At 72.5% G+C, this 56,672-nt stretch carries 53 protein-coding genes (2 of these 53 running past the window's edge); 26 read left to right on the top strand and 27 right to left on the bottom strand.

Annotated elements, in window-relative coordinates; translation table 11 throughout:
* Positions 1-101, top strand: partial view of a PadR family transcriptional regulator gene (locus tag NMK34_RS10315; protein ID WP_135239087.1) — the end only. It extends 283 nt beyond the left edge of the window; only the last 101 of its 384 coding nucleotides appear in the window; its start codon lies off the left edge, out of view; it ends in the stop codon at positions 99-101.
* On the top strand, positions 98-994 hold the full coding sequence (locus tag NMK34_RS10320; protein ID WP_318333180.1) for a hypothetical protein: 897 nt from the start codon (positions 98-100) through the stop codon (positions 992-994). Before NMK34_RS10315 ends, NMK34_RS10320 begins: the two co-directional genes overlap by 4 nt.
* A gap of 66 nt (positions 995-1,060) precedes the next feature.
* Here NMK34_RS10320 and NMK34_RS10325 read toward each other — a convergent pair whose 3' ends face one another.
* The 6 genes from NMK34_RS10325 to NMK34_RS10350 all read right to left on the bottom strand — a co-directional run bounded on the left by NMK34_RS10325 (position 1,061) and on the right by NMK34_RS10350 (position 6,058).
* Entirely contained in the window at positions 1,061-1,390 is a 330-nt protein-coding gene (locus NMK34_RS10325; protein ID WP_318333181.1) for a cupin domain-containing protein, read from the bottom strand.
* A gap of 86 nt (positions 1,391-1,476) precedes the next feature.
* On the bottom strand, positions 1,477-2,253 hold the full coding sequence (locus tag NMK34_RS10330; protein ID WP_318333182.1) for an ABC transporter ATP-binding protein: 777 nt from the start codon (positions 2,251-2,253) through the stop codon (positions 1,477-1,479).
* A complete protein-coding gene (locus tag NMK34_RS10335; protein WP_318333183.1) occupies positions 2,250-3,269 on the bottom strand; it encodes a FecCD family ABC transporter permease in 1,020 nt (339 codons plus the stop codon). The genes NMK34_RS10330 and NMK34_RS10335 overlap by 4 nt, the downstream gene beginning before the upstream one ends.
* The gene (locus NMK34_RS10340; protein WP_318333184.1) at positions 3,266-4,255 is read right to left on the bottom strand and encodes a FecCD family ABC transporter permease; all 990 of its coding nucleotides are present in this window, start codon (positions 4,253-4,255) and stop codon (positions 3,266-3,268) included. Before NMK34_RS10340 ends, NMK34_RS10335 begins: the two co-directional genes overlap by 4 nt.
* Positions 4,245-5,060 carry a siderophore-interacting protein gene (locus tag NMK34_RS10345; RefSeq protein WP_318333185.1) on the bottom strand — a complete coding sequence of 272 codons (816 nt, stop codon included), beginning with the start codon at positions 5,058-5,060 and terminating at the stop codon, positions 4,245-4,247. Before NMK34_RS10345 ends, NMK34_RS10340 begins: the two co-directional genes overlap by 11 nt.
* Entirely contained in the window at positions 5,057-6,058 is a 1,002-nt protein-coding gene (locus tag NMK34_RS10350) for an ABC transporter substrate-binding protein (protein WP_318333186.1), read from the bottom strand. Before NMK34_RS10350 ends, NMK34_RS10345 begins: the two co-directional genes overlap by 4 nt.
* 105 nt (positions 6,059-6,163) lie before the next feature.
* Here NMK34_RS10350 and NMK34_RS10355 point away from each other — a divergent pair, with 105 nt between their 5' ends.
* The gene (locus NMK34_RS10355) at positions 6,164-7,036 is read left to right on the top strand and encodes a helix-turn-helix transcriptional regulator (protein ID WP_318333187.1); all 873 of its coding nucleotides are present in this window, start codon (positions 6,164-6,166) and stop codon (positions 7,034-7,036) included.
* 31 nt (positions 7,037-7,067) lie between these two features.
* Here the strand turns inward: NMK34_RS10355 and fmdA are convergent, their stop codons facing one another.
* Both fmdA and NMK34_RS10365 read right to left on the bottom strand, forming a co-directional pair.
* Complete coding sequence (gene fmdA / locus NMK34_RS10360; protein ID WP_318333188.1) at positions 7,068-8,324, bottom strand: formamidase; 1,257 nt, start codon at positions 8,322-8,324, stop codon at positions 7,068-7,070.
* Positions 8,325-8,345: 21 nt separating this feature from the next.
* Positions 8,346-8,624, bottom strand: a complete 279-nt coding sequence (locus tag NMK34_RS10365) for an FmdB family zinc ribbon protein (RefSeq protein ID WP_318333189.1) — start codon at positions 8,622-8,624, stop codon at positions 8,346-8,348.
* A 198-nt stretch (positions 8,625-8,822) separates the two neighbouring features.
* Between NMK34_RS10365 and NMK34_RS10370 the strand changes: the two genes are divergently transcribed.
* Both NMK34_RS10370 and NMK34_RS10375 read left to right on the top strand, forming a co-directional pair.
* On the top strand, positions 8,823-10,007 hold the full coding sequence (locus NMK34_RS10370; RefSeq protein WP_318333190.1) for a cellulose binding domain-containing protein: 1,185 nt from the start codon (positions 8,823-8,825) through the stop codon (positions 10,005-10,007).
* A gap of 11 nt (positions 10,008-10,018) precedes the next feature.
* A complete protein-coding gene (locus tag NMK34_RS10375) occupies positions 10,019-11,143 on the top strand; it encodes an arabinogalactan endo-beta-1,4-galactanase (RefSeq protein ID WP_318333191.1) in 1,125 nt (374 codons plus the stop codon).
* Between the two features lie 24 nt (positions 11,144-11,167).
* On the opposite strand, the gene NMK34_RS10380 is transcribed toward NMK34_RS10375, so the two are convergent.
* Positions 11,168-11,572: a DoxX family protein gene (locus tag NMK34_RS10380; RefSeq protein WP_318333192.1), complete on the bottom strand. Its 405-nt coding sequence runs from the start codon at positions 11,570-11,572 to the stop codon at positions 11,168-11,170.
* Positions 11,573-11,685: 113 nt separating this feature from the next.
* Entirely contained in the window at positions 11,686-12,258 is a 573-nt protein-coding gene (locus tag NMK34_RS10385; protein WP_318333193.1) for a hypothetical protein, read from the bottom strand.
* Positions 12,259-12,459: 201 nt separating this feature from the next.
* Here NMK34_RS10385 and NMK34_RS10390 point away from each other — a divergent pair, with 201 nt between their 5' ends.
* Entirely contained in the window at positions 12,460-13,641 is a 1,182-nt protein-coding gene (locus NMK34_RS10390) for a hypothetical protein (protein ID WP_318333194.1), read from the top strand.
* Between the two features lie 77 nt (positions 13,642-13,718).
* Here NMK34_RS10390 and NMK34_RS10395 read toward each other — a convergent pair whose 3' ends face one another.
* Positions 13,719-14,150, bottom strand: coding sequence for an SRPBCC family protein (locus NMK34_RS10395; protein WP_412098947.1), 432 nt, complete (start codon positions 14,148-14,150; stop codon positions 13,719-13,721).
* Between the two features lie 188 nt (positions 14,151-14,338).
* On the opposite strand from NMK34_RS10395, the gene NMK34_RS10400 reads away from it, so the two are divergent.
* Both NMK34_RS10400 and NMK34_RS10405 read left to right on the top strand, forming a co-directional pair.
* On the top strand, positions 14,339-15,202 hold the full coding sequence (locus NMK34_RS10400; protein ID WP_318333196.1) for a DUF6745 domain-containing protein: 864 nt from the start codon (positions 14,339-14,341) through the stop codon (positions 15,200-15,202).
* A 240-nt stretch (positions 15,203-15,442) separates the two neighbouring features.
* A complete protein-coding gene (locus NMK34_RS10405; protein WP_318333197.1) occupies positions 15,443-16,693 on the top strand; it encodes a cellulose-binding domain-containing protein in 1,251 nt (416 codons plus the stop codon).
* Positions 16,694-16,768: 75 nt separating this feature from the next.
* Here the strand turns inward: NMK34_RS10405 and NMK34_RS10410 are convergent, their stop codons facing one another.
* Positions 16,769-17,608 carry a helix-turn-helix transcriptional regulator gene (locus NMK34_RS10410; protein ID WP_318333198.1) on the bottom strand — a complete coding sequence of 280 codons (840 nt, stop codon included), beginning with the start codon at positions 17,606-17,608 and terminating at the stop codon, positions 16,769-16,771.
* 87 nt (positions 17,609-17,695) lie between these two features.
* Here NMK34_RS10410 and NMK34_RS10415 point away from each other — a divergent pair, with 87 nt between their 5' ends.
* A complete protein-coding gene (locus NMK34_RS10415; protein ID WP_318333199.1) occupies positions 17,696-18,493 on the top strand; it encodes a glucose 1-dehydrogenase in 798 nt (265 codons plus the stop codon).
* A 6-nt stretch (positions 18,494-18,499) separates the two neighbouring features.
* Here the strand turns inward: NMK34_RS10415 and NMK34_RS10420 are convergent, their stop codons facing one another.
* The 13 genes from NMK34_RS10420 to NMK34_RS10480 all read right to left on the bottom strand — a co-directional run bounded on the left by NMK34_RS10420 (position 18,500) and on the right by NMK34_RS10480 (position 33,531).
* Positions 18,500-19,198, bottom strand: a complete 699-nt coding sequence (locus NMK34_RS10420; RefSeq protein ID WP_318333200.1) for a DUF4386 domain-containing protein — start codon at positions 19,196-19,198, stop codon at positions 18,500-18,502.
* 147 nt (positions 19,199-19,345) lie between these two features.
* Complete coding sequence (locus NMK34_RS10425; protein WP_318333201.1) at positions 19,346-20,434, bottom strand: hypothetical protein; 1,089 nt, start codon at positions 20,432-20,434, stop codon at positions 19,346-19,348.
* Complete coding sequence (locus NMK34_RS10430; RefSeq protein WP_318333202.1) at positions 20,431-21,561, bottom strand: SPFH domain-containing protein; 1,131 nt, start codon at positions 21,559-21,561, stop codon at positions 20,431-20,433. The genes NMK34_RS10425 and NMK34_RS10430 overlap by 4 nt, the downstream gene beginning before the upstream one ends.
* Positions 21,562-21,676: 115 nt before the next feature.
* Positions 21,677-22,678, bottom strand: a complete 1,002-nt coding sequence (locus tag NMK34_RS10435) for a glycosyltransferase family 2 protein (RefSeq protein ID WP_402812457.1) — start codon at positions 22,676-22,678, stop codon at positions 21,677-21,679.
* A 48-nt stretch (positions 22,679-22,726) separates the two neighbouring features.
* Positions 22,727-24,538, bottom strand: coding sequence for a hypothetical protein (locus tag NMK34_RS10440; RefSeq protein ID WP_318333204.1), 1,812 nt, complete (start codon positions 24,536-24,538; stop codon positions 22,727-22,729).
* A gap of 89 nt (positions 24,539-24,627) precedes the next feature.
* Positions 24,628-25,218 carry a DinB family protein gene (locus NMK34_RS10445; protein ID WP_318333205.1) on the bottom strand — a complete coding sequence of 197 codons (591 nt, stop codon included), beginning with the start codon at positions 25,216-25,218 and terminating at the stop codon, positions 24,628-24,630.
* Between the two features lie 43 nt (positions 25,219-25,261).
* A complete protein-coding gene (locus NMK34_RS10450) occupies positions 25,262-25,678 on the bottom strand; it encodes a PPOX class F420-dependent oxidoreductase (RefSeq protein WP_194800788.1) in 417 nt (138 codons plus the stop codon).
* A 105-nt stretch (positions 25,679-25,783) separates the two neighbouring features.
* A complete protein-coding gene (locus tag NMK34_RS10455; protein ID WP_318333206.1) occupies positions 25,784-26,908 on the bottom strand; it encodes an RICIN domain-containing protein in 1,125 nt (374 codons plus the stop codon).
* Between the two features lie 11 nt (positions 26,909-26,919).
* Entirely contained in the window at positions 26,920-28,644 is a 1,725-nt protein-coding gene (locus tag NMK34_RS10460; protein ID WP_318336313.1) for a family 43 glycosylhydrolase, read from the bottom strand.
* A gap of 113 nt (positions 28,645-28,757) precedes the next feature.
* A complete protein-coding gene (locus NMK34_RS10465; protein ID WP_318333207.1) occupies positions 28,758-31,187 on the bottom strand; it encodes a ricin-type beta-trefoil lectin domain protein in 2,430 nt (809 codons plus the stop codon).
* Between the two features lie 287 nt (positions 31,188-31,474).
* Positions 31,475-31,750: a cellulose binding domain-containing protein gene (locus NMK34_RS10470; RefSeq protein ID WP_053065541.1), complete on the bottom strand. Its 276-nt coding sequence runs from the start codon at positions 31,748-31,750 to the stop codon at positions 31,475-31,477.
* The gene (locus NMK34_RS10475) at positions 31,747-32,904 is read right to left on the bottom strand and encodes a cellulose-binding protein (RefSeq protein ID WP_318333208.1); all 1,158 of its coding nucleotides are present in this window, start codon (positions 32,902-32,904) and stop codon (positions 31,747-31,749) included. The genes NMK34_RS10470 and NMK34_RS10475 overlap by 4 nt, the downstream gene beginning before the upstream one ends.
* Before the next feature lie 273 nt (positions 32,905-33,177).
* Positions 33,178-33,531 (bottom strand): hypothetical protein, encoded by a 354-nt coding sequence (locus tag NMK34_RS10480; protein WP_318333209.1) that lies wholly within the window; start codon positions 33,529-33,531, stop codon positions 33,178-33,180.
* A gap of 290 nt (positions 33,532-33,821) precedes the next feature.
* Here NMK34_RS10480 and NMK34_RS10485 point away from each other — a divergent pair, with 290 nt between their 5' ends.
* The 13 genes from NMK34_RS10485 to NMK34_RS10545 are packed head-to-tail and all read left to right on the top strand — an operon-like array spanning position 33,822 to position 49,910.
* Positions 33,822-35,477, top strand: coding sequence for an ABC transporter substrate-binding protein (locus tag NMK34_RS10485; protein WP_318333210.1), 1,656 nt, complete (start codon positions 33,822-33,824; stop codon positions 35,475-35,477).
* Between the two features lie 15 nt (positions 35,478-35,492).
* Positions 35,493-36,503, top strand: a complete 1,011-nt coding sequence (locus NMK34_RS10490) for an ABC transporter permease (protein ID WP_318333211.1) — start codon at positions 35,493-35,495, stop codon at positions 36,501-36,503.
* A complete protein-coding gene (locus tag NMK34_RS10495) occupies positions 36,503-37,387 on the top strand; it encodes an ABC transporter permease (protein WP_194800793.1) in 885 nt (294 codons plus the stop codon). Before NMK34_RS10490 ends, NMK34_RS10495 begins: the two co-directional genes overlap by 1 nt.
* A 2-nt stretch (positions 37,388-37,389) precedes the next feature.
* Entirely contained in the window at positions 37,390-39,423 is a 2,034-nt protein-coding gene (locus NMK34_RS10500) for a dipeptide ABC transporter ATP-binding protein (RefSeq protein ID WP_318336314.1), read from the top strand.
* Positions 39,420-41,471 (top strand): hydantoinase/oxoprolinase family protein, encoded by a 2,052-nt coding sequence (locus NMK34_RS10505; protein WP_318333212.1) that lies wholly within the window; start codon positions 39,420-39,422, stop codon positions 41,469-41,471. Before NMK34_RS10500 ends, NMK34_RS10505 begins: the two co-directional genes overlap by 4 nt.
* Positions 41,468-43,156 (top strand): hydantoinase B/oxoprolinase family protein, encoded by a 1,689-nt coding sequence (locus NMK34_RS10510; protein ID WP_318333213.1) that lies wholly within the window; start codon positions 41,468-41,470, stop codon positions 43,154-43,156. Before NMK34_RS10505 ends, NMK34_RS10510 begins: the two co-directional genes overlap by 4 nt.
* Positions 43,149-44,819 (top strand): hydantoinase B/oxoprolinase family protein, encoded by a 1,671-nt coding sequence (locus NMK34_RS10515; RefSeq protein WP_318333214.1) that lies wholly within the window; start codon positions 43,149-43,151, stop codon positions 44,817-44,819. Before NMK34_RS10510 ends, NMK34_RS10515 begins: the two co-directional genes overlap by 8 nt.
* On the top strand, positions 44,816-46,081 hold the full coding sequence (locus tag NMK34_RS10520) for an amidohydrolase family protein (RefSeq protein WP_318333215.1): 1,266 nt from the start codon (positions 44,816-44,818) through the stop codon (positions 46,079-46,081). Before NMK34_RS10515 ends, NMK34_RS10520 begins: the two co-directional genes overlap by 4 nt.
* Positions 46,078-46,491, top strand: a complete 414-nt coding sequence (locus tag NMK34_RS10525) for a nuclear transport factor 2 family protein (protein WP_318333216.1) — start codon at positions 46,078-46,080, stop codon at positions 46,489-46,491. Before NMK34_RS10520 ends, NMK34_RS10525 begins: the two co-directional genes overlap by 4 nt.
* Entirely contained in the window at positions 46,488-47,492 is a 1,005-nt protein-coding gene (locus tag NMK34_RS10530; protein WP_318333217.1) for a zinc-binding dehydrogenase, read from the top strand. Before NMK34_RS10525 ends, NMK34_RS10530 begins: the two co-directional genes overlap by 4 nt.
* A complete protein-coding gene (locus NMK34_RS10535; RefSeq protein WP_318333218.1) occupies positions 47,489-47,818 on the top strand; it encodes a TIGR04076 family protein in 330 nt (109 codons plus the stop codon). Before NMK34_RS10530 ends, NMK34_RS10535 begins: the two co-directional genes overlap by 4 nt.
* Complete coding sequence (locus tag NMK34_RS10540; RefSeq protein WP_318333219.1) at positions 47,815-48,813, top strand: LLM class flavin-dependent oxidoreductase; 999 nt, start codon at positions 47,815-47,817, stop codon at positions 48,811-48,813. The genes NMK34_RS10535 and NMK34_RS10540 overlap by 4 nt, the downstream gene beginning before the upstream one ends.
* Before the next feature lie 5 nt (positions 48,814-48,818).
* Positions 48,819-49,910, top strand: a complete 1,092-nt coding sequence (locus tag NMK34_RS10545; protein WP_318333220.1) for an alpha/beta hydrolase — start codon at positions 48,819-48,821, stop codon at positions 49,908-49,910.
* A 74-nt stretch (positions 49,911-49,984) separates the two neighbouring features.
* Here the strand turns inward: NMK34_RS10545 and NMK34_RS10550 are convergent, their stop codons facing one another.
* Entirely contained in the window at positions 49,985-50,620 is a 636-nt protein-coding gene (locus NMK34_RS10550; protein WP_228532064.1) for a helix-turn-helix domain-containing protein, read from the bottom strand.
* Between the two features lie 143 nt (positions 50,621-50,763).
* Positions 50,764-51,444 (bottom strand): hypothetical protein, encoded by a 681-nt coding sequence (locus NMK34_RS10555; RefSeq protein ID WP_318333221.1) that lies wholly within the window; start codon positions 51,442-51,444, stop codon positions 50,764-50,766.
* Between the two features lie 471 nt (positions 51,445-51,915).
* Between NMK34_RS10555 and NMK34_RS10560 the strand changes: the two genes are divergently transcribed.
* The 4 genes in view from NMK34_RS10560 to NMK34_RS10575 are tightly spaced (at most 52 nt apart) and all read left to right on the top strand, a layout consistent with a single transcriptional unit that may run on beyond the window.
* A complete protein-coding gene (locus NMK34_RS10560) occupies positions 51,916-52,254 on the top strand; it encodes a PadR family transcriptional regulator (protein WP_318333222.1) in 339 nt (112 codons plus the stop codon).
* Positions 52,251-53,072, top strand: a complete 822-nt coding sequence (locus tag NMK34_RS10565; RefSeq protein ID WP_318333223.1) for an ATP-binding cassette domain-containing protein — start codon at positions 52,251-52,253, stop codon at positions 53,070-53,072. The genes NMK34_RS10560 and NMK34_RS10565 overlap by 4 nt, the downstream gene beginning before the upstream one ends.
* The gene (locus NMK34_RS10570) at positions 53,069-53,755 is read left to right on the top strand and encodes a hypothetical protein (protein ID WP_318333224.1); all 687 of its coding nucleotides are present in this window, start codon (positions 53,069-53,071) and stop codon (positions 53,753-53,755) included. The genes NMK34_RS10565 and NMK34_RS10570 overlap by 4 nt, the downstream gene beginning before the upstream one ends.
* Positions 53,756-53,807: 52 nt before the next feature.
* Positions 53,808-56,672 carry the 5' portion of a BTAD domain-containing putative transcriptional regulator gene (locus tag NMK34_RS10575; protein ID WP_318333225.1) on the top strand. 273 nt of this gene lie beyond the right edge of the window, so the window shows 2,865 of its 3,138 coding nt (coding positions 1-2,865); the start codon lies at positions 53,808-53,810; the stop codon falls past the right edge of the window.

Consider the following 56,672-nt stretch of genomic DNA (forward strand, 5'->3'; position numbering starts at 1 on the left):
TCGCCCAGGCCGCCCGGGTGGTCATGGACCGCCTGCCGCGCCGGGTCGCATCGCAGGCAAGTGCCCGTCACCCTTCCACCGTGAGGATCAGACCCGCATGAGTTCCGATGTCCTGGAGAAGCGTTACCGCATGCTGCTGCGGGCCTACCCGGCCGGCTACCGACGCGAACGCGCCGACGAGCTGATCGACACGCTGATCGGCGACGAACCCACCACCCGCCGCTGGCCCAGCGCCCGGGAGGCGGCCTTGCTCGTCCGGGGCGGCCTGCGGGTGTACGGCGGCAGCACCGCCGGCCGTCCCACCGCCGTGCTGTTCTGGCAGGGCCTCCACCTCGGCGCCCTGGCGGTGCTGGCGCTGGGTGTCCTCATCGGCCTGGACGACATCGTCGAGGCGTTGCAGTACGGCGGGCTCGCGGATCCCGTGACCGTCCTGCGCAACCAGGGCGTCCACGAGGTCGTGCTGACCGCCGCGCTGGTGGCGCTCGTCGCGGGCCGTGCCCGCACCGCTGCCGTCCTGGCGGTGACCGCGGCGGTGGTGCCGAGCCTGATCTCGCCGTACCTGTTCCTCAACGGCCTGCCGCAGTGGTGGGCGCCGGTCGTCGCCGCGCCGCTGATCGTGCTGGGCCTGCGGCGCCCGGCGGACGTGCCGCCGGCGCCCCGGGCCAACGCCGTCCTGGTCACCGCCGGCGTCCTCGCCCTGCACCTGATTCCCGCGGGCGGTCTCCGCATGGTCGACGCGGTTCCGCGGATCGTCGCCGCCGTCATGGTGATCGCCGGGGTGGCCGCCTTCCTGTGGGTGGCGACGGCCGACCAGCGGCTGCTGATCGCCGTCGTTCCCACCCTCCTCCTGGGTACGCTCTACCAACTGGACAACGCCGGGTTGACGGGGGAACTGCTGCGCCGGCCCGACGCGCTGCCGTCCCTGGTCGTCGCGGTCCTCATGGCAGTTGGGGCGGTCGTCTGGACCCGGCTGCAACAGCGCACCCGCGCCTGACCGACAGACGGGCGGTCCGGCCACGGCCGGACCGCCCGGCAAGGATCGACAGACCGGGTCGCGTCGTCAGTGCTTGACGACGGTGAGCAGCACCGCAGAGTCCTCGAGCGCCTCCAGCGTGTGCCGGCGGTCCGGCACGATCAGCAGATCGCCGGGTGCGCCGTCCCAGGACGTCTCGCCCGCGCCGAGCCGGACCCGGCCGTGCAGGACGTGGACGGTGGCCTCGCCGGGGTTCTCGTGCTCGCCGAGCATCTGGCCGGCGGCCAGCGCGATCATCGTCTGGCGGAGCTTGTGCTCGTGTCCGCCGTAGACGGTGGAGCTGCTGCGGCCGCTGGATGAGGTGTGCGCGAGCTTCAGCTGCTCGCGGGCCAGTGCGGTCAGCGATGACTTCTGCATCAGGTGTCCCGTCCTCTCGTCGTACCGGTTCCCCGAGCCGCCCGGCCGGCTCAGGTCGACTCTGGCACATCGGGGAGGGTTTCCCGCTACACGGTCGGCACCACCATCGGCGTGCCGGTGACCGGGTTCGGCATCACCACGCTGGGCAGACCGAAGACCTCCCGCATGAGGCCGGCGTCCACCACGTCGGCCGGCGGTCCCTGCGCGACGATCCGGCCGGCCTTCATCGCCACGATGTGATCGGCGAACCGGCACGCCTGGTTGATGTCGTGCAGTACGGCCACGACCGTGCGTCCCTCGTCGCGCAGCCGTGCGAACAGCGCGAGCAGCTCGTACTGGTGCGTGATGTCGAGGAACGTGGTGGGCTCGTCGAGCAGCAGGTACGGCGTCTCCTGCGCCAGCACCATGGCGATCCAGACCCGTTGCCGTTGCCCGCCGGAGAGTTCCTCCACGGGCCGCTCGGCCAGGTCGGTGACGCCTGCCACCGCCATCGCCGACCGGACGGCCTCCTCGTCGGCGGCGCCGCCCGCGCCGAGCAGGGACTGGTGCGGGTAGCGGCCCCGGGCGACGAGCCGCCGGACGATGATGTTCTCCGGCGCGACGAGGCCCTGGGGTAGGAAGCCGACCTGGCGGGCGAACGGCTTCGGCCGGTGCCCGGCGACGTTCCGGCCGTCGAGGCGTACCGCGCCCGAGGCCGGCGTGAGCAGCCGGACGAACGCCTTCAGCAGCGTCGACTTCCCACAGGCGTTGGGACCGACGATCGCCGTGAACGCGCCGTCCGGCACGGCCAGGCTCACCCGCGTCGACACCACCCGCTCGCCGTAGCCGAGCGTGACGTCCTGCGCGGTCAGACGGCTGGTCACCGTCGTTTCACCTCCATGCCGAGCAGCCAGATGAGATAGCAGCCACCGATCGCCGTGGTGACCACGCCGACCGGCAGCGCGACCGGTGCGAGCAGCAGCTGCGCGACGAGGTCCGCGGCGAGCAGCAGCACCGCGCCGGTCAGCGCCGCCGGTACCAGGGGTACGCCTGCGGCCCGCGCGAGCCGCCGGCCGATCTGCGGCGCGGCGAGCGCGATGAACACGATCGGCCCGGCCACCGCTGTCACCGTCGCGGTGCAGCCCACGCCGGCCAGGACCAGAAGCAGGCGGAGCCGGCCCAGGCGTACGCCGGTGGTCCGCGCGATCTCGTCGCCCAGCGCCGCCTGGTGCATGGCGTGCGAGATCACGACGAGCAGCAGGGCGAATAGACCGATGACGGCGAACGGGAGCCGCACCTCGGCCCAGTCGACGCCGTTGAGCGAGCCGGCGTTCCACCCGGTCGCGGCGAGCGCCACGTCGATCTCGGCCCGCAGCACGATCCAGGAGTTGAGCGCGGTCAGCATCGCGTTGACGGCGATGCCGATGACGACCAGCCGGACGCCGCTGAGCCCGGAGTCCAGCGAGAGCAGGTAGATGAGCGCGGCGGCGAGCAGCCCGCCCGCCACCGACCCGGCCGCGAGCTGCCCGGCGGTGCCGTTCAGCACAGTGATCGCGACGAGCGCGCCGGTGTACGCGCCCGCGTCGAGACCGATCACGTCGGGGCTGCCCAGCGCGTTGCGGGTCAGGTTCTGGAAGACCGCCCCGGCCAGGCCCAGCGAGGCGCCGAAGACCAGCGCCGCGGCCACCCGGGGGAGCCGCCACTGGCGGATCACGTACGTCGCGTCGCCACCCCGGAACAGGGCGTCGAACACCTCCGCCGGGGTCGCCCACTCCGGCCCGTGGCTCAGGGACAGCAGCGCGAGGACCGCCGCGGCCGTGACGAGCCCCGCCGAGGCGACGGCCGGACGCCGTTCGACCTCGACCGCGAACCGTCCCGCCCGCAGCCTAACGGTGCTCACAGCGTCGCCGCCCCGTAGCGGCGGACGGCCCAGATCAGCACCGGAGCCCCCAGGAAGGCGGTGACGATCGACACCGGGACCTCGCCCGTGGGCAGCAGGATCCGTGAGCCGACGTCCGCGACGAGCAGCAGGACCGGTCCGAGCAGCATCGAGTACGCCATGATCCACGGGATCGAGTCGACGGCCAGCCGCCGCGCCAGGTGCGGAACCATCAGCCCGACGAACGCGATCGGGCCGGCGACCGCGGTGGCGACGCCGGTGAGCAGCGTGACGAGCACCAGGACGACGACCCGGGTCCGCGTCACGTGCGCGCCGAGCGAGTGGGCGACGTCCTCGCCGAGGGCGAGCGCGTTCAACGGCCGGGTCGCCACCATCGCGGCGGCCAGGGCGGCCACAGTCACCAGCACGGGCAGCACCAGCGGCGTCCGCTCGGCGCCGGCCAGCGCCCCGACCGACCAGAACCGGTACCTGTCGAAGACGTCGGGGAAGCCCAGCCGCAGCCCGAGCGAGACGCCCATCAGCACCCAGCTCAGCGCGACGCCGGCCAGGACCAGCCGCAGCGGTGAGGTCCGTCCGACGGCGTAGACGGCGACTGCGGCGAGCGCGGAGCCGGCCACCGCGAGCACGAGCTGGCCGGCCTGCGACCCGGCGACGCCCGCCAGCACACCCAGGTTGATCGCGAAGCCGGCCCCGGCGGTCACACCGAGGATGCCGGGCTCGGCCAGCGGGTTGCGGGTCAGTGTCTGGATCAGCACCCCGGCCGCGCCGAGGGCGGCGCCGACGCAGACGCCGAGGATCGTGCGGGGCAGCCGGATGTCGCGTACGACGAGATGGTCCGTCGTGGCGGCGAAGCCGGTCAGCGCGCGCCACACCTCGACCGGCGCGACCGGTCGCGCGCCCACCGCCATGCTCGCGCCCGCCGCGACGACGAGCAACGCGGCGGACACCAGCAGGAACGCCGCCCGGCGGGACAGGTCAGTCTTCAAGCCCGGCGACTCCGCGCTTCCAGTACCCGGTGATCAGCGAGTCGAGGCGCCCGGCGCTCCAGGCCCGCAGCGGCCTGATGTCGTTCGCCTCGCCCGCCGCGAAGAGGAACGCCCGCCCGGCCGGCAGGCGCAGCGATCCCACCTGCTGCGCGAGCGTGGACCCGGTCGCCCCGCGCACCAGCCACGTCACCGCCACCCCGTCCCGCGCGGCCAGCGGGTAGTCCCGCTCGGCCGGGTCGTCGACCTCGGCGACGACGTGCGCCGACACGTCGGCCGGGGACTCCTCCAGCCACCTGGCGACGGCCGGCAGGGCGGTGGCGTCGACGGCGAAGACGTAGTGGTCGTAGCTGTGCGGGAACGCCTTCGCGCCGGGCGGGCCCGCGATCGTCACCTGGTCGCCCACCGCCGCCGCGTCCGCCCACGCCGACGCGACACCGCCGTCGTGCAGCACGAAGTCCAGGTCGATCTGGCAGGTGGCGGGATCGTAGCGGCGCACCGTGTACTTGCGGGTGGGCGGCAGCGGGCGGGGCCAGTCGAGCATGCCCCGCCCGTCCGGTACGGGATCGCGCCGGGTGCCGTCCGGATCCGGGAAGACGAGCTTGACGTGGTCGTCGGCCTGGTAGGTGTGGAAGCCGGCGAGGGCCGGGCCGCCGAGGGTCAGCCGCAGCATGCGCGGGGTCAGCCTCCGGCGGGCGACGACCCGGACCTCGCGTACGCCGATCGGGTAGCCGATCCGGACCGTGCCACTTCCTGCGCGGTGGTGGTCGGCGACCCGGCCGGCCGGGTCGTGACGGTCGACTGTCATCGGGCCGGCAGCGGCGCGAATGCCTTGTCGACGGAGTCGAGCGTCCGCAGGGCCGACTCGTACGTGGCCGCCTCCGTGTACCGCAACCCGAACACCCGGCCCGCCTTGACCGCCGGCAGGTTCTTCCACAGCGCGGAGTCGAGCACCTGCTTCACCGCCTCGGCGGGGGTGCCGTCGGGCTGGAGCGTGTACGTGATGGCGTCCGCCTCGCCGAGGCTCGTCGGCAGTTCCTCGATCGCCGGGTACTCGGTGACGTCGAGGCCGCCGCCGCCCTTCTCCTTGACCTCGCCGTAGTAGGTGACGCCCACGTCCTGCGCGATGTTGGTGCCCCACGAGCCGGCGAACTCGCGATGGAAGGTGCCCTTGGCGATTTCGCCGTAGCTGCCCACGTGCCCGAACTTCAGGCCGGCGAGGGCGGTGCCGTACTTGTCCTTCAGTTCCGCGGCCCTCTTGTCGTACGCCTCCTTTGCCGCCTCGAAGTTCGTGCTGCGGCCGGCGGCGTCGGCCTGCCGGCGGGACAGCTCGCGCCAGGCGGCGGGCGTGGTGGGTCCGATCGCGACGACGGGTGCGATGCTCTCCAGCCGCTTCATGTCGATGCTGCCGAGAGCCGGCTTCGGTACCCCGATCACGATGAGGTCCGGCTTGGCGGCGGCGACGGCCTCGTAGTTGGTCTCGGCGGCCGCCTCGCCGGCGACCTTCGGCAGCCGATCGTAGGTGGCCCGGTCCTGCTCGGTCATCAGCGCCAGGCCGCGCTTCCAGCTGGAGATCCCCACCAGGGCGGCGTCCGCCTCGATCAGGACCGGCACCGCGTAGCCGGTGGCGACGACCCGCTGGGGGTCGACCGGGATCGTGATCTCACCGTTGTCGGCGGCGAAGACGCGGGTCGCGGCGTCGCCGGACTTCGCGGCGGAGTCGCCGCCGTCGGATCCGCAACCGGTGACCATGGCGAGCGTCACCGCGGCGGCAGCGATCACGCGCCAGTGCTGTCGTACGGACATGTGCCAGTTCCTTCGGGGTCTCACAACAGAGGCGCAACCCCGCTGGGCTGCAGAGCTAAGGCTAGCCTTACTAGCGCGGGCGGAATGTCGCCCAGAGGTCAACCGATGTCGGGGAGAGGTCAGAGCGTGATGGTCACCGGCCCGATCACGGCGGATCCGCTCAGCTGCCAGGAGTTCGGCTACGGCCTCGGCCGCCCGGACGGCATCCTCGTCCTGCGCTACCGGTCGGCGACCCGGCTGACGTTCGCCGAGAACCGCGAGGACTTCCTGCACCAGTTCTACTGGTCACCCGACGGTCTGCTCTCCGCCCGCCACGGCCGGCACACCGCCTTCCTCGGACCGGACGAGGTCTTCTGGGTGCACCGGGCCGTGACCCACGAGGTGCACGCGGCGGACCGGCAGACCGTCTACCGGGTCTGCCTGCGCGAGGTGCCCGCAGCCCTCGACGGGCTGCGGGCCGGCGTCGCTGCCATCGACGCCGAGGCCGCTCGCCTCGTGCTCGCGCTCACCACCGCCGGGTACGACGAACGCGACGCCCCCGGCGCGCGTAGCCGCATCATGGCCGGCCTCGCCCCCCGGTCCGACACCGACGACCGGCAGTCCGGCGGTACGGGCGTCGCGGTGGCGGTCGCCACGGCCCTGGCCCACGACCCGGGTGACACCACCGGACTCGCCGAGTGGGCCGACCGCCTGCACGTCAGCGTCAAGACGCTGCAACGCGACTTCGACCGTGAGTTCGGCATGTCGTACTCGCAGTGGCGCACCAAGTTGCGCCTGCGCGCGTCGCTGGCGCTGCTGGAGACCCGGCCGGTCGGCGAGGTCGCCCGCCGCATCGGGTACGCCAGCGCGTCCGCGTTCATCTCCGCCTTCGCCCGGGAGTACGGCTACACGCCGGGTCGCGCCGCCGCCATGCGGCGTACCGTCGGCATCCCCGTGCCCCGCGCGGCGCGGAGCCTCGGACGTCCGCCCGCCCGGTGATCAGCCCGGCCGGGCCGCAACGGTGACGTGCTCACCTGCTCATGGTGGCCTTCGGGGCGCCCTTGCCCGGATCGATCCGGGTCGGACCGGCGGCCGAGGGGCGGATGTCGAAGTCGAAGATCGCGGTGGGCAGGTAGACGGTCGCGCAGGAGTTGGGGATGTCCACCACCCCGGAGAGCCGGCCCTCGATGGGTGCGGCACCGAGCAGCAGGTACGCCTGTTCCGGCTGGTAGCCGAAGCGGGTCAGGTAGTCGATGGCGTGCAGGCAGGCGCGCTGGTAGGCGAGCTGCGAGTCGAGGTACCGCTGTTCGCCGTCGAGGGTGACGGAGAGCCCGGAGAAGGCCAGCCACTGGGAGAACTGCGGCGGTGTGTCACCCGGCATGAAGATCGTGTTCTCGGTGACGCCGTACGTCTGCGTGCCGTTCTTGATCAGGTCGACGTGCAGGTCGACGAAGCCGCCCATCTCGATGGCGCCGCAGAAGGTGATCTCTCCGTCGCCCTGGGAGAAGTGCAGGTCGCCGAGGGACAGGTTGGCACCCGGCACGTACACCGGGTAGAAGACCCGGCTGCCGACGGTGAAGTTCTTGATGTCCTGGTTCCCGCCGTTCTCCCGGGGCGGCGCGGTTCGCGCCGCCTCCGCGGCCACCCGGTCGAACTCGGCGCCGGTGAGGCTGCCGAGGATCGCGTCCTGCGGTTCGGGAGGCAGGGCCAGGGGCGGCACCCGGTCGGGTGCGGTGGCGATCAGCGCCCCCTCCCGCTGGTTCCAGGTCGCGAGCAGCGACGCGGACGGGGCGGTGCCCATCAGCCCGGGGTGGGATATCCCGGTGAACGAGACGCCGGGGATGTGCCGGGAGGTGGCCTTGCGGCCGGTGAAGTCCCAGACCGCCTTGTAGGCATCGGGGAACTGCTCGGTCAGGAAGCCGCCGCCGTTGCCGGTGGGGAAGATGCCCGTGTAACCCCAGCCCTGCCCGGCCAGCGGACCGGACTCCTGGGGGATCGGGCCCATGTCGAGGATGTCGACCATGAGCAGGTCGCCCGGCTCGGCGCCCTCGACGGCGAACGGGCCGCTGAGAGCGTGCACCCGGGTCAGCGGAGCGTCCCGGATGTCCTCGGCGGAGTCGTCGTTGTGGATCGCGCCGTCGAACCACTCACGGCAGTGGACACGGAACGACTGTCCGGGCCGTACCGCCGCCACGGGCGGGACGTCGGGATGCCAGCGGTTGTGCCCGACCTTCTCCTGGTCGGTGAACCTCTTCGTGGAGTCGAGAGAGAACAGCAGTTCAGGCACGGTGTCGAGCCCTTCTCGTGGTCACCATCGGGGCAGGCGGGCGTGGGCCGGGTTCGTCGAGCGGCGCGCCGGGCGACGGCCGGGCACCCGCCCGACCACCTCCGGCTGTTCCGCGCTGCGCTCGGTCCGGTCCACGGCCTCACGCAGCGCCGCCGGCATGCGGGCGAGCCCCGGCGGGGAGAACACGCGTGTCGCCGGAGACCCGCACCGGGGGCAGCTCGCCGACGGGCCCGCGGTGCCGACCGGCATCACGACGTCGAAGCTGCCGTCCTGCGGGCAGCGGTACTCGAAGGTGGCCATCGCCGCTTCCCGTCCAGCCGCTCGTGCGTGCGGTGGCCGTTCCGCAGCGGCTCACCCTGTCGTCCCGATTGTGGCTGATAGCCGACATAAGCGGCGCAAAACAACGAATGAGGTGGAGGTTCCGCCGCACGGCTGCCGTACCGGCCGAGGTGTGGGACATGTTGGCGATCATCGATACGTTGCGGGCATCGTCTACCCATGGCCGCCGTCTTCTCGTCCTCGCTTCTGCGCCGCCTGCGGCCGGGTCTGCCGGCCGCCGTCGTGCTGTCCGCCGCGGTGCTCGGCACCGCACTGATCGCCGCGCCGTCGGCCGGCGCCGGCACCGCGTACCCCGCTGCCGCGCCGGCGCCCGGCGGCGCCGCGGTGCCCGCCGCGGAGCCGACCGGGACCGCACCGTCGCCCACGTCGACGCCCGGGACGCCCGACCCGCCCAGCACCACGCCGTTCCCGCCGAGCGCGCCCACCAACCTGACCGCCACCCGGGTACGGAGCACGTCGGTCACCCTCACCTGGACGGCCGCCACGCGCGGCTGCTGCCCGGTCGTCGGGTACGACATCACGTACTACCAGGCGTTCGACGACGTGGTCTACGGCCTCAGCCTCGGTGACGTCACCACCGCCACGATCACCGGCTACATCCAGCCGGGCCGGCAGTACTCCTTCCGGGTGTCGGCCCGCGACGGCGACGGCCGCCGTTCGCCGTCCACCGACGCGCTGACGGTGGTCACCCCGGTGACCGACACCGGCCCGGACACCACCCCGCCGAGCGCCCCGCAGAACCTCACCGTGGGCGACGTGACCGCCTCGACCGCCACGTTGTCCTGGGCGCCGTCGACGGACGACGTCGGCGTGCTCGGGTACAACGTCTACCGGTTCGACGGCTGGTTCACCTCGACGCTCGTCGCCACCGTGCCAGGTACGACGTACACGGCGGCGCTGCCCCCGCCGACGCCGCTGCGCACCCTGTACTACGTGCGGGCCCGCGACGCGGCCGGCAACGTGTCGATCGCGTCCAACACGGTCACCGTGCCCACGACGTCTACTCCGCCGCCCCCGCCGCCCTCGACCTGCCGGGTGACCTACCGGAACCAGTCCGAGTGGCAGGGCGGTTTCGTCGCCACGGTGACGGTGCAGAACACCGGGACGGCGCCTGTCGACGGCTGGATCGTCACCTTCGGCTTCCCCGGGGACCAGCAGGTCACCACCGCGTGGAACGCCACAGTCGGCCAGACCGGCACCGCCGTGACCGCCCGCAACGCCGACTGGAACCGCGTCATCGCGAGGAACGGATCAGCGACCTTCGGCTTCCAGGGGCGGTGGAGCGCGAGCGACGCGCCGCCGACCGGCTTCTCGCTCAACGGCGCTCCCTGCACTGTCGGCTGAGAGGAAGTCCTGTGAGCACACGCCACCGCCGCCGCACCCTGGTCGGGGCCGTCACGGCCGTCGTCCTCGCCCTCACCACCACATTCGGGGGTACGCCCGCGCCGGTCGCCGCCGCGAACACGCTCAGCATGCGCGGTGCCGACGTCTCCTCGTTGCAGCGCAGCCTGGACCTGGGCGCCAAGTACTACGACGCAGGCGGGGTGGCCCGCGACCCGCTGGACATCCTCAGGTCCGTCGGTCTCAACTACGTCCGGCTGCGCGTCTGGAACAACCCGGCCAGCGGCTACAACAACAAGAGCAGGGTGCTGGCCCAGGCACGCGCGGCGAAGGCCAAGGGCCTCAAGGTGCTGATCGACTTCCACTACTCCGACACCTGGGCCGACCCCGGCAAGCAGTACAAGCCCGCCGCCTGGGCCGGGCACAGCCTCAGCCAGCTCCGCAACGACGTGTACGCCTTCACCTACGACGTCTGCGCCGCCCTGCGCGGGCAGGGCACCCTGCCGGACAGCGTGCAGATCGGCAACGAGATCAACGTCGGGATGCTGTGGAACGAGGGCAAGGTCGTCAACAACGACTTCGCCCCGCTGGCCGGGCTGCTGAAGCAGGGCTACAACGCGGTGAAGGCGTGCGGCGGCGGCATCCCCGTGATGATCCACACCGCGAACGCCGACAGCAACGCCAACGCCCGCTGGTTCTACGACGGCATCCGTGCGCAGGGCGTGCAGTGGGACATGACGGCCCTGTCCTACTACTGCATGTGGCACGGCAGCCTGGCGAACCTCTACAACAACATCGTCGACGTGCGGAACCGCTACGGGAAGCCGGTGGTGATCGTGGAGACCGCGTACCCCTTCACCCGGGCCGACGCGGACGGCGAGCCGAACGCCATCGGCGACGCGACCTGCGACGGCATCAGCGCGACGTGGGCCGGGCAGGCCCAGGAGTTCGACTGGGTCCAGAACACCGCCCGCAACGCCGGCGCGATCGGTGTCTTCTACTGGGAGCCGACCTGGTACGCCGTCAGCGGCAACGGCTGGGACCCCGCGAACATCAACGGCACCGGGAACCAGTGGGACAACATGGCCGTCTTCGACTGGTTCGGGCGGGTGAACCCGGGGGTGCGCTGGACGCCCTGACGGTCCGACCGGCGCACCCCCTGATCAGCGCCCGAGGAGCGAGCGGATCGAGTGGCGGCGGCCCCACGCGATGAACACGAACAGCGCGAACAGCACCACGGGCGTGAGCACCAGCGCGCCGCCGTGCAGGATGAACGCCTGGGTGATGGCGGCGCCGACCATGAGCAGCGCCAGCCCGACGGCGGCCAGGCCGGCCAGCCGAGGCACGAGCAGCCCGATGCCACCGGCCAGCTCCAGCAGGCCGACGAGATAACGGAACCAGGGCGCGGCGCCCATGTCCTCGAAGGTCTGGACCGCGTTCGTCTCGCCGAACAGCTTGGGGCCGGCGGAGGCGACGATGAGGAAGACCCCGAGGACGATTTGCAGCGCCCACAGCGTCCGGTGCAACCCGCGCGCGACGGGCGGGGGAGTGGTGTCGACGACGGTCATGGTTCTCGTCCCTCCTGGCGGTCTGCCGGTTTTCCGCATCCGATCGGATACACCAGGTCAGACCGGCCGGGGCGCATGAACTCATCGCGCCGGAGAGGGTACGAAGTCCAGAATCAGCTGCCGGAGGACGTGGGCTGGTGGTTCTCAGGGGACGCGAGGCGCTGCTGCAGGCGGTCGGACTGGGCGACTGATCCGCCGCTCACGCCCAGGCCGCGCCGAGCCGCGTCATAGAAGCGATCACGACATGCGTTGGCCTGCTGGTAGACGTCGGTCAGCGGCTCGGTGGTCTCCCCGACCTCGCGGGCCCGGTGCTCCAGCCGCCAGACCGCCTCGCGCCAGTCCTGCGCGGCGGCGACCGTGGCGGCGTCCCCGAGCAGCAACAGGCGTTCCCACGCGAGGGTGTGCCTGATGTCCGCGTCGGCGAGCCGGGGCAGCGCCGCGGCCTTGTCCAACCCTGAGCGGTACTTGTCGCCGTCCGCTGCGGCCAGAACCCGCAGCGAGATCGCCTGGATCTCCTTGAGCACCTGGGCGAACTCGCCGTACGCCTCCAGTCGTCGTTCGTCCCACCGTACGGACTGACCGCGCTTCCACTGACTTCTGGTGGACAGGAAGGTCACCAGACCCGTACCGAGGGCACCGACGACGACACCGAGCAGCGCCGGCAACTGTGAGACGAACGCATCCATCGGCGCAAGCGTGTCATCCGGCGTCAACGCATGCCGGGTGACACGGCTTCGGAGCGAGAATGGAGCGTCAGCACGGTCTCGGCCGTGAAGGCGTCGGCCTCGGCACGCAGCTCCGGTCGCATCAGGCCGGACCGCATGGTCGTGGTGATGCCGGGCGTGCGTGTCCCCCAGCAGCCGCCTGTCCGGCCGTACCCTCTCCCGGTGAAGCTCCGCCGTCGGCTGGTCGCCGTGTCACTCCTCCTGGCGGTGGAGGCGGCGGCGTTCGCGTTGCTCGTCACCGAGTCCGTGGCGGGTGCGGTCGTCGCCGCCGGCCTCACCTGCCTGTCGTTGTGGCTGCACCTCGTCCTGCACGAGTGCGGGCACCTCGCCGTGGCGAAGCTGCTGCGTCTGCCGGTCATCGCGGTCCGTATCGCGCCCTTCAACGGTTGGCGCAACGAGGTGGCGGTCCGGCCTTCGCCGTCGACGGCGGCGCTGCCGCTGCGGATGGTGCTGTTCCATCTCGGCGGCCCGCTGACCAACCTGTGCGTCGCGACGGCACTCGTCGTCGCGTCGGCCTCCACCGGTACGGCGCTGGTGCGGTTGACGTTGCTCGGCGCCGCGTTCGTCGGGGCGCTGCTCGGCCTGACCAACCTCCTTCCGGGGCGTTCGACCCGCAGCGACGGTCAGAACCTGCTCCGCTGGCTCCGCGCTCCGGCAGCCGCCCGTGACGGGCTGCGGGCGGGCTACTACCAGGAGGAGGTGGTCGGGGCACTGCGGGCGGTCGCCCGAGCGGGTGATGCCGTCCACCGGGCCGGGATTCAGACCCGCACCGGCAGCGATCCGCTCCTGGCCCTCGCTGCCTACCAGCAGAGGCTGATGACGGAACCCACCCAGTCGGCGGAACTGGTCACGGAGGCCGAGCGGCTCGCGGCACTGGCTCGTGCGCGCAGCACCGATCCCGCGGCCGCCGCCGCGATCGGCCAGGTGCTGAGCGTCCAGTTCGGGTTGTGGTACCTGTACGCCGCCGTGGTGACCGGTTCGCCGGTCGAACAGCGGGAGGTGCGGGAGATCGCGGAACTCGCCCGGATCGCCGCGCGGACACAGCCGCACGCGTTCTCCGCCCGGATCGCGATGAGCCTGGCTCATCTGCTCAACCAACGGCCCGAGGATGCGCGGTCACTGCTTCTCGACGTCCGCCCCGGTAGCGAACAGGCCGACCTCTGCGCCGTCGCGCTTCTTCTGCGAGCCGCCGCCGAGTCGTACCTCGGCAACCACGCCGGCGCGGACCACCTCCTCCGCGCGGCCCGCGGCGACTACCCGCAGCTGGCGCAACTCGTGGCCGCGATCCGGGCAGCCGATCCGGCGCCACCCCTGTTCACGCCGGTGCCGGTGGCCGGCGCCTGACCGGACTGCCGGGCGGCGGCTGCGGCGGATGCCACGGGTGGACGATCGGGACGCCAGTTGCGTGGCGGCGGGCGCGGTCAGTCCTCGAAGCCGGACGGGTGGGCATCTCCGACGGCGTTCAGCAGCACGCCCTGCTCCAGCAGCGCCTTGGCGGCGCAGAGGACCATGGTGAACCCGCCCATCGAGTCGATCGCCTTGCTCACGGCCTGGTCGGCGGTGCCGGCGAAGCCGGTCTCGGTGATCCGGACCAGCGTGGTGTCGTCCGCACCCGGCAGGAACCGCCACTCGACCTGGGTGGGGGACTCCGGATCCCATTCTGCCAGGATGCGGCGGTTCTCCTCCACCTCCTTGACGGTCACGACGGTGGAGACGCCGTACATCTCCCAGTCCCAGGTGACGACGGCACCGGGTTCCAGCCGGCCGCTGCTCCTGGTGAACCAGAACCTCGTCGTCACCGCCGGGTCGGCGAACGCCTGGAAGACCTCGGCGGCGGGCCGGCGGATGAGCATCTGCGCGGTGATGACAGGGGGTCGGGTCAGACGGTCACTGTCCACGAGGGTCACTATATGGCTTGGAGACGCCACGCCGGGCCACGAGCGATGACCGAGGAGGACCGGAATTCGCTTGAGCGGTGCCGCGACATGGGTCAGAGTCGTTCCATGATCTCCTACCGGAAGGGCGGCGACGCCCCGGCGCGATGAGCGCCTCCCCGCGGCGCGACGACGCCGCGAAGATCCCGCACGAACTGTGGCAGCAGGCGGTCCGGATCCGCCAGGAATGGCTCGGCCACGCCCTGTCCACACAGCCGGCCGACCGGCAGACCGCCGAGCGCTGCCTGACCGCCGTCTACGCGAGGGCGTCGCGGACGCGACCCCGGTTCGAATGGGTCGACTCGCCGGCCAAGGCACTGCCTCTGGTCAGCGGGTGGCCCACCCTCGACCGGCTCCACGAGCGCATCCGGGCGGTACGGCCGCCCAGGACGCCGCTGGTGGCGAGCGACATCGCCATGGTCGTCTCCCAGCTCCGGGGCGCGCTCAGCGCGGGCGTCGTGCACACCGATCCCGAGCTGACGCCAGCGCGCCGGGGCAAGGCCAAGGAGCCGTGGCCCGAGCTGGCGCCGCAGCGGGCGTTCGACGGCGGCGTACCGCTCGCCGTCGTCCTGCACCAGGGGGTACGCGCGGCGCTGCACCGCAGCCTCGCGCACGGGTTCTCCCTGCCGGTGCGTGCGGCGCTCGCAGGCGACGGCCCGGTGCCCGTGTGCTGGTACGGGCAGCAGGACGCGTCGTGGATCGCCTACTACGACGTGCTGCGCCGGCTCGGCCTCGCCCGGTACGGGAGGGAGGATGCCGGGCACCTGGACACCTGGGCCGACCTGGCTCGCTCCTGCGGCTGGTGGTGGCCGGGCGAGGATGTCTGCGTCGTGGTGGACCGGCCACAGGTGATCCGGACCGAGCCGGTGCCCGGTACGCCGCACGACCGGGTCCGGCTGCGACCCGGTGGGGTGCGCTACCGCGACGGCTGGCAACCCCTGCTGAGTGGCGTGGGCGCCGATCCGGGATGACGGGCGCCCGCGCGGGCGGAGCCCTTGATTGGATAGGCGACGGTAAATAGATTGGGCTCGGGCGCCGCCGAGGTCCGCGAGAACCGGACCCCGGCGGCTGACCGGGCCGCCTTCGAGCCGGGCACATCGGTCGTACGCATCGACCATTCACCGTGGCGCACCGCCGCGCCGCACCCTCGCGCACCGCCGCGTCCGACGAGGACGCGCGGCTGCGCCCTGTCCGACGCCGAAGGAATTCCCATGACGATTCTCCGTGCCCGCCCCGCCCCGTTCGTGGCGGCCGTCGCCGCGCTGGCCGCCGTCACCGCGGCCGGTACGGCCCTGCTCACCGGCCCGGCCGCAGCAGCACAGGGCTGCCGGGTCGACTACACACCCAACCAGTGGCCCGGCGGGTTCACCGCGAACATCAAGGTCTCACCGGGCGACGCCGCCGTGTCCGGCTGGACCGTCACCTGGACGTACGCCGGGGACGAGCGCGTCACGAACGGCTGGAACGCCACGGTGAGCCAGTCCGGGTCGACGGTGACCGCCCGCAACATGTCGTACAACGGCGGCATCCCGGCCGGCGGCTCGACCGAGTTCGGCGTGCAGGGCACGTACGGCACCGCCGGCGGCGCGCCGACCGGGTTCAGCCTCAACGGCGTACCGTGCAACGGCGCCGGCCCGACCACGCCGCCGCCCACCACGACGGTGCCGACCACCGCCCCGCCGACCACACCGCCGCCCACTACCGCGCCGCCCACGACTGCTCCGCCGACCACCCCGCCGCCCACGACGCCACCGCCGACCACCCCGCCGCCGAGCGGGTGCGCGGGGGCGGTGCTCTGCGACGGCTTCGAGAACCAGACCGGCTCGACGCCGTCAGGTGACTGGAGCGTGGTGAGCCCGGACTGTTCCGGCGCCGGCACGGCCACCATCGACACGTCCACCACGCACAGCGGCAGCCGCGCGGTCCGCATCAACGGCGCGGCCGGGTACTGCAACCACGTGTTCGTCCGGACCACGAAGAACCTCAGTGGCCTGGGCAGCGTCCGGTACGCGCGGGTCTGGGTCCGGCACACCACCGCCCAGCCCACCGACCACACCACAATGATCACCATGACGGACGCCGCAGACGGCAACCGCGATCTGCGGCTGGGCGGCCAGAACGGTGCACTCCAGTGGAACCGCGCCTCCGACGACGCCACGCTGCCCGAGCAGAGCCCGGCCGGGGTGGCGCAGAGCGTTCCGCTGCCCACCAACCGCTGGGCCTGCCTGGAGTTCATGGTGGACGGTTCCGCCGGCCAGTTGCGTACCTGGCTGGACGGTGTCGCCGTGACCGGGCTGACCGCCGACGGCGTGCCGACGCACGACATCGACGGCCAGTGGTACAACCGCACCTGGCGACCGCAGCTCACCGACCTGAAGCTGGGCTGGGAGAGCTACGGCGGCGGCGCCGACACCCTCTGGTACGACGACGTGGCGATGGGCTCCACCCGGATCGGCTGCTGACCCACCGCGAGTGGACCGTCACGGGTGCCGGACGGCAGCCCGGACACCCGTGACGTTCCACCGACGGCGGGCGGCTCAGTGCTCGACAGTCATCCGCTGGGTGCCGATCACGGAGAGCAGCCGCAGCGCCTCCTCCGAGGGGGAGCCGGGCGTGGCGGTGTAGATGACCACCTGCTGGTCGCGGTCGGTGATGTCGAGGACGTCGCAGTTGACAGTCACCGGCCCGACCACCGGATGCCGGAACGTCTTGCACAGCGTCCGTGCGCCGCCGACGTCGTGGGAGGCCCACATGCGGGCGAACTCCTCGCTCCCGGCGAGCAGCTCCGCGATCAGCGCGCCCATCTCCGGGTCGTCCGGATAGCGGGCCGCGGCGGCACGCAGCCGCCCGACCGAGTGGCGGGCGAACTCGCTCGCGTCCGACACGCCGTACATCAGGTGCGGGCCCAGGAACGCCCGGCGGACCAGGTTGCGGTCCCGCCGGGACACCGCGGAGAAGTCCTCCATGAGCGCTGCCGCGAGGTCGTTCCAGGCGATCACCTCGAACGTCGCGGAGGTCACGAACGCCGCCGCCTGCGGCAGCCGGTGCAGCAGGTCCAGCACGCTCTGCCGTACCTCCCGGGGTGGCCCGGACGGCGGCGCGGGCGGTGCCCCGGCCAGGTGGTGGAGGTGGTCGCGTTCGGCGTCGGACAGCCGCAGCGCGCGGGCCAGCCCGGCCAGCACCTCCCGCGACGGACGCGGACCCCGGCCCTGCTCCAGCCGGGTGTAGTACTCGGTGGAGATGAACGCCAGCCGCGCCGCCTCCTCGCGGCGCAGTCCCGGGGTGCGGCGACGCCGTCCGGCGGGCAGGCCCACGTCGGCCGGGGTGATCCGCTCCCGCCTGCTGCGCAGGAACACTGCCAGCTCACGTCGGTCCACGACCCCAGTGTGCCCTCGTGCGGCGGCGCGTATCCAGGTACCGGCGGTACCTGGATGGGCTCCGCGACCGGACGCAGGCTTGCCGGCATGGACACCACACGAACCGACACGATCGTCCACCCGACCGCCGGCCTGCTGGCCGGCAAGGTCGCCTTCATCACCGGCGCCGGGCGCGGCATCGGCGCCGCGGCGGCCCGGCTGTTCGCCGCCGAGGGCGCCCGGGTGCTGCTCGCCGCCCGGACCGAGGAGCAGTTGAAGGCGGTCACCGAGCAGGTCCGGGCCGCGGGCGGCACCGCCGAGTACGTCGTCTGCGACCTGGCCGACGCGGCGAGCGTGCGCGCCGCCGTGGACCGCGCGGTCGAGGTGTACGGCCGCCTCGACGTCGCCTTCAACAACGGCGCGACGATCGTGCCGCCCGGACCGATGGACCGGGTACGCGAAGACGACTTCGACCACGTCTACACTGTCAACCTCAAAGGGCCGTGGCTCGCCATGGTCGCCGAGGTCGCGGCGATCCGGGCCACCGCCGGCACCGGCGCGATCGTGAACAACTCCAGCGTCGGCAGCCTGATGGGCAACCCCGCACTGCCCGCGTACGGGGCGATGAAGCGCGCGGTGAACAGCCTCACCGAGTCCGCGGCGGTCACCTACGGACCGGAGGGCATCCGGGTCAACGCGATCGCCCCGGGCAGCACGCTCACCGAGATGATGCGGTCCTGGGACGCCGAGTCGCCCGGGATCATCGACCGGCTCGCGGCGGCCACGCCGTTGCGCCGGTCCGCCGAACCCGACGAGATCGCCCAGGCCGCCGCGTGGCTGCTCAGCGACCGCGCCTCCTTCGTCACCGGTACGGTGCTGCGGGTCGACGGCGGCGCGCGGGCATGACAGGGCTCAGACGGTGGCGTCCCGGACCGGCCGGGGCTCCACCGCGCCGGCCGTGACGGGGGAGGGCCGGAAGCCCTTGACGACCAGGTAGACGCCGAGCGAGAACTCCCACACCGCGATGGGGAGCGCGGCGACCGCCGCCACCGCTGACAGCCGGTCCCAGGCGCCGAACAGGGTGCCGAGGTCGGAGGCGACGAGCAGAGGCGCGCCGACGAGCCCGAGCACCGGCAGGAAGCGCGGCACGAGGCGGGACTGGTACAGCAGGGTGCCCAGCAGCAGCGCGTTCACCGCGGGCAGGAAGCCCTGGCTGAGCAGGAACACCGAGTCGTAGAAGGCGACGAGCGCGCGGCCGGTCACGAGCGCGTCCGGCCCCGCCGCGGAGTCCCGCAGCGCGACGAGCGTCAGGATGCTCGCGACACCGATCATGATGCCGGCGGCTTCGAGCACCCGGGCGCCGACGAAGCCCAGCGCGCGGGCCGGGCCCTGCTGCCGGAGCACCGGGTACAGCGCGACGGCGGTGCCGATGCAGGCGAGCGCGACGATCATCTCCAGGACGCCGCCGAGGACGACCGGGGCCTGCGAGGTGGTGCCGAGGACGTAGTCCGGCTCGCGGACCGGGGCGTACAGGCCGACGGTGGGGATCGAGACGAAGGTGAGTAGATAGGCGCCGCCCGCGACCAGCGAGGTCTTCCGCAGTGAGTCCATCGGGGCTTCCCTCCGCCGCCGCCCGGCCGATGGTTCGTCGTACCCTCACTCTGCTGTGGACCCGCGCGGCGGCGCATCGGCCGCTCGGACATCTCCCTCGCGCGATGCGCACGGGCCACCGGTCGGCACACCGGTGGCCCGTACGCGTCAGCGGCTCATCGCGTACGCCACCACGAGCGCGACGAGCGCCAGCGCGGCCAGCACCGCCGCCACGATCTTCGCCGTGCTGTAGGGACGCTCGCCGATGACCTCACCGGTACGCGCGTTCACCAGCACCTGGTACGAGCGGCCCGCGTGCAGGTACGCGGCGATCCACACCGGCAGCAGGATCAGCTTGTACGACACGTCGGAGTACGTGGTGTCCACGGCGGAAACCCGCTGCTCGTCACCGCCGATGTCCGACCGGCAGTCCCCCTCGATGACCGGCGCCATCCGCGCCTTCGCCTCGGTCAGGCCCGCCTCGGGTTCGGTGTCGTACCGCAGCGCCTGGTATCCGGCCAGGTAGTCGCCGTGGTACGCGGCCGCCTCGGTCAGCGGCCACGGCGCCAGCTTGTCCAACTGCTCGGTGGGCAGGTGGGTGGTGGCGGGCACCAGCACGTCGTCGAAGTCCCGGCGTACGGTGCCGACGGCCGGATGCCACCGGGTGTGCCGCACCTGCCGGGTCCGCGTCTCCTGCTTGCCGTCGACTGTCACCGTGTACGTCTCGGTGACGTAGTAGTGCTCGCCCCGCTGACCCTGGTAGTCCGACACGGTCCGCGCGTCGAACGTCCAGTGCGGCAGGTACGTGCCCTTCAGCGTCTCCGCCTCGCTGATCTTCTTCAGGCTCCCGGGCGCGAACCAGCGGCTGCGGCACCACTGGCCCAGGGCCGTCCGCACACCGTTGCGGTCGACGGCGAACGGCAGCACCGCCTCCGGCGCGATCAGCTCACCCGCCCCGGCGTCGGCCACCAGGGGAGCCGCACAGAACTGGCAGCGCTGCGCCAGCGCGTCGCTCTCCGTCCGAGCGCCGCAGCCCGGGCAGACGAACGTGTGCGCCCCGACGCTCGCCACCGGCTTGCGGGGCAGCGACGCCAGTTCCGCGTACGCGTGCTCGCGCACCTCCCGGCCGGCGCCGGCGATCTCCTGCCGGTGCCCGCAGTACGGGCAGCTCAGTGCGGTCGTGCCGGGCGCGAACTCGACCCGCGCGCCGCACCCCCCGCACTGGTAGGAGGGCGGCGAGACAGCCGTGTCACTCATTGCGGCGGAAGCGGCGGCGGGACGCTGGCGAGCACCGACGCAAGCTCGGGCACCTGCCCGGCGGGCTGCCACTGCGCCATCCCGGTACGCCAGACGAGCGTGTCCGCGCCGAGCGCACCCGCGTTCGCCTGCTCGGTCAGCGCGCCGAGATCGTACGGGCCCTGCCGCTGGCCGCCGACGCCGACGTACCACTGGGCCTGGCCCGGCAGCGGCGGCGGCTCGGCGGCGGCCGGCTGCGCGGGGGCGGGCTGCGCCGGCTGCGTGGCCGCGCCTCCGCCCATCGACCGGGCCATCTGCTGGCCCATCGCCATGCCCATGCCCAGGCCGATGCCCGCGCCCGCCTCGCCACCCGGGTTGTTCGCCGCGGCCTCCATCGCGTTCGCGGCCTGGAAACGGGTGTACCGGTCCAGGTCGCCGACCGCGCCCATGCTGGTCCGCTTGTCCAGCGCCTGCTCGACCTCCGGCGGCACCGACACGTTCTCGATGACGAACGTGGGAATCGCGATTCCGACCTCGGCCAGTTCCTCGGTCAGCACCGCGGCCAGCCGCCGGCCGATCGCGTCCTGGTGCGCGGCGAGGTCCAGCAGCGGCACCCCGGCCGTGGCGAGCGCGCCGCCGAGGCGTCCCACCATGAGCTGCCGCAGGTACTCCTGCACCTCCTCGGTGCGGAACTGCGGGTCGGTGCCGACCAGTTCCCGCAGCAGGCGCGACGCGTCCACCACGCGGGCCGCGAAGGCGCCGAACGCCCGTACCCGGACCACGCCGAACTCGGCGTCGCGCAGGATGACCGGGTTCTGGGTGCCCCACTTCATGTCGGTGAACTGTCGGGTGTTGACGAAGTACACCTCGGCCTTGAACGGCGAGTTGAAGCCGTACTTCCAGCCCTTCAGGGTGGACAGGATCGGCAGGTTGCGGGTCTCCAGCGTGTACGTCCCCGGTGTGAAGACGTCGGCGATCTTCCCCTCGTTGACGAACACCGCCGTCTGGGACTCCCGGACGACCAGTTTGGCGCCCATCTTGATCTCGTTCTGATACCGGGGGAACCGCCAGACCATCGTGTCGCGGCTGTCGTCCAGCCACTCGATGATGTCGATGAGTTCGCCCCGGAGCTTGTCCATCAGCCCCATCGCAACCCTTTCCTCGGCGCCGGTCTCCGGCGTCGCGGGCGACCATAGCAACCGCCCGCCACCTGCGAAAAGAGAACGATTCTGCGCCTATCGGCACCCACCGATCGGGGGTTGCTCAGCCGGTCTCGCCGGCCATCGATTCGCCGGTGGCCGTACGCTGCTCCGGAATCCGGGAGGTCCGGCCGGGGGCATCGACGACGCGCTCGGTCTCCTGCACGAGATAGTGCGGGCGGCGTTTGGTCTCGTAGTAGATCCGGCCGATGTACTCGCCGATCACCCCGAGGATCATCATCTGGATGCCGCCGAGCCCGATCACGCTGACGATGATCGTGGTGTAGCCGGGCACGTCGATGCCCTTCTCCACGGCGTCCGCTACCACCCAGGCCATGTAGCCCACCGCGATGAGCGTGAGGAACAGGCCGCCGTAGATCGCCAGGCGCAGCGGCCGGTTGTTGAACGACAGCAGGCCGTCGAACGCGTAGTTGAACAGCTTGCCGAACGTCCAGCGGCTCCGCCCGGCCTGCCGGGTCTCGTTGCGGTGCGCCACCACGGCGGTGCGGAAACCGATCCACGAGAACAGGCCCTTGGAGAAACGGTTGTACTCCGGCATCGCCAGGATCGCGTTCACCGCGAGCCGGGACAGCAGCCGGAAGTCGCCGGCGCCGTCGAGCAGGCGTACGTCTATCCACCAGTTGACCAGGCGGTAGAAGGAGCGCGAGGCGACCATCCGGATGAACCGGTCACCGCGGCGGTCCCGGCGGGCGATCACCTGGTCGAAGCCCTGGCGGTAGAGCATCACCATCTCGGGCAGCAACCGCGGCGGGTGCTGCAGGTCGGCGTCCATGATGACCACCGCGTCGCCGGTGGCCCGGCGCAGGCCGGCGAGCATGGCCGCCTCCTTGCCGAAGTTGCGGCTCAGCGACGTGTAGCAGACGGCCGGGTCGGCGGCGGCGAGCCGGCGCAGTGCCGCCAGCGTGCCGTCCTCGCTTCCGTCGTCGACGTACACCACCTCGACGTCCACGTCGGTCAGCTCGGCGAACGCGACGCTGAGCATCTCGTGCAGCCGCTCCACCGACGCTTCCTCGTTGAAGCAGGGCACCACCACCGACAACCGCACGGCGCTCACCCCGCCCGGCCCGGGCACACGGGACCGGCGCCCACGGCGTCAGAGGCGGTAGACAAGCGTGCCATCGAACTCCTCCCGGGTGATGCCCAGCCCGTCGACCGGCCGGGTCTCGATGCCCTCCCACGGCGTACCCGCCGCGCGGCTCGGCACCGCGACGACCGACCGCACGCCGATCCCGCGCAGGTACGCCACGCTGCCCGCGTCGGGGAACGTCGCCACGGCGACCCGCGTCTGGGCCTGGGTGACCGGCTCGAAACCGCCGAGCCCGTTGGTGATCCGGGGGAAGCCGTCGGTCGACCACAGCATGTAGTTCAGGTCGCCCACCCCGCCGGCGGGCAGCACCAGCATCGGTTCCGGCGCGGTCCGCATCGCCGCCGGTGGCGTCGGCACCACCGGGTGCGGCGTGCGGTTCACGCCCTCCAGCGTCACCAGGGCCAGCGGCACCAGCAGGACCAGCGCCGCCACCGCCCGGGACGCGCGTGCGGCGGCGGGCCGGCGCCACGACTCGGCAAGCGCTGTCACCAGCCCGGCCGCGAGCACGGCGAGCAGCAGGCTGGTCCAGTGCATCATCCGGCCCGGGGTGCGCAACGCGTCCCATCCCGGCAGGAGGTTTGACAACGTCAGGTAGCCGGGGTCGCCGTCGCCGCCGAGCGTGGCGCCCAGGCCCAGCAGCACGGTGCCGGTCACGCCGAGCCCCAGCGCGACCCGATGCCGCACCGGGAACGCCGAGACGAACAATCCCGCCGCGGCCAGCCCGATCAGCGTCATGCCGGGCAGCAGTGCCATCTCCGGCGGCCAGGTCAGCTGTTCGCGGGCGGCGGCGTGCCGTTCCCCCCACAACCACGAGTCGCCGGGCGCGGTGATGAACCCGATCAGCGGCGGGGAGAACATCCTGGTCCAGTCCAGCGAGCGGACGGCCTGCGGGTTGAGGTCGACCACGCGCAGGTAGACCAGCCCGAGCAGCAGCGTCACGGTGCCGAACACGGCGCCGCCGGCCAGGTCGGCGATCAGCAGCCGCCGGCCGAACGGGGGCCGCTCCCGCTTGCGCCACCAGGACCAGCCGTAGCAGCCCGCCGCCACCAGCACGGCGGCCAGCAGGAAGTAGACGAGCGGCAGCCCGATGCCGAAGCCGAGCGTGACCTGCCAGGCCGCGACGAGCCACCCGGCCACCGCCCAGCCGGGCTTGCGGCGTTCCGGCCGGTAGCCGTGGCGCAGCGACCAGCCGTGACCGCGGGCCAGCATCGCCAGCGCCAGCGCGATCCCGCCACTGGACAGGATGTTCAGGTGACCGGAGTGCGCCAGCCGCCAGGGCGCGTACGCCCACGCGATCCCGGCGACCGCACCGCCCCAGCGGTTGGCGCCGAGCTGCCGGGCCAGCGCGTACGCCCCGAGGAACGCCAGCGCGTGCAGCAGCACGTAGAGCACGTTGTAGCGGATCACCGCTGCCTCGAAGCCGGAGCCGAGCATCCCGAACGGGGCGTACCCGAGCAGGGTGTCGCTGTAGGCGTAGGTGTAACGCTCCGGATAGAACGTGTTGGAGTTCCAGAGGTTCGCCGGGTCGCTGAGCAGGGCGTGCCCCGACCAGGCGACCTGCCACGCCTGCAACGTGGGGTCGCCGAGGTCGCCGGGGATCGTGGTCGCCGGGTGCCGCATCGTCGGCCAGGTCAGCACCACCGCCAGCAGCAGGCTGCCCAGGATCGCCAGCGTCCACTCCGGGTTCGGCCGCCACCGGCGTCTGCCGTCCGCGGGGCGCTCGTCCGAGGGGCGGTCGTCCGAGGGCTGGTCGGCGGGCGGCTGCTCGGGACCGGTGTCCTCAGCGGCCGGCGGGGCGACGGCGGGCCGGATCTTCATGGGATAGATGCTTCACGATGCTGCTGGTCCTGTCGATCCGCTGTCCGAAATATGGTTGAAACTTCCGGCTCGGCATACCGGAACGCCGCCTACGCGAACCGGTCGGCGAGCGCCGACAGCTTGCTGACGTACGCCGGCCAGTCGTAGCCGTCGGGGATGTTCCGGTCGTCCTGCCCCAGCCCGATCGCCGCGTCGTGCTGCTCGCGCATGATGTCGGCGTGCCCGGCATGCCGGGCCAGATCGACGCAGACGTGCACGATGACCTGGTGCAGCGTCACGTCCTGCCGGCCCGGCTGCCACCACGGCACCCGCCCCGGCGCGTCCAGCGGCAGCGTCTCGATCGTCTCGTCCGCGAACGCGCCGACCCGGCGGTACAGGTCGATCAGCCCGTCCTTGGTCTCGTCGGCCCGGGCGTACCAGTCCGCCTGCGGGTCCGCGTCGAACGCGTCGGACGGCACCAGCTCCTGCGGAGTGGGGAACTCGCGGCCGAACGCCTGCCCGAAGTAGCCGGCCTCGACGTTCAGGCAGTGCTTGAGCAGCCCCAGGAAGTTGTTGCCGGTCGCGGTGCGGGGAAGCCGGGCGTCGCGTTCGCTCAGCCCGTCGAGCTTCCAGATCAGGTCCGCCCGGATCCCGCGCAGGTAGTGGTGCAGCGCTGCCTTCGGGTCGTACGGCTCACTCATGCCCGACACTCTTCCGTATGGGTCGGACATCGTGGGGGCGCCGTCAGCCGGTCTGGCTGTTGTCCTTGTGCGCACCCCACCCGTGCCATCGCTCGATCTCGATCCAGGCGCTGACCCGGGCGCGGTCCCGCCGCGGGTACGGCTTCCCGGTGTAGTGCTGCGAGATCCGGTCGATGTCCGCCAGGCCCTCGTCGTCGCGCAGCTCGACCACCCGCCCGATGAGGCTGACGTGGGTGTACCAGTTCCCCTCGTCCAGCACGGTCAGGGAGACCCGGGGATCGCTGCGCAGGTGCGCCAGCCGCCGGCGGCCCTCGTCCATGTTCACCAGGACGCGGCCGTCCTCCCAGAGGTACCAGGTGGCCGCGGACACCGGCTGGCCGTCGCGAAGCGTGGCGATGACGGCGGGATTCGGTTTGCCCAGCATGGCGACGGCGGGCTCGGGCAGCGGCGGCTTCGACATGGCTCTCACTCTACGTACCCGCCGGGTCCGCCGCTGGTCATGCGGCGGGCGCCGCCTGCGACGGGCTCCCCGGCGGTGTCCGCCGGGAAGCCCGTCGCACGCCGGTCAGGCGCGTGCGCTCCACTGCTGGTTGGTGCCGCCGTGGCAGTCCCAGAGGTTGATCCTGGTCCCGTTGGCGGTGCCGTAGCCGGCCGCGTCCAGGCAGCGCCCGGACTGGACCCCACTGATCGTGCCGTTGGCGTTGAGGTTCCACTGCTGGTTGGGCTGGCCGTTGCAGTCCCAGATGATCACGCTGGTGCCGTTCGCGGTGCCCCGCCCGCTGGCGTCGAGACACTTGTTGCCGAGCACCTGCAACTGCTTGGCCGAGGTGTAGGTCCAGCGCTGCATGGTGCCGCCCCAGCAGTCGTACAGCTGCACCGCGGTGCCGTTCGTGGTGCTGCCGTTCGGCACGTCCAGGCACCGGCCCGAGCCGGCACCGACGAGCTGCACGTTCTGGTACGTGCCGCCGCCGCTACCCGGGGTGCCGATGCTGCCGGACACCGACTGCAACGCGCGGTACCAGACCGCCGCCATCTTGTCGTAGCCGGTGGCGGTCGGGTGGATGCCGTCGATCAGGTCGGCGGTGGTCAGCGCCGAGTACTGGTCGACCAGGTGGACCCGCTTGCCGGCGTTCACCTTCGACTGCACGATGCCGGGCAGCGCGGCGTTGAACGTGCGCACCGCCGCCGCCTGGCCGGAGTTGGCGAGCGGGATGATCTGCGCGACGAACACGTCCGCGTTCGGTGCCGTGGCGGTGATGCGGTCGATGAGCGAGGAGAGCCGGTTCGGCGCGGTCGAGACGTTGTAGTTCTGCAGGATGTCGTTGGTGCCGATGTGCAGCAGCACGGTGCGCGGCTGGTAGGCGTTCAGCCAGCCGGTGATGTTGGCGTCGATCTGGTCGATGCGCCAGCCGGGGTGCCCCTCGTGGTCGTGGTCGCCGAGGTTGCCCGGCCCGTTGAACTGCGAGCCGACCAGGTCGACCCGGTAGCCGCCGCCGGCCAGCCGCTGCCACAGGCCGATCCGGTAGCCGCCCGGCACCTGGGTGCCCTCGGTGATGGAGTCACCGAGCGGCATCACCCGGGTGCCGCCGTTCGACTCGGCGCCCGCCGGGCCGGCGGGCGTGAGCACACCGGCGGCCAGCAGCGCCAGCGCGGCGCCCGCGGTGAGCCATCTCCTCGCTGTCGTACGCATGAACGCTCCTCTCACGGGCTGGTGCAGGTCAGGGACGGGGTGGACGGGGAGCCGTCGGCGATGAAGCCGAACGTGGTCGAGCCGGACGCCGGCACGGAGCCGTTGTACGCCGCGTTGCGGACGGTCGCCGTGGATCCGCTGGTGCTCAGCGTGCCGCTCCAGACCTGGCTGATGCTCTGACCACCGGCGAGGTTCCACCGCACCGACCAGCCGTTGAGCGCCGCGGCGCCCGCGGTGACCGTCACCTCGGCCTGGAAACCGCCGGACCAGGAGTTCATGGTGCGGTAGGTGGCGGTGCAGGCGCCGCCGGTCGGCGGCGGCGTGGTGGACGGCGGGGGAGAGGAGGGCGGCGGGGTCGACGGGGGGACCGGCGGCGGGGTGCCGCTGAGGCTGGAGGTGAACCACCAGTGGTCGATGTTGAACAGCGAGCCGCTGCCGCCGGTGAACCGCAGGTAGAGGTCGTGGGTGCCGGTGGCCCCGCTGACCGGGCAGCTCGGGTTGGTCCAGGTCTGCCAGCCGCCGGTGGGGGTCACCTGGCAGGTGCCCACAAGCGGGCCGGTCACGCTGTCCAGGCGCAGCTCGATGGACCCCCCGCCACCGGCCGAGGCCACCATGGCGGTGAACTTGGTCGCGCCGGCGCCGAAGGCCACGCCCTTGACCTTGATGTAGTCCCCGTTGTCGATGTAACCGACGTTCCGCCCGCCCAGGGAGGACGCCTCGGTCTCCACTCCCTGCCCCCAGGCCATCGTCTCGGCCTCCTGCCGGGCGTACGGGTCCAGGGTGCCGACCTGCGGGGCGCCGGTGACGGTCATGTTGATCGTGGGGATCGAGCCGTCCGCGCCGTAGGAGAACTTCTCCACCGCCACCGACCTGGTGAAACCGCCGCCGCCGGGCAGCGCGCCGTTGTGATAGAAGAAGTACGAGTTGCCCTTGAAGTCGATGATCCCCGGGTGGTTGGTGAAGCTGCTGCCCTGGGTCGGCATGATCGTCCCGCGGTACGTCCACGGGCCCAGCGGCCCGGGCGCGGTCGAGTAGGCGACGAACTCGGAGCAGCACCTGGCCGCGAACGCCATGTAGTAGAGGCCGTTGCGCTTGTACACCCACGGCCCCTCCTCGTAGAGGGTGGGCCGGTTCGCGTCACCGGTCCGCGCCCCGAAGCCCGCGGTGGTCAGCGGGATCTGCGTCGGGCTGCCCGAGTACGAGATCATGTCCGCGTTCAGCTTCACGTACCACAGGCGCGGGTTGCCCCAGTACAGGTACGCCTGGCCGTCGTCGTCGATGAACACGGTCGGGTCGATCTCGCCGTTGCTCACCAGCGGACGCCCGATGGCGTCGCGGAACGGACCGGTGGGGCTGTCCGCCACCGCCACCCCGATGCCCATCTGGCCGGTGGCGCGCACGACCATCGGCACGTACCAGTAGAACTTGCCGTTGCGGTGGACCGCCTGGCCGGCCCACGCGTCCTGCTTGGCCCAGCTGAACGTGGCGAGGCTGAGCGGCGATCCGTGGTCGGTCCAGTTGACCATGTCGTCGGACGAGAAGACCCGCCACTCCTTCATGGTGAACCAGGTCGAGTTGTCCTCGTCGTGGCCGGTGTAGAGGTAGACCCGGTTGTCGTACACGAGCGGGGCCGGGTCGGCCGTGTAGATCGTCTGCACGATCGGGTTGTCCGCCCGGGCGACGGTCGGCTTCAGCCCTCCGGCGACGACCGGGGCCAGCCCGAGCAGGGCGAGCATGGTCACGGCCAGCGCGAGCCATCGTCTGGTCCGGCGGTCGGGTCTCCATAGCGTTGAGGTCACAGGTCATCTCCCCGGTAGGCCGATGGGTACGGTCGGCGAAGGTCGGGCCGTCACGCCCGGCTCCACTTCTGGCTGCTGCCGCCGGTGCAGGCGGACAGGACGATCGGGGTGCCGTTGCCGGTACCGCCGCCGTTCGGGCTCAGGCACAGTCCGGACTGGACGCCGGTGATCGTGCCGTCGGTGTTGACGTTCCACTGCTGGTTGGCGCCGCCGTTGCAGTCCCAGATGATGACCCGGGTGCCGGACGAGGTGCCCTGGCCCTCGGCGTCGAGGCACTTGCTGCCGTACACCTGGAGCTGCCGGCCGGAGGTCGCCGTCCACTGCTGGTTCGCGCCGCCGTTGCACTCCCACAACGTGGTCTGGGTGCCGTTGGTCTGGGACTGGTTCGGCACGTCCAGGCAGCGGCTGGAGTTGGGGTTGAGCAGGGCGCCGCTCGTACCCCCGGGGTTGCCGCCCGGGCCGGCGACCACCGACAGGTTGTCGAACTGGGCGGTCCCGCCCTGGCTGGTGCCGAAGCCGACCTGGCCGGTGCCGAACGTGGAGTCGGTGACCGTGCCGACGGTCGTGCCGTCGATGGTGGCGGTGATGGTGGAGCCGGCGAAGCCCAGCGCGAGGCTGTGCCAGCGGCCGGTGCCGAGCGCGGCGACGTTCCCGCTGCGCAGCGTGGCGAGCTGCCCGGCGGTGTTGTTGCGCAGGATCGACCATGAGCCGGAGTCGGTGACGCGCAGGAAGTAGCCGTTGTACCGGCCGATCGGGTCGAGGTTCGTGGTGCCGACGCGGCCCTGGATCTGGGCGTAGCCGGACTGTTCGAGCAGGACGTCGGCGGCGACGGTGTAGTTGCCCCAGCTCAGGTTCCCGCCGTAGGTGGCCGGGTCGGCGAGCGTCTTCCAGGTGATCGGGGCCTGCGCGGACATCTGCCGCAGGCACATGCCGGCCCGGCCGCCGCCGCAGCCGACGGTCTCGAACGCGCCCTGCATGTCCTGGAGGTACTTCGGTATCCGACCGGCGGCGTACCCGTCGAAGTCGTCCCGGTACGGCAGGCCGAGCGAGCCCTGTGCCGGGCTGGTGGCGGTGCCCTTGCCCTGCCCGGTGGTCGTGGTGACGGTGTAGAGGTGTCCGGGCTGGACAGTGAGCGAGAACGATCCGCCCGACGGGGTGATGTCCGCGCCGCGGACGAAGAAGTCGTTCGGGTTCGTCGAGTTCAGGTTCGTGGACCACACGTGCACCTGACCGGTGGGGAGGCCGCCGGTGACGTTCACGGTGAGCTGCTGCGCCGATGTGGCGTCCATGGTCTCGATGACGGTGCTGTAGTCGCCGCCGGTGGGGGAGCGCAGCGACACGTAGCTGCCGTTGTTGCGGTTGCCGCCCAGGTAGCCCGAGGACGAGTCGAGGTAGCGCCAGCCGGGCGCGGTGAACTGGGTGGTGTGCGCCAGCGCCCAGGTGTTCTTGCCGACCGAGTACCAGCCGGACCAGGGCTGGTTGGCCAGGATCAGCCCGACCGTGGACCAGGGTAGGTTCGGTGTGATCGCGGCGATCAGATCCCAGTTGAGGTAGGCGACCATCCGGCCGTCGATGTAGCCGCGGTTGATGCCGCGGGCGAGCGGCTTGGCGCCGTCGTTGTAGTCCTGCGAGCCGCCCTCGCTGTTCCACAGCGTCTTGCCGGTGCTGGTGGCGGTGGACGAGACGGTGCAGGTGGTCTGCGCGCTGAGGTAGCCGCACGGGTAGTGGCCGCTGAGCACGTCGATGCTGTTGCGCAGCGTGGTGTTGCTGGCGACGGCGTTCGCCGGGCCCCAGCTGCCCGGGTAGTCGTCCCCGTAGATGATCTTCACGCCGCTGTACCCGTTGGCGTTCAGCGCCTGGCGCAGGCTGATGGTCCAGTTGGCGTCGGTCCGCTTCTCGTTCTGGGCGGCGGTGATGTAGTCCATGGTGAGGTTGTGCTGCCGCGCGCAGCCCAGCCAGTCCACGAAGTAGTTGATCATGCCCTGGGACATGAAGTTGCCGTTGCCGATCCACCCGGGAGCACCCCAGGGCAGTGCCGCCAGCTTGATGGCGGGGTTGCGGGCCTTGGCCTGCTCCATGATCCACCACTGGTAGCCGCGGTTGCAGTTCAGGTCGCCCCGGACGTGCTCGTGGCTCGGCTCCGAGCCGCTCGTGGAGTTGGTGTCGCCGCCCATCTCCACCTTGAGGATCTGCAGCGCGGCGCCGTAGCCGGGCTTGAACAGGTAGTCCAGGATCTGCCCGCGTTGCGGCTCCGGATAGTCGATCAGCAGCCGGCTGTTGCCGCCGCCGCCGCTGACCGCGCCGACCCCGTCGAACGTCCGGCCGCCGGAGGCGCCGTTGACGGTGATCGTGGTGGCCGCCTGCGCGGGGGGCGCGGCGAGGGTCAGGCCGCCGGCGGTGGCGGCCAGGGCGAGAACCAGGGCGGGTGTGACGAGACGCGATGGCCCGGATCGGGCGGGCCGGGGACGGGGGATCACCATGACGGCTCCTCGGGTACGCGCGACCGTCCGGCCGGCGGGGCCGAGTGTCGCGAGTTGTGGATGGCCGTCGGTGTAAACGCTAACAAGAGTCGCGCTGCGTTCCCCAGTTGGTGGTGGCGATGGCCTGCGGGATCGCAAATGTTAGCGCAAACATCGACCAGAGTTAATTAGAGCATATCCGGGCCTCCGACGGGACCGCACGTCGTCCCGACTGGTGCCGGGCCGGGGACGGCGCGGTGCCACCCCACGGCCCGGCTCCCCGTGCGGGGATCGGCGGGCCGGCCCGGTCATGGGCTGGTGCAGCTGACGCCGCTGGGCGCCGTGGCGCCGTTCCCGGTGGCGGTGAACCCGAACGTCGTCGAGGCGTTCGCGCCCAGCGTGCCGTTGTACGCCGCGTTGCGGACCGACACCGAGCCGGAGGTGCCGGTGTTGACGCCGTTCCAGAGGCTGCTGATCGCCTGGCCGGAGGCCAGGGTCAGGCGTACGGTCCAGCCGTTGAGCGTGGTGGCGCCGTTGTTGGCCACGGTGACCTCGGCCTGGTAGCCGCCGGGCCAGGTGTTCACGGTCCGGTAGGTGGCGGTGCAGGCGCCCGGCTCACCGCTCGGCGGCGGGGTGGTCGGCGGCGGCGTCGTGCCGCCGAGTTCCTTGATCCGGATGTTTGGTAGCCGCCGGGCCAGGTGTTCACGGTCCGGTAGGTGGCGGTGCAGGCGCCCGGCTCACCGCTCGGCGGCGGGGTGGTCGGCGGCGGCGTCGTGGGCGGAGGCGTGGTGGGCGGGGCGGTGGTCGGCGGCGCGGTGGTCGGCGGCGGCGTGGTGGACGCGAACTGGCTGAAGAACCGCCAGATCTCCCCCGACGTCCAGGTCCGGGAGTCGTTCGGGCTGGACGACCCGTCGACCGGGCTGGGGGTGTGGTCGCCGTCGAACGCGGCCCACTGCACCGGGTAGCCCTCGCGGCAGCCGGAGTACGTGGTGGTGATGTGGGTGAGGCTGCCCCGGCTCGGCTCGCGCGGGCTCTGCGCGGTGCAGCCGTTGTTGCGGACGAACGTGTCGCGCAGCGACCGGCCCATGGAGATGTTCAGGACGCTGTCGTAGATGCCGTGGATGCCGAAGTAGGCGACCGGCTGGGTGCCGCCGTTGCAGCCGCTGAGGTTGGCGCCGGAGATGACGGTGACCGCGCGGACGACGTTGGGCCGGGCGCAGGCCACCGCGTAGCTCATCGCCCCGCCGTAGCTCCAGCCGAGCGCGAACCGCTGGCTGGTGTCGACGCAGAGGTCGTTCTCGATCTGCCGGGAGATGTCGTCGAACAGCGTCAGGTCCCGGCCGTTGGTGTTGGCCCAGCCGTTGTCGATGCCCTGCGGCGCGACGAAGATCGTGCTGTTGTTCGACAGCGGCAGCAGGCCGTAGTAGCCGGCCGAGGCGACGTTGTTCGCCGAGCCGTTCAGCCAGTGGAACCCGAAGATCAGCCGGTACGGGCGGTTGCGGTCGTACCCGTCCGGGATGCGCAGGATGTAGCTGCGGTTCTGGCCGCCGCTGGAGATGGTGCGCGTCCCGCTGGACAGCGTGGGCGCCTTTCCGCAGCCGGCGGTCGCGGCGAGCGTGCCGTTCGTCGACGCCTGCGCCGTCTCGCCGAGGCCGCCGTTGAGCGCGCCGCCGGCGACCGCAGCGAGGAGCACTGCCGCTGCGGCGATGGATGAGAGAAGGGGTGTTCGTTTCGCCATTGCTGGACTCCTTGCCCTGGGTGGCGGTGCAGGCCGGGCCGTCCATCGATGCCGACGTCGCCTGCGAAGAGGGCGCGGAGCCGCGCGTGCGGCCGGGGCCGAAGTCGTCCGTTGGCCGCCTGCGTCGGCGTGCATCGGCGGAGCGGCCCGGACTGGTCACCGACCGGCGGGGCGGCGAGGACGGTGCCCCGGGTCGCCTTGCCGGTTGCGGGGGTGACGGGGAGCGTGCCCTTCGCTCCCGTGCCGGAACATAGCAGGTTATCGATAACATGTTCAACCGGCCGGGTCCGGCGGAATACCGGGTGGACGGCCGGGTGAGCGCTCACAGGTGAGCGCGGCGCAGGCGGCGCCGTCCGCTCGGGCGCGGCCGGCCGGGGCCGGCAGGTCGCAGCCGGCGAGGGCGTCCGGCTGGGGCACTCGGGCGAGGTCCGCCTCGGCGGCGGGCGCGATCTCGTGCAGCCGGCCGCGCAGCCGCACCAGGTCGGGTGTGAGCGCGTGGGAGACGCCGCCGCCGAGGACGATCACCTCCGGCTCGTAGGCGACCACCGCCGCGGCGAGGATGACCAGCAGCGCCTGCTCGACGTACTGCTTGACCGGTGCCAGGAGGGGGCCGGCCGAGCGGAACACGTCGGCCGCGTCGTCGAACGACAGGCCGCGCGCACGATGACCCCGGGTGTCCCTCCCGGGGTCATCGGCGTCTTCCGGCCCCGTTCGATCCGTCGTACGTAACGTTTCGGTGAACTCCTGTGAACGCTGACACGGGAGTCATCCCGCACTTCGGGAGCGCTCAAATTTCACAGCGCGGGCGTGTTCGGTGAACACCGTTCACCCTATTGTTCACTCGTGCCTAATCCGGTAGAACACCAGGTAGGTCCGCAGCTCGGGCCATTCGCCTCGTGCTTCTAGGAGGGCTTCTCATGGCTCGTTCACCCCGTCCGGGCGCCTCCTCGCCCGCGCTCTCCCGCCGCGGCGTCCTGCAGTTGGGTGGCAGCGTCGCGCTCCTGTTCGCCACCGGCGCCTGCGCCGCGGACAGCGGCAGCAAGTCCACGGACGGCAAGTCCGGCGGCGCCTCCGCCAAGACGCTGCGCATCGCCGTCTCCAGCTACCTGTCGAGCTGGGACCAGGACTTCGTCGGTTTCGACCTGACCGCGCTGATGCTCTACAAGAACGTATTCCCGTACCTGATCGACTACGGGGTCACAAACGCCGGCGGCAGCCAGATCCTCGACACCCAGAACATCACCCCGACGTTCGCCGAGTCGTTCGAGCCGGACGCCGAGCAGAAGGTGTGGACGCTCAAGCTGCGTCGCGGCGTCAAGTTCGCCAGCGGCAACGAGATGAAGGCCGCGGACGTGAAGTGGTCGAAGGACCGCGCGTTCGCCGCCCAGGCCAACGTCGCCGGCGTCTACCGCACCATCGGCCTGACCAGCGCGGACCAGGTCAAGGTCGTCGACGACTACACGGTGGAGTTCCACCAGGCGTTCCCGAGCGCGCTGACCCGGCAGATCCAGGCGATCTCGCTGTACGTCTTCGACTCCGTCGAGGCCAAGAAGCACGCCGGCGGCAGCGACCCCTGGGCCAAGGAGTGGTTCGCGAAGAACCCGCCGACCGGCGGCTACTTCAACGTCGCCAAGGCCACCCAGGGCCAGGAGATCGAACTCAGCGCGAACACCGGCTACCCGGGCCCGGACCCGGCCAAGACGCCGACCATCCGGATCTCCGTGGTGCCGGCCGCCTCCAACCAGCGCCTCCAGCTCCAGGCCGGTGACATCGACATCGCCCTGGGCATCAGCCAGCGCGACATCCAGGACCTGAAGAAGGCCCCAGGCATCAAGGTCATCTCGGCGGCCAGCAACCGCCAGGTCGCCATCCAGATGTCGGTCACCGCGGCGCCGTTCAACGACGTGAACGTCCGCAAGGCGCTCGCGTACGCGGTGCCCTACGAGCAGATCATCAACAACGTGTACGGCGGCGACGCCCGCGCGGCCAAGAGCCCGGTCCCGCTGGACATGCCCGGCTACGACGAGAGCGGCTACCCGTTCACCTACGACCTGGAGAAGGCGAAGGCCGCGATGGCCGCCGCCGGCCGGGCGTCGCTCGACTCCGAGCTGGTCTTCGAGGCCGACAACGAGGAGCAGCAGAAGATCGCCGTCCAGGTCCAGGGCGAGGCGGCCAAGGCCGGCATCCGGCTCAAGCTGACCCCGCTGGACCCGGCCACCCTCGGCGAGCGGCGGACCAAGAAGAACATCCCGCTCCAGATCACCTCCGGGCAGCTCTGGGTGGACGACGTCGAATACATGCTGGCGACCAGCTTCGTCAAGGGCGCCAACCTCAACTACTCGAACTACAGCAACCCGGAGATCGAGCAGATCTACGAGAAGTCGCACACCACAGTCGACACGGCCGCCCGTAACGCGCTGTGGAAGCGGGTCCAGGAGATCCTCGCCGCCGACGTGCCGTGGGTGGTCATCTGCCAGCCCAACTTCAACCTGCCCGTCCGGGAGTCCGTCGCCGGCTGGGTGCAGCCGATGGACGGCCTCGCCCGCCTGCGCTACCTGAGCGCGTCGGCCTAGGAACGTCACCCACCCATGCGTATCTTCCGCTTCGTCGTCAGGCGACTACTCCAGCTGATCCCCGTTCTGCTCGGAGTGGTCGTCCTGGCCTTCCTCCTGGTCCGAGTGCTGCCGGGCGATCCGGTCCGCAGCATCCTCGGGCAGAACGCCACCGAGGAGGACGCCGCCGCCGCCCGGGCCCGCTTCGGGCTGGACCAGTCCCTGTGGCAGCAGTTCCTCGACTACCTCGGCGGGCTGCTCACCGGTGACTTCGGGACGTCGATCCAGAGCGGTAGCTCCGTGGGCTCGGAGATGGCGCTGCGGGTGGGTCCGACCCTGGAGCTCGTCGTCATCTCGGTGAGCATCGCGCTCGTGGTGGCGACGGTGCTGGGCATCTGGTCGGCCAAGCGGGCCAACCGGGCCGGCGATCACAGCGTCCGGATCTTCGCGCTGGTCGGCAACTCCGTACCGGAGTTCTGGCTCGGCCTGGTGCTGGTGCTCGTCGGCTACAGCATCCTCGGCTGGTTCCCGGCGCCCAACGGCCGGGTCGACCCGGACACCGGCCTGACCCCGCTCACCGGCGCCGACCTCGTCGACGCCGTCCTCACCGCCAACGGGCCGGCGATCGCCTCGGCCGCGGCGTACCTGGTGCTGCCGGTGCTGACCCTCGTGGTCGGCGTGATGGCCCCGCTGCTGCGCAGCGTCCGGGCCTCCGCGCTGGAGGTGCTGCACTCGGAGTCGTACGCCGCGGCGAAGGCGCACGGGCTGCGCGACCGCACGCTGCACTACGGCTACCTGCTGCGGGCGACGCTGGTCCGGCTGCCGTCGCTGGCCGCGCTGGTCTTCGGTACGGCGATCGGCTCCACCGTGCTCGTTGAGTACGTGTACTCGTGGCAGGGCTTCGGCCAGTGGGCCCTGCGCGGCCTGCTCTACCGGGACTACCCCGTGGTGCAGGCGTCGGTGCTGGTCATCGCGCTGTGCTACGTGCTGGTGTTCCTCATCGCCGACGTGGTCCACGCGATCCTCGACCCGAGAGTGAGGCTCTGATGGCCGAGCTGCGAACCGTCCCCGACGGTCCCGCCGCCGCGCCGGTGGTCGTGCCCGGCGGCGACCGGGACAGCCGGTTCGCCCGCCGCATGATCATCGCCGGGGCGAGCATCCTGTCGGTGGTCGCGCTGCTGGCGGTGTTCGCGCCGCTGCTGAGCCAGTGGGGCGAGACCGAGATCGACGCGGCGAACACGCTCGTCGCGCCGGGCGGCAGCCACCTGCTCGGCACCGACGGCAACGGCATGGACATCTGGAGCCGGGTGCTCCACGCTGCCCGGCTCGACCTGGGCATCGCGCTGGCCGCGGTCGCGCTCGCGGTGGTCGTCGGCACGCTGCTCGGCCTGGTCGCCGGCTACTTCGGCGGCTGGCTCGACGACGTGCTGATGCGGGTGGTCGACATCTTCCAGTCGTTCCCCACGTTCATCCTGGCGCTCGCCGTGGCCGCGCTGCTCGGCAACGGCACCATCAACCTGATCATCACGATCGCGGCGGTGAACGCGCCGGCGTACGCCCGGCTGGTCCGCGCCGAGGTGCGGTCGCTGCGGGAACTGCCGTTCGTGGACGCCGCCATCACCTCCGGCGCGTCGCCGGTCGGCGTGCTCTGGCGGCACCTGCTTCCCAACAGCCTCACCCCGGTCCGGGTGATCGCGCCGCTGAACTGCGGCTGGGCCATGCTCACCCTGGCCGGGCTCTCCTTCCTCGGCCTGGGCGTGAGCATCCCCGAGGCGGAGTGGGGCGCCATGATCAGCCTCGGCGCCGCGGACGTGGTCGGCGGCCGGTGGTGGACCTCGGTCCCGCCCGGCCTGGCCCTGTTCGTCTGCGTCCTGGGGTTCAGCCTGCTCGGCGAAGGCCTGCAGGACCGCGCCAACGCGAAGCGGCGGTGACCATGCTGTCGATCGAGAACCTCTCCGTGACGATCCGCCGGCCCGGCCGGCAGGTCGCGGCGCTCAGCGGCGTCAGCTTCACCGTCCGGCCCGGCGAGGTCGTCGGCCTGGTCGGCGAGAGCGGCGGCGGCAAGAGCATGGTGGCCCGCGCCATCGTCGGGCTGCTGCCCGGCGGCTCGCACGCCACCGGCCGGGTGCTGTTCGGCGACTCGGACGTGCTGCGCATGGACGACACCGCGCTCGCCGCCCACCGCGGCCGGGGGGTGGCGATCTGCTTCCAGAACCCGCGCGGCGCGCTCAGTCCCACCCGCACCATCGGCAAGCAGCTCGTCGACCGGCTCGCCACCCACCAGGAGATGTCCGGCGAGCGGGCCCGCGAGGCGGCGCGCGAGCTGTTCGAGACGGTCGGCATCCGCAGCCCGCAGCGGCGGCTCGACGCGTACGCCCACGAGCTGTCCGGCGGCATGGCCCAGCGCGTGATGATCTCGCTGGCCACCGGCTGCGCGCCGGAGCTGCTGATCGCCGACGAGCCGACCACCGGCCTCGACGTGACACTGACCCGGGAGATCCTGCGCCAGTTCCGGCACGCCGCCGACACCGACGGCCGGGGCGTCCTGCTGATCTCGCACGACCTGGCGTCCATCGCGGAGGTCTGCGACCGGGTGGTGGTGCTCTACGCCGGCACCGTGGTGGAGAGCGGACCGGCCGCGCAGGTGCTGCGGGAGCCCGCGCACCCGTACACCCGGGCGCTGCTGCGTTCGGTGCCGGACGTCGGCGGCCGGCCGGTCGTCGCCACCCCCGGCGCCATGCCGCTGCTCACCGAGGCACCGCACAACTGCCCGTTCGTCGCCCGGTGCGCGCACGCCGACGGCACCTGCTCGTCCCGGCGACCGGCCACCGTGCCGGTGCCCGGCGGCGGTGAGTGGTCGCTCGCCTGCTTCCACCCGCAGACCCGGCCGCTGGACGCCGACGTACCGCTGGCGTCGCACACGCCGGTCGCGTCCGGCGCGGTCGCGTCCGGCGCGGACGCGAAGCCAGCGGTGCTGGAGATCGAGGACGCGCACGTCGTCTACCGCAGCCGGTTCGGTTCCGGCGGGCACCACGCGCTGCGCGGCGTCACGCTCCGGCTCGGGCCGGGCGAGACGCTGGGCGTGGTGGGCGAGAGCGGCTGCGGCAAGAGCACCCTCGCGAAGCTCGTGATGGGCCTGGTCGCGCCCACGTCCGGCACCGTCACGGTCGCCGGGCAGGCGCTGGTCAAGCAGCCGGGCCGCCCCCGCCCGCGCGGCCGGGCGCTGCGCCGGGCGCGCACCCGGGCGCAGCTCGTGTTCCAGGACCCGATCGGCTCGCTGAGCCCGCGCCGTCCCGTCGGCGACTCCATCGCCGAGCCGCTGCGCGCCGCGGGCCTGTCCCCGGCCCAGCGGGAGGAGCGCGTCACCGCCGTGCTGGACCGGATGGAGCTGGACCGGTCGATCCTCCAGCGCTACCCGCACGAGTTGTCCGGCGGCCAGGCGCAACGCATCGGCATCGCCCGCGCTCTGGTCGGCGAGCCGGACTTGATCGTCTTCGACGAGCCGACCTCGGCGCTGGACGTCACCGTCCAGGCGCAGATCCTCGACGTGATCGCCGACGTGGCCGCCGACGCGGACCGCGCCTCGGTGTTCATCTCCCACGACCTGGCCACGGTGCGCGGTTTCGCCGACCGCGTCGTGGTGCTCTACCTCGGCCGGGTCGTCGAGGAGGGACCGGTGGACGTCGTCTTCGACACGCCCCGGCACCCCTACACCCGGGCGCTGCTGGGCAGCGCCCCCCGCCTCGGCGGGACGACCGGGTCCGACGGCGAGGCCGTCGAGCTGGTCAAGGACCTGGAGGAAGCCGACGCCGCGACCGGGTGCCCACTGGCCGCCCGGTGCCCGTTCGTCACCGACCGGTGCCGATCGGAGCAGCAGGAGCTTCAGTCGTACGGCGAGAGCCGGGCCGCCTGCTGGCGCGTTCCCGAGCTTCCCGCCCTCATCGGAAGGCAGGCTGTCACGCCATGACCCGTCGCCCCATCCGGCTCGCCGTCGACATCGGCGGGACCTTCGTGGACGCCATGGAACTGGACACGCGCACCAACCGGGTCCGCTTCCGCAAGGCGGCCACGACCCCGGCCCGGCCCGCTGACGGTGTCCTCAACGCGATCACCGCGCTCGGCACCGACCTGTCCGAGGTGGAGCTGTTCATCCACGGCACCACCCTCGGCCTCAACGCGGTGCTGGAACGTCGTGGTGGCCGTACCGGCATCATCACCAACGAGGGCTTCCGGGACATCTTCCTGATCGGCCGCGGCAACGTGCCGTCGGACCACATGTACGACTTCCAGTACCAGCGGCCGGAGAGCCTGGTGCAGCGCCGCTTCACCGCCGGTGTGCGGGGCCGCCTCGACTACCGGGGACGCGTGGTGGAGCCGCTGGACCCGGGCAGCGTCCGGGAGGCCGCCCGCACGCTCGTGGTGGACCAGCAGGTCACCTCGATCGCCATCTGCTTCCTGCACTCGTTCCTCGACCCGAGCCACGAGCGGGAGGCCGCGCGCCTGATCCACGAGGAGTTCCCCCAGGTCAGCCTGTCGCTGTCGACGGACATCGTGCGCGAGTACCGGGAGTACGAGCGCACCAGCACCACTGTGCTGGAGGCGTACATCCGGCCGATCTTCGAGCGGTACGTGGACGAGCTGGAGTCCGGCCTGGCCGAGCGCGGCTTCGCCGGGCGCTTCCTGATCATGCGGTCCGGTGGCGGCTCGATGACCAGCGCGGTCGCCAAGACCGCACCCACGCACACCGTGCTGTCCGGCCCGGCCGGCGGCATCGTCGGCGCCGCGTACGTCGCCTCCGAGCTGGGCCGGGACAACGTGCTCACGTTCGACATCGGCGGCACCTCGCTGGACGCCTGCGTGATCGAGCGCGGCAACCCGGTCGCCGCGTACGAGGCCCAGCTGGAGCACTTCCCGCTGCTCATCCCGACGTACGACATCCGTACCATCGGCGCCGGCGGCGGCTCGATCGCCTGGCTGGACCACGGCCTGCTCAAGGTCGGCCCGCAGAGCGCCGGCGCCGACCCCGGCCCGGTCTGCTACGGCCGGGGTGGCACCAGGCCGACGGTGACCGATGCGGCGGTGGTGCTCGGCTACATGGACCCGGACCGGTTCCTCGCCGGCACCATGGGCCTGCGCGACGCCGAGGCGCGCGCCGCGATCCAGGAGCAGCTGGCCGATCCGCTCGGCCTGAGCGTGGAGAACGCGGCGGCGGGCGTGTTCGACGTGCTGCTGGCCCGCACCGTCGGCGCGGTCCGGCAGATCACCGTCGAGCGGGGGCACGATCCCCGGCAGTTCGCGCTGCTCGCGTTCGGCGGGGCCGGCCCGTTGCTGGCGCCGCTGCTGGCCCGGGAGATGGGCATCGGCGAGGTGGTCGTGCCGTTCGCGCCGTCCGGCTTCTCCGCCTGGGGCATGCTCTCGGCCGACATCGTCAACGACTTCAGCCGTACCGTGATGGCCACGCTCGACGACGCCGACCTGTCGGAGCTGGAGCAGCTGTTCAAGGCGGTCGAGGCCGAGGCGGTCGCGTCGCTGGTGGCGCAGGGCGTGCCGGCCGGTGAGGCGGTGCTGGAGCGGCAGTTCGAGCTGCGCTACCTGGGCCAGGAGCACAGCCTGATGGTCACCGTCGGGCGTGAGCTGGACCGCGACGCCGTCCGCGCCGCCTTCGACGAGACGCACCGCGCCCGGTACGGCCACACCATGGGCAACCCGCTCCAGATCCTCAACCTGCGGGTGCGCGGCATCGGGCGCACCGACCGGCCGGAGCTGGAGACGCTGCCGCGCGGCGACGGCGACCCGTCGCAGGCGCTGCTGGCGCACCGCGACGCGTACGACTTCGGGCAGCAGGCGGTGGTGCCGTTCGCGGTCTACGACCGGGCCCGCCTGGAGCCGGGCGACACCTTCGACGGACCGGCTCTGGTCGACGAGGGCACCTCCACCACAGTGGTGCCCAGCGGTCAGCGGGTCACCGTCGACGACCACGGATACCTGCTCGTCACCCTGGAGGAAGCCGCATGACCACGCTGGACGGAGCCCAGGTCGAGGTCGTCCGCAGCTATCTGCTGTCCGCCGCGGAGGAGATGCGGGCCACCCTCATCCGCACCTCCTTCAACCCGGTCATCTACGAGGTGCACGACTTCGGCCTGTCGATGTACGACGCCGACCTGCGGCTGGTCGCCGAGGCCACCGGGCTGACGTTCTTCCTCGGCGCGAACGACTTCTCGCTGCGCAAGGGCGTGGCGTACGTGGGCCGGGAGAACCTGCACCGCGGCGACGTGGTGCTGCTCAACTACCCGTACTGGAACGCGGCGCACGCGTACGACGCGACGCTGTTCGCGCCGGTGTTCCGGCCGGACGAGGCGGACCCGGACGCGGACGGCGAGCTGGTCGGCTTCCTCTGCGTCCGCGCGCACTGGATGGACCTGGGCGCGAAGGACCCGGGCTACGTGCTCGACTCGACCGACATGCACCAGGAGGGGCTGATCTTCCCGGGCACCAAGGTCGTATCCCGGGGCGAGCCGGTGCGCGAGATCCACGAGCTGATCCGCTTCAACTCGCGGATGCCCGACGCGGTGCTGGGTGACCTGCACGCGCAGATCGCCGCGCTGCGCACCGGCGAGCGCCGGATGCTGGAGATCATCGAGAAGTTCGGCCGGGACACGGTCGACCAGGCGATCGACCGGATCATCGCCGACGGTGAGGCCCGCGCCCGGGCGGCGCTGGCGACGCTTCCGCAGGGCACCTGGACCGCCGAGGACTGGGTGGACGACGACGGCATCACCGACGATCCGGTGAAGATGCGCGTCACGGTGACGATCGACGACGGGCGTTTCATCGTCGACTTCGCCGGCTCGGCCCCGGCCACCCGTGGCCCGATCAACATGCCGTTCGGGGCGACCGAGGCGATCTGCAAGGTCGTGCTGAAGTCGCTGACGTCGCGGGACGAGCCGTCGAACGCCGGCACCGTGGCGCCGCTGGAGGTGCGGGCCGAGCCGGGCACCCTGTTCCACGCCGTCTACCCGCAGCCCACGTTCACGCTCTGGACCGGCATCGTCGCGGTGGAGCTGATCCTCAAGGCGCTGGCCCAGGGCATGCCGGACCGGCTGCCCGCCTCCTCCGGCGGCGACGTGCCCGGCTTCATGATGGTCGGCCTGCACCCGGACACCGGCAAGATGTTCGCGGTCAGCAACAACGACCTGGTGGGCTGGGGCGGCACCGCGCAGCACGACGGCATGGACGCCGCCACGCACGTCTCCGGCAGCACCGGCCGGGGCACCCCGATCGAGGTCATGGAGGCCAAGACCGGGATGTTCTTCGAGCGCTGGGAGATCCGCGCGGACTCCGGTGGCGCGGGCCGGTTCCGGGGCGGCTGCGGCCTGCGGCGCGACATCCGGTTCCTGACCCCGGGCGAGTTCCTCACCGTCATCAAGAAGACCAAGAGCGCGCCGTGGGCGCTCGACGGCGGCGAGCAGCCGGAACCGAACCAGATCGTCGTGTTCCCGGGCACCGACCGCGAGCACCGGGTGAGCACCAAGCGCACCGTGGTGGCGGCGGGCGACCGGGTCACCCTGCTGACCGCCGGTGGCGGCGGCCACGGCGACCCGCGCGGGCGCGACCCCGAGGCGGTGCGGCGGGACGTGGCCGAGGGCTACGTCTCCCCGGAGGCGGCCCGGGACGTCTACGGAGTGGACGTCGATGGGTGAGCCGACGGTCGACGGGGCGACCGTCGAGGTCGTCCGCAGCCATCTCGTCTCGGCCGCCGAGGAGATGCGGGCCGCGCTGGTGCGCACCGCCTTCAACCCGGTGATCTACGAGGTGTACGACTTCGGCATCTCCGTCTACGACCGGCGGCTGCGGCTGGTCGCGGAGTCCACGGGGTTGTCCCGCTTCCTCGGCGCCAACGACTACTCGCTGCGCAAGGGCGTCGAGTACGTCGGCGTGGAGAACCTGCACCGCGGCGACGTGGTGCTGCTCAACTACCCGTACTGGAACGCGGCGCACACGTACGACGCGACGATGTTCGCGCCGGTCGTGCTGCCGGACAGCGAGGAGCTGATCGGCTACCTGTGCATCCGGGCGCACTGGATGGACCTGGGCGCCAAGGATCCCGGCTACGTGCTCGACTCCACGGACATGCACCAGGAGGGGATCATCTTCCCCGGCACGAAGGTGTACGACCGCGGCGAGCCGGTGCGCGAGATCCACGAGCTGATCCGGTTCAACTCGCGGATGCCGGAACTCGTGCTCGGCGACCTCAACGCGCAGATCGCCGCGCTGCGTACCGGCGAGCGGCGGGTGACCGAGCTGTACCGCCACTACGGCCCGGCGGTGGTCGACGCGGTCGTCGACCGGGTGATCGACGCCGCCGCGCAGCGCGCCGAGGAGGCGGTGGCCGCGCTGCCGCAGGGCAGCTGGACCGCCGAGGACTGGCTCGACGACGACGGCGTCAGCGACGACCCGATCCGGATGCGGGTCACCGTCACCGTCGCCGACGGCACGTTCACAGTGGACTTCGCCGGGTCGTCCCCGGCGGTGCCCGGGCCGGTGAACCTGCCGCTCGGCGCCACCATCGCCACCTGCCGGGTCGCGTTCAAGGGCGTCACCACGCCGCACGAGCAGACCAACGCCGGGCACTTCGCGCCCCTGCGGGTACGCGCCGAGCCCGGCACGCTGTTCCACGCGCAGTACCCGGCCGCGACGTTCACCCAGTGGACCGGCACCGTCGCGCTGGAGCTGATCCTCAAGGCGCTGGCGCAGGGCATGCCGGATCGGCTGGCTGCCTCCTCCGGCGGCGACGTGCCCGGCTTCATGATGGTGGGACGGCACCCGGACACCGGCGACATGTTCGCGGTCAGCAACAACGACCCGGTCGGCTGGGGCGGCACGCCCCGGCACGACGGCATCGGACCGGCGAACCACCTGTGCCAGACCCAGGCGCGCAACACGCCTGTGGAGGTGCTGGAGTCGAAGACCGGCATGTTCTTCGAGCGCCTGGAGATCCGTACCGACTCCGGTGGCGCCGGCCGGTTCCGGGGCGGCTGCGGCCTGCGGCGGGACATCCGGTTCGTGACGCCGGGTGAGTTCCTGACGGTGATCAAGAAGACGAAGAGCGCGCCGTGGGCGCTGGCCGGCGGCGAGCAGCCGGAGCCGAACCAGGTGGTGGTGTTCCCGGGCACGGACCGGGAGCACCGGGTGAGCACACGGCGTACCGCGGTGGCGGTGGGGGACCGGGTGACGTTGCTGACCGCCGGTGGCGGCGGCCACGGTGACCCGGGGAGTCGGGATCCGGAGGCGGTGCGACGGGACGTGGCCGAGGGCTACGTCTCCGCGCGGGCCGCCCGAGACGTTTATGGAGTGATCGCGTGAGTGCCGCCTATTCGCCCGAGCAGCCGAGCGTGCTGCTCGGCAACTGCACAGTGCTTGATGCCCGCGTGGTGGACGGCATGGCGCCCGTGACCGGTGCCGGGGTGTGGGTCCGGGGTGACCGGATCGCCGCCGTCGGGCCGTACGCCGAGGTGGCCGAGCAGGCGCGGGCCGCCGGCCGGCTGACCGAGGTGGACCTCGACGGCGCGTTCCTGACGCCCGGTCTGGTCAACATGCACACCCACTTCTCGCTGTCGCTGCCCGGCTCCGGGGGCGACAACGTCAAGGGGATGGGCGCGTACGACCTCGCCCACTACATGGCCGACGGGGCGCGGCGCACGCTGCACTCCGGCGTGACCACGGTGCGCTGCGTGGCGGAGAAGGACCACGCCGACTTCGCGTTGCGGCGGGCGATCAACGCCGGGCGCGTGCCGGGTCCGCGTATCTACACCGCCGGCCGGGCGCTGGTGTGCACCGGCGGGCACGGCCACGAGAGCAACGACACGCTCGAGTGCGACGGCCCGGTGGGCTTCCGCCACGGCGTCCGCAGCCAGATCAAGGCGGGCGCGGACCTGATCAAGGTGATGATCTCGGGCGGTATCGCCGGTGAGCACGAGAGCATCCACACGCCCCAGTTGTTCGCCGACGAGATGACAGCGGTGATCGAGACCGCGCACGCGTGGGGCCGCAAGGTGACCGCGCACGCCGGACCGGCCGACGTGATCGGCGCGGCCGTGGAGCTGGGACTGGACTGCGTGGAGCACGGCTACCAGCTCACTCCGCAGGTCGCGGCGCGGATGGCCGAGCGCGGCACCGCGCTCGTGCCGACGCTGCTGGTGACCCGGTGCAAGGAGTTCTTCGACGAGCTGGGCGTACCGGAGTGGATGCAGTGCCGGTCGCTCGGCGCCGGCCCCCGGCACCTGGAGAGCTTCGACATGGCGATCGCCGCCGGGGTGGAGGTGCTGCTCGGCAGTGACATGCCCCCGTTCTGGGAGTTCGAGGGCACCACCGCCTCGATCCGGGAGCTGGAGTACATGTCCGAGCGGATCGGCACCGCGAGGGCCATCCACGCCGGCACGCTCGGGCCGATCCGGTGGCTCGGCGCGGAGTCCGACCTCGGCACTGTCGAGGCCGGCAAGCTCGCCGACCTGATCGCGACCGACGCCGACCCGCTCGCCGACACCTCGGCGTTCCGGGACGTGCGGTGGGTGATGAAGGGCGGGCAGATCGCCCGCGACGATCGGAACCAGGAGGAGACGCGATGACGTTCGCGGATTCAGGCGCCGCGGCGATCGCCGCCGGCATCGACGACATGTACGACGCGTTCCTCGCCGGAGACCAGCAGCGGTTCGACACCCACCTGGACCCCGACGTGACCACCTGGGAGACGCACCTGCCCGGGCCGCTGCGGACCCGGGCCGAGCTGGACGAGTACCGCGCCCGGCGCGACGCCGCGGGGCAGCGGCCCCGGCTGGCGGTGCTCGCCCCGAGGGACAAGCGCATCGACGTGTGGGACGACTTCGGCGTGGCCCGGTACGAGCTGGTCTCGCAGCTCGGCCCGGACGACGAGCCGGAGATCACCCGCGTCACCGACGTGGTGCGCCGGATCGACGGCCGCTGGGTGATCGTGCACCACCACGCCGAGCTGGTCCGGGAACCGGTGGGCGCGGCGTGATCCGGCGGCTGGTCGCCGGGCGGACCGGTGAGCCGGCGGACGTGCTGTCGGTCGCCGAGCTGCCCGACGACCCGCCGCCCGGCCCCGGTGAGGTGCGGCTCGCCGTCCGTACGGTGGGGCTGAACTTCCTGGACGTCATGCTCTGCCGGGGCGAGTACCCGGTGCGGCCGGACCCGCCGATGACACCCGGCGTGGAGACGGCCGGCCGGGTCGTCGCCGCCGGAGCCGGGGCCGAGCACCTGCTGGGTCAGGAGGTGCTCGCCTGCCCGGCGCTGCCGCGCGGCGCGCTCGGCACGACAGTCACCGTGGACGCCGCGGTGGTGGTGCCGCGACCGCCCACAGTCGATCCGGTCACCGCGGCGGCGCTGCCCGTCACCTACCAGACCGCGTGGTTCGCGCTCGAACGATCCGGTCTCACCGCCGGGCAGACGGTGCTGGTGCACGCGGGCGCCGGCGGGGTGGGCATCGCCGCGATCCAGCTCGCCGTCGCCCGCGGCGCGCGGGTCCTGGCCACCGCGGGCGGTCCGGCCAAGACCGCGATCTGCCGCGATCACGGCGCCCTGGTGGCGATCGACTACACGGCGGACGACTTCGTGCCCGCGGTGCGCGCGGCCACCGGCGGGCGGGGCGTGGACGTCGTGGTGGACCCGGTGGGCGGCGACGTGTTCGGCCGCTCCTGGGAGTGCCTGGCGTTCGAGGGCCGCCTGGTGGCGGTGGGCGCGGCCGGTGGCGCGCCGCCGCCGGTGGACCCGCTGCGGCTGATGGCGGCGAACGCGACGCTCGTCGGCCTGTCCTGGGGCTCGCAGTACCCGTGGCAGCGCGCGGCGGCCGTCGAGGCCGCCTACCAGGAGCTGTTCGACATGTGCGCCTCCGGCGCGGTCCGGCCGCCGGTCAGCCGCCTCGTGTCGCTGGACGAGACGCCCGCGGCGCTCACCGAACTGGCCGAACGCCGGACCACCGGCAAGATCATCGTACGGATCGACGAAGGGGAGGGGCCGTGAGCGAGACCGCCGGCGGCGACATGGAGATCTACGACCTGAAGGTGACAGTCGACCGGATCGAGGGCCGGTCGGTGTGCGGCATGGCCGTGGGCGACCACTTCGAACTGACGAACAGCGCGCACCTGCGGCTGCCCGAGGGAAAGCATTTCTGCGTGTACGCGCTCGCCTCGGTGCTGCCCTTCCTCGCCGCCAAGCAGCGTGACCTGGCGCCGGGGGACTGGCTGGCCCAGGACTCCCACTTCATCTGCCCCGACCCGGAGGAGCGGCTCGTCATGAAGGTGGAGCGGACCTGCCGGCGCACGATGAACTCGGCGGACCTGACATGACCGTCGAGATCGGCCTCGGCCTGCAGAGCGACAAGCCGGCCGGCGCCTACGCCCGGCTGGCCCGCGCCGCCGAGGCGCACGGCTTCGACGTGCTCACCGTCTTCGGTGACCTGATGTACCAGCCGCCGATCTTCCCGCTGCTGGAGATTGCACAGGCGACCGAACGGGTACGCCTCGGCGCGGCCTGCCTGAACCCGTACTCGATGGCGCCGTACGAGATCGCCGGTCAGCTCGCCGCCCTGGACCTGGCCTCGCACGGGCGGGCCTACCTGGGCCTGGCCCGGGGGACCTGGCTGGGCGCTGTCGGCCTGCCGCAGCCGCGGCCGCTGACCACCATCGAGGAGGCCGTCCAGGTCGTCTACCGCCTGCTGCGCGGCGACCGCGGCGGCTTCGCCGGGAAGGTCTTCTCGCTCGACCCCGGCACCGCGCTGCGCTACGACGTGCAGCGGCCCGACCCGCCGCTGCTGCTCGGCGCGTGGGGCCCGCAGGGCGCGGCGCTGGCCGGCCGGATCGCCGACGAGATCAAGGTGGGCGGCAGCGCGAACCCGGACATGGTCCCGGTGATCCGGGAGCGGCTGCGGACCGGCGCGGAGAAGGCCGGACGCGACGTCGCCGACGTCGGCATCGTGCTCGGCGCGGTGACGGTCGTCGACACCGACGGCGAGGCGGCCCGCGCCAAGGCCCGCACCGAGGTCGCCATGTACCTGGCGGTGGTGGCCGAGCTGGACCCGACCGTCGAGATGCCCGACGACCTGGTCAAGCGCGTCGGTGACCTGGTCGACGCGGGCGAGGACGAGGCGGCGGGCCGGCTGATCCCGGACGACGTGCTGGACCGGTTCGCCTTCTCCGGCACCCCGGAGCAGGTCGCCGCGCAGGCCCAGGCGCTCATCGACGCGGGCGTGCGCCGGGTCGAGTTCGGCACACCGCACGGCCTCACCGACGAGCGCGGCGTGGACCTGCTCGGCTCGGCCGTCCTGCCGCTGCTGCGCAGGTGAGTCAGGTGCGGCTCACCGTGGTGGTCGGCCCCGGCCTGGTGGCCGACCCGGCCCTGCTGGCGTCGCTGACCGCCACCACCTGCGCCGAACTGGACGTCGCCGGTCAGGTGGTCACCGCCGGCTCGGCCGACGAGCTGCGGTCGCTGCTCGCCGCGACGGCCCAGCCGGTGGTGGCGCTGCCCGGCCCCACACCAGCGGCCCGTGCCCTCATCGGCGCGCAGCCGGCCGGCGTCGTCTGGTACGACCTCACAGTCGAGCCGCCGGTGCCCGGCGCGGTCCACCTGGCCGGGCGGGGACTGTGGGGCCTGGCCTGGGCGATCCGGCACGCCGTGCACCGCCTCCGCGCGCCGGCCACCCGGATCGCCTACGGCCCGGACCCGGACCAGTGGGGCGACCTGCGGCTGCCGTCCAGCCCGGCCGCCGGGCCGGCGCCGGTCGCGGTGCTGCTGCACGGCGGGTTCTGGCGGTCCATCTGGGGCGCGGACCTGATGGACGCGCTCGCCGCCGACCTGGCCCGGCGCGGGTACGCGTCCTGGAACCTGGAGTACCGGCGCCCGGACCGGCACGGCTGGGACGCGACCACGCAGGACGTGGAGGCGGGCCTGCGCGCACTGCGGGAACCGGCCCGCGACCGGCTGGTCGACCTGGACCGGATCGTCGTGCTGGGACACTCGGCCGGCGGGCAGCTCGCGTTGCGTGCCGCGGCGGACCTGGCCGCGCGTCCGAGCGGGCCGCGTGTCGCGCTCGCGGTGTCGCTGGCCGGGGTGCTCGACCTCACCGAGGGCGAGCGGCGCTACCTCGGCGACGGCGCGGTCGCCGCCGCGCTGGGCGGATCACCGGTGACGGCACCGCGCCGGTACGCCGAGAGCGACCCGATGCTCCGCCTGCCGACGGGGGTGCCCACACTGCTCGTGCAGGGGACCCAGGACAGCCTCGACCTCGTCGACGCCAACCGGCGCTACGCCGCCGCCGCGGCAGCCGCCGGGGACGAGATCCGCCACCTCGAACAGGCGGGGGACCACTTCGCCGTCATCGATCCGGCCTCGGTCATCTGGCGGGACACGATGACCGCCGTGGACGCGCGCCTCGGCCGCTGACGCCGGACGTGGAATCGCCCTCCGAGTTCACCTACGTGAACACGGAGGGCGATTCGTGGTGCCCGGTGCGCGGGTCAGAACAGGCGGGGCGTGACCACCGAGACGACAGTCGTCACCGCGTCGGTGTCGTTGAAGAGCTGATGCGGCACCGACGAGCGCAGGTGCACGCTGTCGCCCGGGAACAGCCGGTGCTCGACGCCCTCGACCTCGTAGAGCAACTCGCCGGAGATGACGTAGGCGAACTCCTCGCCCCGGTGGCCGTACGCGTTCTCCCGGCGCCCGCCCGGCGCGATGTGCACCAGCATCGGTTCGAGCACCAGGTCCGGCCCCCGGTCGGAGAGCATGCGGTAGGTCTGCTGCCCGGACACGTACTGCGTCGCCGCAGTCTCCGCCCTGGTCAGCGTGAAGTGCCGGGGGAGCGAGGAGACGGTGCTGTCCGGCGAGGGCGTGCCCGCGTCGAAGAAGTCGGCAACCGACCGGTCGAGCGCCTTGGCGACACTGCCGAGCGCGGTCAGGCCGATGGAGGAGATGCCGCGCTCGACCTGGGACAGGAAGCCGATGGACAGCCCGGAGCGGGAGGCGAGGCCGCGCAGGGTCAGCCCGCGTTCCTTGCGGTAGCGCCGGATCCGGCCGCCGACGACACCCGCGGGCGTGTTCTCGTCCGCGGCGCCACCGGAGCCGGCCTGCTCCGACGGCGGCTGACTGTTCATGGGCCGCACGAGGACCTCCTGTCGAGGTGGCGGGACGTCCGCCGGGATGTTCGATGCTATCGAACATCCCGGCCGATGCGCGAGGGGCCGTGCGGCCGGTTTCCCCGCGTCGTCCCGGGTGGACCCCGACCGGTGTCGACCGCCTACCGCTTCACCAGGTTGCGCAGCGCCGAGAGCAGTGAACGGTGGCTGACCTCGGCGTAGATCTTCTTGTCCGGTCCGTACAGGACCACGTACGGGCACTGCTGGTCGTCCCCGCCCATGGTCCTGTCCAGCAGCCTGCGGCCGGTCGCCACCTCGTACACCCGCAGGCGGTAGGTGGCCTTCAGCAGCGTCAGCGTGTCCGGCTTCGGGTCGTCGTAGCGGCACTTGCGGATCGTCGCGCCGGTGCTGGTGCGATCCAGGCAGGCGACCATCTGCACGACCTTCGGATCCTCCGACGCCCAGGTCCGTTCCACCCGCTTCGACAGGCCCTCGTCGTAGTAGTAGACCCGGTCGTGGCGGCGCGTGCCCATGTCGGTGCCGACGAGCAGCGCCACCGGGTGCGGCGCCGCCCCGGTGCGCTTCGGTGACTGCGGGAAGTAGAGAACCCCGTCGCACACGTCGTTCAGGTCGGAGATCTGCGCCGCGGGGAAGTCGCTGGGCTGCGGCCCGCGTGTGGAGGGCTCCACGCTCGCCGTCGCGCCCGGCGCGGGCGTCGTGCCGGACGACCGCCAGGGCGCCGCCGGCGGCGCGACCGGCTCCGGCTCGGCCGCCCGGCGCTCGGAGGACCGCAGCAGGAACGCGCCGCCGATCAGGCCCGAGCACGCCACCAGCAGCAACACGCTCAGCCCCGCGACGGCGATGACCAGACCGCGGTTGCGGCCGGACGACGGCGGGCCGGGCGAGGGGTACGGCTCGAACGGCGCAGCCGGCCCGAACGGCGCAACCGCGGTGGGCTGCCCGTAAGCCGGACCCGCCGCGGACGGCCCGTGATCCGCACCCGGCGTGGACGGCCCGTGGTCCGGACCCGCGGTGGGCGGTGTGTAAGCCGGACCCGGCGGTGGCGGGCCGGGAGCGGCCGGCGACTCGCCGGACGGCGGCATCCAGGCGGTCTCGGCCCGCTGTTCCGCGTCCCCCGTCGATTCCTGGCCCGATCCGGCCCCCGTGTCGGACATGCGCATTCCCCCGTCGAACCCGTGCGGAGCGCGCAACCTATCAGGATCGGCGTGCTTGAGGATGCCCGTACTAGATGGTTGCGCTACCTAGATGGCGGCGCTACCGTTGTCCGACGTAGACGTCGCGTCAGGAGCGGGATGAACCAGGAACGGCGGGCACAGTGGCTGCGCGGAGTGCTCGACCTCTGCGTGCTCGCGCTGCTGAGCCGGGGCGAGTCCTACGGCTACGAGCTGTCCCAGGCGCTGCGCGCCCACGGGCTGGGCGCGGTGCAGGGCGGCACCCTCTACCCGGTGCTGCTGCGGTTGCAGCGCTCCGGCCTGCTCACCGCGCACTGGCGGGAGGGCGGGACCGGCCCCGCGCGCAAGTACTACCGGATCAGCCCGGAGGGCAGCGCCGCGTTGCGAGCGGCCGCGAACGACTGGAGCGCCTTCGCGTCGAGCGTCGGCACGATATTTGGCGAGGAGCCGAAGCGGTGAACCACGACCTCTGGCTCGCCGCCCTCACCGGCGAGCTGCGCCGGCACGGGGTGGGGCCCGACCTGACCGGTCACGTCGTCGCCGAGGCGGCCACCCACCTGCTCGACAGCGGGGAACCGCCGCTGCGGGTCTTCGGCGCGCCGCAGGCGTACGCCCGGGCGGTGGTCGACAGCCTCGGCGGCCCCGACGTGCGTCCGCCGCGCCAGCGGCCCGGACCGGTGCGGCTCGCCGCGCGGGGCATCACCAAGCGCTACCGGGGGCGGGCCGTCCTGGACCGGGTCGATCTCACCGTCCGGGCCGGCGAGATCGCGGCGGTGGTCGGCGCCAACGGGGCCGGCAAGAGCACGTTCCTGCGGATCTGCGCCGGCCTGCTGAGCCCGGACGCGGGCACCGTCGACGTGCACGGCACGCTCGGCTACTGCCCGCAGGACGGCGGCACCGCCGAGTTCCTCAGCCCTGACGAGCACTTCGTGCTGATCGGCGCCGGCCGCGGGCTGGGCCGGACAGCCGCGCGGCGGGCCGGGCGGGCGGAGGCGGAGGGTCTGGAGTGGACGCCGCCGCGACGCACCCAGGCCCGGCACCTCTCCGGCGGCACCCGGCAGAAGCTCAACCTGGTGCTGGCCCGCCTCGGCGAGCCGGACGTGCTGCTGCTCGACGAGCCCTACCAGGGCTTCGACCGTGGCACCTACCTCGACTTCTGGCACGAGGTGTGGCGCTGGCGCGACGCCGGCAAGGCCGTCGTGGTGGTCACCCACCTGCTCAACCAGCTCGACCGGGTCGACGTCGTGCTGGACCTCTCCGGGGAGCGTGACGCGTGAGCCGGACCCTGGTGGTGGCCGAGGCCGCCCTGCGCGAGCTGCTGCGCCGCCGTACCGTGCTGGTCATCCTGCTGCTGATGCCGCTGGCGTTCTACCTGAGCCGCCGCGGGGATCACCTCGGGCAGTCGATCCGCTTCGTCTGCATCGGCCTGGGCTGGGCGCTGAGCACCGCCGCGCTGTTCGCGGGCAGCGCGGCGCGCGGCATCGAACCCCGGCTGCGTCTCTCCGGCTACGGCAGCCGGCACCTGGTGCTCGGCCGGCTGCTCGCGCTCTGGACCGTCGGCGTGCTGCTCTCCACCCCGTACTTCCTGCTCGTCCTGGCCGACCAGCGCGACGTCCGGTACGGCGTGATCGCGCTGATCATGACGCTCACCGTGTTCGTGTCGGCGCCGTTCGGCCTGCTGCTCAGCGCCGTGCTGCCGCGCGAGCTGGAGGGCACGCTGGTGCTGCTGACGGTGGTCGGTCTCCAGATGGTCATGGACCCGGCGGGCAGCGTCACCCGGGCGTTGCCGTTCTGGTTCAGCCGCGAGCTCGCCACGTACGCCGTCGACCACACCGACGGCGGCTACCTCACCCGCGGCCTGACCCACGGGCTGGCCTTCGCGGTGGCGCTCACGGTGCTGGTCGTGGTGGCCGCCGCCGTGCGGCTGCGTCAGCGCCGGCACCTGCGCCCGGCCACCTGACCGGCGGGGGCGGCGACCCGGGCCGGGTCGCCGGTCGTGGCAGGATCGGCGGGTGCAGATCGGGTTGCTCGGGCCGTTCCAGGTCACCACGCACGGCGGCGTCCCGGCCGACGTGCCGGGCGCGCGGCTGCGCGCGCTGCTGGCCGCCCTCGCGCTTCAGCCCGGCCGGGTGGTCCCGAAGGGGGCGCTCGTCGACTGGATCTGGGGCGAGCACCCGCCCGCCGACGCGGCCAACGCGCTGCAACGCCTGGTGTCCCGGCTGCGCAAGGCCCTGCCGGGGGGCGCGGTCGACGGGCTGCCCGACGGCTACCGGCTCGTCGTCGAGCCCGACGCCGTCGACGCCGTACGGTTCGAACGTCTCGTCCGCCGGGCCCGCGACGGCGACGGGCCGCAGCGGGTCCGGCTGCTGCGCGAGGCGCTGGGCCTGTGGCGCGGCGACGCGCTGCGCGACGTCGGCCTGCCCGACAGCCCGGCGCTCGACGCGGCGGCCACCCGGCTGGAACGACTGCGCCTGACCGCGACGGAGGACCGGTACGACGCGGAGATCGGGCTCGGCCGGGAGGCCGATCTGATCCCGGAGCTGACCGACCTGGCGGCCGCCCATCCGGTGCGCGAACGGCTCGCCGTGTCGCTGATGCGCGCGCTCGTCGCGGCCGGCCGGGACACCGAGGCGCTACTGGTCTACCAGCGCACCGCCGACGCGCTCGCCGACGCCCTGGGCGCCGACCCGTCCCCGGAGCTGTCGGCGCTGCACGTCGCCCTGCTGCGCGGCGAGACGGTACGCCGGGAGGACACCCGCCGGACCAACCTGCGTGCCGAGCTGACCAGCTTCGTCGGGCGGGACGCCGACCTCGCCGTGGTGGGCGCGCTGGTGACCGAGCACCGGCTCACCACGCTCACCGGTCCGGGCGGCTCCGGGAAGACCAGGCTGGCCACCGAGACCGGGCGCCGGCTGACCGGCGACCTGCCGGACGGCGTGTGGCTGGTGGAGTTCGCCGCCGTCAGCGCCGACGGGGACGTGGCGCAGGCGGCGATCTCCGGGCTCGGCCTGCGGGACGCGCTGCTCGGCGACGCGGGCAGCGCGGAACCGGTCGACCGGCTGGTCGCGGCGATCCGGGACCGGGAGATGCTGCTGATCCTGGACAACTGCGAACACGTCGTCGAGGCGGCGGCGACGCTGGCGCACCGGCTGCTCGGGGAGTGCCGGCGGCTGCGCATCCTGGCCACCAGCCGGGAACCACTCGGCATCACCGGGGAGACGCTGTTGCCGGTCGCGCCGCTCGGCCTGCCCGGCGGCGACGCCACTGCCGCCGAGGTCGAGTCGTCGCCCGCCGTGCGCCTGCTGCGGGACCGGGCCGCGGCGGTACGCCGGGATCTCGCGTTCGACGCCCGTACCGCGACGACGATGGCGCGGATCTGCCGCGCGCTCGACGGCATGCCGCTGGCGATCGAGCTGGCCGCGGCGCGGCTGCGCGCCATGTCCGTCGACCAGCTCGCCACCCGGCTCGACGACCGGTTCCGGCTGCTCACCGGCGGCAGCCGGACCGCATTGCCCCGGCACCGGACGCTGCGTGCGATGGTCGACTGGAGCTGGGAACTGCTCAGCGACGCCGAACGCGCGGTGCTGCGCCGGCTGTCGGTGTTCTCCGGCGGGGCGAGCCTGGTCGCGGCCGAGCGGGTGTGCGCCGGCGGCGCCGTCGAGGCGGGCGACGTGCTCGACCTGCTCACCGCGCTGACCGAGAAGTCGCTGCTGGTCGCCGCCGGCGACGTGGCGCCGCGCTACCGCATGCTCGGCACGATCAAGGAGTACGCCGCGCAGCGGCTCGCCGAGGCGGGGGAGGAGGACACCACGCGCCGCGCGCACCTGGCGTACTTCACCGCGCTGGCCGAGACCGCCGAACCGCGGCTGCGCCGCGCCGACCAGCTCACCTGGCTCGCCCGGCTGGACGCGGAGCACGACAACGTCACCGCCGCGATGCGCGGCGCGCTCGCCGCGGGTGAGGGGCCCGAGGCGATGCGGCTCGCCGCCGGCGCCGGCTGGTACTGGTGGCTCGGCGGCCACCGCACCGAGGGCATGGAACTGATCATCGCGGCCACCGAGGCGCCGGGCGACGTGCCGGACGACATCCGCGCCGTGGTGTACGGACTCGTGGTGCTGTTCCTCAGTTCCGGACCGGGCGACGCGCAGCACGCGGCCGAGTGGATCCACAAGGCGTACCGGTTGAGCGGGGAGGGCCGCGGCGGCCACCCGGAGCTGGCCCTCGTCGTGCCGATGGAGCGGATGCTGCGGGAACCGGACGCGTTGCTGCCCGCCTGGGAGTCGCTGCTCGACCACGAGGATCCGTGGGTACGCGCGCTGGCCCGGTTGCACCTGGGCAAGCTGCGGGTCATCCTCGGCATCGAGGCGGCGCAGGCGGAGGCGTGCCTGCGGCAGGCGCTCGCCGAGTTCCGGGCGGTCGGCGAACGCTTCGGGATCTCGTTCGCGCTCAGCGAGCTGGCCGAGCTGATCGCCGTACGCGGTGACGTCGCCGCCGCCTGCGACTACTACGAGCAGGCGGTCACGGCGGTCACCGAGGTCGGCGCCGTCGAGGACGTGATCCGGATGCGGGCGCGGCTGGCCTGGCTGTACCGGCTGGGCGGCGACGCGGCGGCGAGCGCCGACGCGCTGGCCGAGGCGCACCGGCTCGCCGCCGGGGTCGCCTGGCCGGGCGCGCTGGCCGAACTGGCGCTGGTCCGCGCGTACCTGGCCCGTCACGACGGTGACGCGGACGAGGCGTACGCGCAGCTGCGGTCGGTGTCGGCGCTGCTCGGCGACGAGGCGGAACTGGCGAGTGTCCGGGCGGGCACCCAGGATCTGCTGGGCTACCTGACCGGCGACGTCGAGCTGTCGCGTACCCATCGGGCGGCGGCGTGCCGC

The organism is Micromonospora sp. BRA006-A (genome assembly GCF_033433935.1).
GTDB classification, from domain to species: Bacteria; Actinomycetota; Actinomycetes; order Mycobacteriales; family Micromonosporaceae; genus Micromonospora; species Micromonospora aurantiaca.

Bases quoted from the DNA above. Each gene is read 5' to 3' on its own strand.
- NMK34_RS10320 (WP_318333180.1), top strand. From the start codon at position 98: ATGAGTTCCGATGTCCTGGAGAAGCGTTACCGCATGCTGCTGCGGGCC.
- NMK34_RS10325 (WP_318333181.1), bottom strand. From the start codon at position 1,390: ATGCAGAAGTCATCGCTGACCGCACTGGCCCGCGAGCAGCTGAAGCTC.
- NMK34_RS10345 (WP_318333185.1), bottom strand. From the start codon at position 5,060: ATGACAGTCGACCGTCACGACCCGGCCGGCCGGGTCGCCGACCACCAC.
- NMK34_RS10350 (WP_318333186.1), bottom strand. From the start codon at position 6,058: ATGTCCGTACGACAGCACTGGCGCGTGATCGCTGCCGCCGCGGTGACG.
- NMK34_RS10355 (WP_318333187.1), top strand. From the start codon at position 6,164: ATGTCGGGGAGAGGTCAGAGCGTGATGGTCACCGGCCCGATCACGGCG.
- NMK34_RS10365 (WP_318333189.1), bottom strand. From the start codon at position 8,624: ATGGCCACCTTCGAGTACCGCTGCCCGCAGGACGGCAGCTTCGACGTC.
- NMK34_RS10370 (WP_318333190.1), top strand. From the start codon at position 8,823: ATGGCCGCCGTCTTCTCGTCCTCGCTTCTGCGCCGCCTGCGGCCGGGT.
- NMK34_RS10380 (WP_318333192.1), bottom strand. From the start codon at position 11,572: ATGACCGTCGTCGACACCACTCCCCCGCCCGTCGCGCGCGGGTTGCAC.
- NMK34_RS10385 (WP_318333193.1), bottom strand. From the start codon at position 12,258: ATGGATGCGTTCGTCTCACAGTTGCCGGCGCTGCTCGGTGTCGTCGTC.
- NMK34_RS10395 (WP_412098947.1), bottom strand. From the start codon at position 14,150: ATGCTCATCCGCCGGCCCGCCGCCGAGGTCTTCCAGGCGTTCGCCGAC.
- NMK34_RS10400 (WP_318333196.1), top strand. From the start codon at position 14,339: ATGAGCGCCTCCCCGCGGCGCGACGACGCCGCGAAGATCCCGCACGAA.
- NMK34_RS10405 (WP_318333197.1), top strand. From the start codon at position 15,443: ATGACGATTCTCCGTGCCCGCCCCGCCCCGTTCGTGGCGGCCGTCGCC.
- NMK34_RS10415 (WP_318333199.1), top strand. From the start codon at position 17,696: ATGGACACCACACGAACCGACACGATCGTCCACCCGACCGCCGGCCTG.
- NMK34_RS10420 (WP_318333200.1), bottom strand. From the start codon at position 19,198: ATGGACTCACTGCGGAAGACCTCGCTGGTCGCGGGCGGCGCCTATCTA.
- NMK34_RS10425 (WP_318333201.1), bottom strand. From the start codon at position 20,434: ATGAGTGACACGGCTGTCTCGCCGCCCTCCTACCAGTGCGGGGGGTGC.
- NMK34_RS10430 (WP_318333202.1), bottom strand. From the start codon at position 21,561: ATGGGGCTGATGGACAAGCTCCGGGGCGAACTCATCGACATCATCGAG.
- NMK34_RS10440 (WP_318333204.1), bottom strand. From the start codon at position 24,538: ATGAAGATCCGGCCCGCCGTCGCCCCGCCGGCCGCTGAGGACACCGGT.
- NMK34_RS10445 (WP_318333205.1), bottom strand. From the start codon at position 25,218: ATGAGTGAGCCGTACGACCCGAAGGCAGCGCTGCACCACTACCTGCGC.
- NMK34_RS10450 (WP_194800788.1), bottom strand. From the start codon at position 25,678: ATGTCGAAGCCGCCGCTGCCCGAGCCCGCCGTCGCCATGCTGGGCAAA.
- NMK34_RS10455 (WP_318333206.1), bottom strand. From the start codon at position 26,908: ATGCGTACGACAGCGAGGAGATGGCTCACCGCGGGCGCCGCGCTGGCG.
- NMK34_RS10460 (WP_318336313.1), bottom strand. From the start codon at position 28,644: ATGCTCGCCCTGCTCGGGCTGGCCCCGGTCGTCGCCGGAGGGCTGAAG.
- NMK34_RS10465 (WP_318333207.1), bottom strand. From the start codon at position 31,187: ATGGTGATCCCCCGTCCCCGGCCCGCCCGATCCGGGCCATCGCGTCTC.
- NMK34_RS10475 (WP_318333208.1), bottom strand. From the start codon at position 32,904: ATGGCGAAACGAACACCCCTTCTCTCATCCATCGCCGCAGCGGCAGTG.
- NMK34_RS10485 (WP_318333210.1), top strand. From the start codon at position 33,822: ATGGCTCGTTCACCCCGTCCGGGCGCCTCCTCGCCCGCGCTCTCCCGC.
- NMK34_RS10490 (WP_318333211.1), top strand. From the start codon at position 35,493: ATGCGTATCTTCCGCTTCGTCGTCAGGCGACTACTCCAGCTGATCCCC.
- NMK34_RS10495 (WP_194800793.1), top strand. From the start codon at position 36,503: ATGGCCGAGCTGCGAACCGTCCCCGACGGTCCCGCCGCCGCGCCGGTG.
- NMK34_RS10500 (WP_318336314.1), top strand. From the start codon at position 37,390: ATGCTGTCGATCGAGAACCTCTCCGTGACGATCCGCCGGCCCGGCCGG.
- NMK34_RS10505 (WP_318333212.1), top strand. From the start codon at position 39,420: ATGACCCGTCGCCCCATCCGGCTCGCCGTCGACATCGGCGGGACCTTC.
- NMK34_RS10510 (WP_318333213.1), top strand. From the start codon at position 41,468: ATGACCACGCTGGACGGAGCCCAGGTCGAGGTCGTCCGCAGCTATCTG.
- NMK34_RS10515 (WP_318333214.1), top strand. From the start codon at position 43,149: ATGGGTGAGCCGACGGTCGACGGGGCGACCGTCGAGGTCGTCCGCAGC.
- NMK34_RS10525 (WP_318333216.1), top strand. From the start codon at position 46,078: ATGACGTTCGCGGATTCAGGCGCCGCGGCGATCGCCGCCGGCATCGAC.
- NMK34_RS10540 (WP_318333219.1), top strand. From the start codon at position 47,815: ATGACCGTCGAGATCGGCCTCGGCCTGCAGAGCGACAAGCCGGCCGGC.
- NMK34_RS10550 (WP_228532064.1), bottom strand. From the start codon at position 50,620: ATGAACAGTCAGCCGCCGTCGGAGCAGGCCGGCTCCGGTGGCGCCGCG.
- NMK34_RS10560 (WP_318333222.1), top strand. From the start codon at position 51,916: ATGAACCAGGAACGGCGGGCACAGTGGCTGCGCGGAGTGCTCGACCTC.